Annotated in this window: 38 protein-coding genes and 1 tRNA gene; 18 read left to right on the top strand and 21 right to left on the bottom strand. The window is 39.5% G+C overall.

What is annotated here, in order from left to right:
* Nucleotides 1-38: 38 nt before the first annotated feature.
* From hisH to nhaA, 11 genes are all read left to right on the top strand, one after another.
* Complete coding sequence (gene hisH, locus QVD32_RS05485; protein WP_021892604.1) at nucleotides 39-629, top strand: imidazole glycerol phosphate synthase subunit HisH; 591 nt, start codon at nucleotides 39-41, stop codon at nucleotides 627-629.
* Nucleotides 626-1,369, top strand: coding sequence for a 1-(5-phosphoribosyl)-5-[(5-phosphoribosylamino)methylideneamino]imidazole-4-carboxamide isomerase (gene hisA / locus QVD32_RS05480; protein ID WP_008862031.1), 744 nt, complete (start codon nucleotides 626-628; stop codon nucleotides 1,367-1,369). The genes hisH and hisA overlap by 4 nt, the downstream gene beginning before the upstream one ends.
* Nucleotides 1,359-2,114 carry an imidazole glycerol phosphate synthase subunit HisF gene (gene hisF, locus QVD32_RS05475; RefSeq protein ID WP_021892603.1) on the top strand — a complete coding sequence of 252 codons (756 nt, stop codon included), beginning with the start codon at nucleotides 1,359-1,361 and terminating at the stop codon, nucleotides 2,112-2,114. The genes hisA and hisF overlap by 11 nt, the downstream gene beginning before the upstream one ends.
* A 19-nt stretch (nucleotides 2,115-2,133) precedes the next feature.
* Entirely contained in the window at nucleotides 2,134-2,727 is a 594-nt protein-coding gene (gene hisIE, locus QVD32_RS05470) for a bifunctional phosphoribosyl-AMP cyclohydrolase/phosphoribosyl-ATP diphosphatase HisIE (protein WP_118687332.1), read from the top strand.
* Nucleotides 2,728-2,733: 6 nt separating this feature from the next.
* The gene (locus QVD32_RS05465) at nucleotides 2,734-3,405 is read left to right on the top strand and encodes a cell division ATP-binding protein FtsE (protein WP_008862034.1); all 672 of its coding nucleotides are present in this window, start codon (nucleotides 2,734-2,736) and stop codon (nucleotides 3,403-3,405) included.
* A gap of 89 nt (nucleotides 3,406-3,494) precedes the next feature.
* Nucleotides 3,495-4,814 (top strand): aspartate kinase, encoded by a 1,320-nt coding sequence (locus QVD32_RS05460; RefSeq protein WP_008862035.1) that lies wholly within the window; start codon nucleotides 3,495-3,497, stop codon nucleotides 4,812-4,814.
* 53 nt (nucleotides 4,815-4,867) lie between these two features.
* Nucleotides 4,868-6,004 carry a diaminopimelate decarboxylase gene (gene lysA, locus QVD32_RS05455; RefSeq protein WP_021892601.1) on the top strand — a complete coding sequence of 379 codons (1,137 nt, stop codon included), beginning with the start codon at nucleotides 4,868-4,870 and terminating at the stop codon, nucleotides 6,002-6,004.
* Between the two features lie 89 nt (nucleotides 6,005-6,093).
* Nucleotides 6,094-6,504, top strand: coding sequence for a Fur family transcriptional regulator (locus QVD32_RS05450; RefSeq protein WP_021892600.1), 411 nt, complete (start codon nucleotides 6,094-6,096; stop codon nucleotides 6,502-6,504).
* Between the two features lie 23 nt (nucleotides 6,505-6,527).
* A complete protein-coding gene (locus tag QVD32_RS05445) occupies nucleotides 6,528-7,076 on the top strand; it encodes an NADH peroxidase (RefSeq protein ID WP_008862038.1) in 549 nt (182 codons plus the stop codon).
* 114 nt (nucleotides 7,077-7,190) lie between these two features.
* Nucleotides 7,191-8,978, top strand: a complete 1,788-nt coding sequence (gene lepA, locus QVD32_RS05440) for a translation elongation factor 4 (RefSeq protein WP_008862039.1) — start codon at nucleotides 7,191-7,193, stop codon at nucleotides 8,976-8,978.
* A 79-nt stretch (nucleotides 8,979-9,057) separates the two neighbouring features.
* The gene (gene nhaA / locus QVD32_RS05435) at nucleotides 9,058-10,407 is read left to right on the top strand and encodes a Na+/H+ antiporter NhaA (RefSeq protein ID WP_008862040.1); all 1,350 of its coding nucleotides are present in this window, start codon (nucleotides 9,058-9,060) and stop codon (nucleotides 10,405-10,407) included.
* A 5-nt stretch (nucleotides 10,408-10,412) separates the two neighbouring features.
* Here the strand turns inward: nhaA and QVD32_RS05430 are convergent, their stop codons facing one another.
* Nucleotides 10,413-11,660 carry an ABC transporter permease gene (locus QVD32_RS05430; RefSeq protein ID WP_021892598.1) on the bottom strand — a complete coding sequence of 416 codons (1,248 nt, stop codon included), beginning with the start codon at nucleotides 11,658-11,660 and terminating at the stop codon, nucleotides 10,413-10,415.
* Entirely contained in the window at nucleotides 11,653-12,858 is a 1,206-nt protein-coding gene (locus tag QVD32_RS05425; RefSeq protein ID WP_008862042.1) for a pyridoxal phosphate-dependent aminotransferase, read from the bottom strand. Before QVD32_RS05425 ends, QVD32_RS05430 begins: the two co-directional genes overlap by 8 nt.
* Nucleotides 12,859-13,626: 768 nt before the next feature.
* On the opposite strand from QVD32_RS05425, the gene smpB reads away from it, so the two are divergent.
* Nucleotides 13,627-14,079: an SsrA-binding protein gene (gene smpB, locus QVD32_RS05420; protein ID WP_021892596.1), complete on the top strand. Its 453-nt coding sequence runs from the start codon at nucleotides 13,627-13,629 to the stop codon at nucleotides 14,077-14,079.
* On the opposite strand, the gene QVD32_RS05415 is transcribed toward smpB, so the two are convergent.
* The 3 genes from QVD32_RS05415 to gyrA form a co-directional block, all read right to left on the bottom strand.
* Nucleotides 14,069-15,274: a THUMP-like domain-containing protein gene (locus tag QVD32_RS05415; protein WP_046409871.1), complete on the bottom strand. Its 1,206-nt coding sequence runs from the start codon at nucleotides 15,272-15,274 to the stop codon at nucleotides 14,069-14,071. The two genes, smpB and QVD32_RS05415, sit on opposite strands and share 11 nt — an antisense overlap.
* A gap of 218 nt (nucleotides 15,275-15,492) precedes the next feature.
* Nucleotides 15,493-16,758 (bottom strand): tetratricopeptide repeat protein, encoded by a 1,266-nt coding sequence (locus tag QVD32_RS05410; protein WP_008862046.1) that lies wholly within the window; start codon nucleotides 16,756-16,758, stop codon nucleotides 15,493-15,495.
* Nucleotides 16,759-16,793: 35 nt separating this feature from the next.
* Complete coding sequence (gyrA, locus tag QVD32_RS05405) at nucleotides 16,794-19,292, bottom strand: DNA gyrase subunit A (protein WP_021892594.1); 2,499 nt, start codon at nucleotides 19,290-19,292, stop codon at nucleotides 16,794-16,796.
* 216 nt (nucleotides 19,293-19,508) lie between these two features.
* Between gyrA and QVD32_RS05400 the strand changes: the two genes are divergently transcribed.
* Complete coding sequence (locus QVD32_RS05400; protein WP_118687189.1) at nucleotides 19,509-22,040, top strand: ATP-dependent Clp protease ATP-binding subunit; 2,532 nt, start codon at nucleotides 19,509-19,511, stop codon at nucleotides 22,038-22,040.
* Nucleotides 22,041-22,139: 99 nt separating this feature from the next.
* Entirely contained in the window at nucleotides 22,140-24,194 is a 2,055-nt protein-coding gene (htpG, locus tag QVD32_RS05395; RefSeq protein ID WP_021892592.1) for a molecular chaperone HtpG, read from the top strand.
* Between the two features lie 135 nt (nucleotides 24,195-24,329).
* Here htpG and QVD32_RS05390 read toward each other — a convergent pair whose 3' ends face one another.
* The 6 genes from QVD32_RS05390 to QVD32_RS05365 form a co-directional block, all read right to left on the bottom strand.
* The gene (locus QVD32_RS05390; RefSeq protein ID WP_021892591.1) at nucleotides 24,330-25,244 is read right to left on the bottom strand and encodes a dihydroorotate dehydrogenase; all 915 of its coding nucleotides are present in this window, start codon (nucleotides 25,242-25,244) and stop codon (nucleotides 24,330-24,332) included.
* The gene (locus QVD32_RS05385; RefSeq protein ID WP_008862051.1) at nucleotides 25,232-26,011 is read right to left on the bottom strand and encodes a dihydroorotate dehydrogenase electron transfer subunit; all 780 of its coding nucleotides are present in this window, start codon (nucleotides 26,009-26,011) and stop codon (nucleotides 25,232-25,234) included. Before QVD32_RS05385 ends, QVD32_RS05390 begins: the two co-directional genes overlap by 13 nt.
* A 103-nt stretch (nucleotides 26,012-26,114) precedes the next feature.
* Entirely contained in the window at nucleotides 26,115-26,651 is a 537-nt protein-coding gene (locus QVD32_RS05380) for a helix-turn-helix domain-containing protein (RefSeq protein ID WP_118687188.1), read from the bottom strand.
* A 716-nt stretch (nucleotides 26,652-27,367) separates the two neighbouring features.
* Entirely contained in the window at nucleotides 27,368-30,187 is a 2,820-nt protein-coding gene (uvrA, locus tag QVD32_RS05375) for an excinuclease ABC subunit UvrA (protein ID WP_118687187.1), read from the bottom strand.
* Nucleotides 30,184-31,092: a lytic transglycosylase domain-containing protein gene (locus QVD32_RS05370; protein WP_229033622.1), complete on the bottom strand. Its 909-nt coding sequence runs from the start codon at nucleotides 31,090-31,092 to the stop codon at nucleotides 30,184-30,186. The genes uvrA and QVD32_RS05370 overlap by 4 nt, the downstream gene beginning before the upstream one ends.
* A 52-nt stretch (nucleotides 31,093-31,144) precedes the next feature.
* The gene (locus QVD32_RS05365; RefSeq protein ID WP_118687186.1) at nucleotides 31,145-32,461 is read right to left on the bottom strand and encodes a T9SS type B sorting domain-containing protein; all 1,317 of its coding nucleotides are present in this window, start codon (nucleotides 32,459-32,461) and stop codon (nucleotides 31,145-31,147) included.
* A gap of 212 nt (nucleotides 32,462-32,673) precedes the next feature.
* Between QVD32_RS05365 and QVD32_RS05360 the strand changes: the two genes are divergently transcribed.
* Nucleotides 32,674-34,719: a LysM peptidoglycan-binding domain-containing protein gene (locus QVD32_RS05360; protein WP_118687184.1), complete on the top strand. Its 2,046-nt coding sequence runs from the start codon at nucleotides 32,674-32,676 to the stop codon at nucleotides 34,717-34,719.
* Between the two features lie 3 nt (nucleotides 34,720-34,722).
* The gene (locus QVD32_RS05355; RefSeq protein WP_118687183.1) at nucleotides 34,723-35,400 is read left to right on the top strand and encodes a porin family protein; all 678 of its coding nucleotides are present in this window, start codon (nucleotides 34,723-34,725) and stop codon (nucleotides 35,398-35,400) included.
* Here QVD32_RS05355 and holA read toward each other — a convergent pair whose 3' ends face one another.
* A complete protein-coding gene (holA, locus tag QVD32_RS05350) occupies nucleotides 35,401-36,426 on the bottom strand; it encodes a DNA polymerase III subunit delta (protein WP_008862059.1) in 1,026 nt (341 codons plus the stop codon).
* Nucleotides 36,427-36,428: 2 nt separating this feature from the next.
* Nucleotides 36,429-37,208 carry an AMP nucleosidase gene (locus QVD32_RS05345; RefSeq protein ID WP_008862060.1) on the bottom strand — a complete coding sequence of 260 codons (780 nt, stop codon included), beginning with the start codon at nucleotides 37,206-37,208 and terminating at the stop codon, nucleotides 36,429-36,431.
* Nucleotides 37,209-37,270: 62 nt separating this feature from the next.
* Between QVD32_RS05345 and QVD32_RS05340 the strand changes: the two genes are divergently transcribed.
* Nucleotides 37,271-37,720 (top strand): type I restriction enzyme HsdR N-terminal domain-containing protein, encoded by a 450-nt coding sequence (locus tag QVD32_RS05340; RefSeq protein WP_118687182.1) that lies wholly within the window; start codon nucleotides 37,271-37,273, stop codon nucleotides 37,718-37,720.
* Between the two features lie 8 nt (nucleotides 37,721-37,728).
* Nucleotides 37,729-38,040 carry an MGMT family protein gene (locus tag QVD32_RS05335; protein ID WP_118687181.1) on the top strand — a complete coding sequence of 104 codons (312 nt, stop codon included), beginning with the start codon at nucleotides 37,729-37,731 and terminating at the stop codon, nucleotides 38,038-38,040.
* 40 nt (nucleotides 38,041-38,080) lie between these two features.
* Here the strand turns inward: QVD32_RS05335 and QVD32_RS05330 are convergent.
* The 8 genes from QVD32_RS05330 to dapF form a co-directional block, all read right to left on the bottom strand.
* Nucleotides 38,081-38,151, bottom strand: a tRNA-Cys gene (locus tag QVD32_RS05330).
* A 76-nt stretch (nucleotides 38,152-38,227) separates the two neighbouring features.
* The gene (locus QVD32_RS13265; protein WP_118687180.1) at nucleotides 38,228-38,395 is read right to left on the bottom strand and encodes a FeoB-associated Cys-rich membrane protein; all 168 of its coding nucleotides are present in this window, start codon (nucleotides 38,393-38,395) and stop codon (nucleotides 38,228-38,230) included.
* A 3-nt stretch (nucleotides 38,396-38,398) separates the two neighbouring features.
* On the bottom strand, nucleotides 38,399-38,860 hold the full coding sequence (locus QVD32_RS05325) for a DUF3267 domain-containing protein (RefSeq protein ID WP_195242054.1): 462 nt from the start codon (nucleotides 38,858-38,860) through the stop codon (nucleotides 38,399-38,401).
* A gap of 175 nt (nucleotides 38,861-39,035) precedes the next feature.
* Complete coding sequence (gene feoB, locus QVD32_RS05320; RefSeq protein WP_021892580.1) at nucleotides 39,036-41,444, bottom strand: ferrous iron transport protein B; 2,409 nt, start codon at nucleotides 41,442-41,444, stop codon at nucleotides 39,036-39,038.
* A 181-nt stretch (nucleotides 41,445-41,625) separates the two neighbouring features.
* Nucleotides 41,626-43,518, bottom strand: coding sequence for an amidophosphoribosyltransferase (locus QVD32_RS05315; RefSeq protein ID WP_021892579.1), 1,893 nt, complete (start codon nucleotides 43,516-43,518; stop codon nucleotides 41,626-41,628).
* Nucleotides 43,519-43,625: 107 nt separating this feature from the next.
* Nucleotides 43,626-45,815 (bottom strand): glutamine synthetase III family protein, encoded by a 2,190-nt coding sequence (locus QVD32_RS05310; protein WP_021892578.1) that lies wholly within the window; start codon nucleotides 45,813-45,815, stop codon nucleotides 43,626-43,628.
* Nucleotides 45,816-45,854: 39 nt separating this feature from the next.
* Nucleotides 45,855-47,090: an LL-diaminopimelate aminotransferase gene (locus tag QVD32_RS05305; RefSeq protein ID WP_021892577.1), complete on the bottom strand. Its 1,236-nt coding sequence runs from the start codon at nucleotides 47,088-47,090 to the stop codon at nucleotides 45,855-45,857.
* Between the two features lie 5 nt (nucleotides 47,091-47,095).
* Nucleotides 47,096-47,935, bottom strand: a complete 840-nt coding sequence (gene dapF, locus QVD32_RS05300; protein ID WP_021892576.1) for a diaminopimelate epimerase — start codon at nucleotides 47,933-47,935, stop codon at nucleotides 47,096-47,098.
* Between the last annotated feature and the right edge of the window lie 89 nt (nucleotides 47,936-48,024).

Genomic DNA, 48,024 nt, shown 5'->3' with positions numbered 1-48,024 from the left:
TTATATTTGCAAATATAAATGTGGCAATTTTATAATTTATGAAAGTCTCTATCATAAAATATAATGCCGGAAATGTATATTCGGTCGAATGTGCGTTACGCCGATTGGGTGTAACGCCGGTTGTTAGCGATTCTCCCGACGTGTTGTCGCAATCCGACAAGGTTCTTTTTCCCGGAGTGGGAGAGGCTTCTTCGGCGATGAAATATTTGCAAGAGCACGGGTTAGATAGGGTTATCGTCGATCTCACGCAGCCGGTGTTGGCTATTTGCATCGGATTGCAGCTTTTATGCAAACACTCCGAAGAAGGAGATGTTGACACATTGGGTATATTCGATACGGTAGTCCGTCGATTTGTTCCAGAAGATACCGAACAGAAGATTCCTCACATGGGGTGGAATGCGTTGACTTGTTTGAAAGGCCCTTTGTTCGCCGGTATTCCCGAAGGTAGCTATGCCTATTTTGTACATAGTTATTATGCTCCTGTATCGGCGTTTTCCGTGGCGGAGTGTAACTATGTAATTCCATTTAGTGCGGCTTTAAATAAAGGTAATTTTTATGCGACCCAGTTCCATGTGGAAAAGAGCGGTACAGTGGGTATGCGAATTCTTGAAAATTTTCTTTCGTTATGATCGAGTTGATTCCTGCCATAGATATAATGAACGGTCGATGTGTCCGGTTGTCGCGAGGGGATTACTCTTGTCGAAAGGTATATGATGAAAATCCGTTGGAAGTGGCGAAAGCGTTTCAAGACAATGGATTGAACAGGCTACATTTGGTCGATTTGGACGGTGCGAAAGCCGATCATGTCGTAAATTATAGGACGCTTGAACAAATAGCTACTCATACGACTCTTTCCGTCGATTTTGGCGGAGGAATAAAAAGTGACGAAGACTTGCGTATCGCATTTGAGTGCGGCGCCGATATGGTGACGGGAGGAAGTATCGCTGTGAAGAATCGTAGTTTGTTCCTCCAATGGCTCGATCGGTATGGCAAAGAGCATATAATTTTGGGTGCAGATACCCGAGACGGGAAAATATCAATAAACGGGTGGCTCGAAGAATCGGAGTGGGAATTGATTCCGTATGTCCGCGAATATGCTCAGGCGGGTGTTTATAAAGTAATAACGACAGATATAAGCCGAGATGGTATGTTGGAGGGCTGTGCCGTGAATTTGTATGAATCCATGCTGTCGGAGATTCCCGAAATTTACCTAATTGCGAGCGGGGGAGTCGCTTCGTGGAACGACATAGAGTCGTTGCAATCCATAGGTGTTCCTGCCGTAATATTGGGAAAATCGATTTACGAGGGGAAAATATTATTGTCGGAAATATCCCGGTTTGTCGCTAAAAATCAAAGTTATGTTGGCTAAACGTATTATACCGTGTCTCGACGTGAAAGACGGAAAGACTGTGAAGGGAACGAAGTTTGTGGATTTCAAAGAGGCCGGCGACCCGGTTTTATTGGGCGAAATATACAGTAAAGAGGGAGCCGATGAACTTGTTTACCTCGATATAACTGCGTCGAGCGAGGGTCGTAGCACGTTCACCGATTTGGTGAAACGGGTGGCTTCCCGTATCGACATACCTTTTACTGTCGGAGGCGGTGTCAACTCTTTGCAAGATATAGACCGTTTATTGAATGTAGGGGCGGATAAAGTGTCGTTGAATTCTTCGGCTCTGAAAAATCCGCAAATTATAGACGATGTGGCAAAAAAATTCGGTTCACAAGTTTGTGTTATCGCAATAGATGCTAACTTTGAAAATGGAAACTGGGTTTGTTATTCGAATGGTGGAAAAGTCGCTACCCAACGAACGCTTTTTGAATGGGCTTTGGAAGCAGCTGAAAGGGGAGCGGGTGAGGTACTCTTTACAAGCATGACTCATGATGGCACTCGAAGCGGATATGCCCATGAAGCGTTATTGGAACTTCACCGACTATTACCTATCCCAATCATAGCTTCGGGAGGAGCGGGTACGAAGGCGCATTTTAAAGATGCGTTTCTCCGTGGCAAGGCCGATGCCGCATTGGCTGCGGGCGTATTTCATTTTGGCGAGATAACGATTCCTGAGTTGAAAAAATATTTATCGGAAAGTGGTATTCCTGTGAGGAGGTAGATTTATGGAAAAAGAAACGATTCAGTTGGATTTCGAAAAAATGGGTGGGCTTGTTCCAGCCGTCGTTCAAGACGATGTTACTCAAAAAGTACTTATGGTAGGGTTTATGAATGAAGCGGCATTTCATAAAACCTTAGATACGAATCGAGTGACATTTTTCAGTCGGACGAAAGGTCGATTGTGGATCAAAGGAGAACAAAGCGGAAATTTCTTAGAGGTGAAATCCATTCTACCGGACTGTGATAACGATACGCTTTTGATTAAAGCAACTCCGTGTGGCCCTGTATGTCATACCGGGACGGATACTTGTTTTGGAGAAAAAAATGAAGATGCGCTTTCATTCATCGGGTATTTGCAAGATTTCATAGAACGGAGAAAACAAGAGATGCCCCAAGGCTCATATACCACCTCGCTTTTTCAGTCGGGGATAAACCGTATGGCACAGAAAGTGGGAGAGGAGGCTGTGGAGACAATCATCGAAGCTACGAATGGGACCGATGACCGTCTTATTTATGAAGCCTCGGATTTGTTGTACCATTTGATCGTGTTGCTTACTTCGAAAGGGCATCGCATAGAAGATTTAGTTCGAGAATTACAGAAAAGACATCAATAAAAAGCTATGGAAAAGAAGTTGCTTGTCAAATATACCGATGTGCAGATTTGCCGGGAGGAACTGACTATATTGAAACATATCAATTTTGAGTTATACAGCGGTGAATTTGTCTATTTCATCGGACGTGTGGGTAGTGGAAAAAGTAGTCTGCTGAAAACGATGTATGCCGATTTGCCTATTTATGAAGGAGAGGCAATTGTGCTTGATTTCGATGTTCGTCACCTCAAAAATAAAGAGATACCCAATTTGAGACGAAAACTGGGTATCGTGTTTCAAGATTTTCAGTTATTGACCGATCGTTCGGTATACGAGAACCTTGCTTTTGTTTTGAGGGCTACCGGTTGGAAAGATAGAGAGGAGATAGACACCCGTGTGTCGGAAGTTTTGGATCAAGTGGGCATGCGCAAAAAATCTTACAAAATGCCTCATGAGCTATCGGGGGGTGAACAGCAGCGAATCGTCATAGCCAGAGCTTTATTGAATTCGCCTAAAATCATCTTGGCCGATGAGCCTACCGGAAATCTCGATCCTCAAACCGGGCAACAAATCGTGTCGTTACTTCATCACATCTGCGAAACAGGAACCGCCGTTATCATGACGACTCACAATTTGAATTTGGTAGAGGAATTCCCGGGAAGAATCTTGAAATGCGAAGATAAAAGTTTGGTAGAAGTTTAATGGCGAATAGTTGATAATCCCGCAAAAAAGACATATTTTTGCGAAGAAATAAGAACCGTTTTGTTATATTAAAAACAAGTAAATAAAAAATGAAAGTACTCAAATTTGGTGGAACTTCCGTCGGCAGTGCTCAATGCATGAAAGATGTTGCCAAATTAATTTGTGATGGGAATCGGAAAATCGTAGTGTTATCGGCTATGGCCGGAACAACGAATACCTTAGTGGAAATATCTGATTATTTGTATAAGAAAAATACAGATGGCGCTAGGGAAACGATCGGAAATCTCGAAAGGAAATATAATAAAGTCATAGACGAATTGTATAGTACCGACGAGTATAAGCAAAAGACACTCGAAGTAATTAAAGGGTGTTTCGACCATATTCGTTCCTTTACAAAAGATTTGTTCACTTTATTTGAGGAAAAAGTTATTTTGGCTCAGGGCGAGTTGATGTCGACTGCGATGATGAATAACTATTTATTGGAGCAAGGAGTGAAATCGGTTATTATCCCTGCTCTTGATTATATGCGCACAGACAAGAATTCGGAGCCTGACAACCAATTTATTAAAAATAAATTGCTTTCATTGCTTCAAGAAAGTCCAGATGCCGAAATTTACATTACTCAGGGATATATATGCAGGAATGCTTATGGAGAAATAGATAACCTTCAAAGAGGAGGTAGCGATTATTCTGCGTCGTTGATAGGTGCGGCAATCAATTCAGAAGAGATACAAATATGGACCGATATCGATGGCATGCACAATAACGACCCTCGGTTTGTAGAGAACACGAAGCCTGTTCGTTTCCTGCAATTTGAGGAGGCCGCAGAATTGGCCTACTTCGGTGCGAAGATATTGCATCCTACATGTGTATTGCCGGCCAAGTTGAATAATATTCCGGTGAGACTTCTCAATACGATGCAGCCCGAGGCTCCGGGTACTCTGATTTACGATCATTCATCAGATGGGCAAATTAAAGCAATTGCCGCGAAGGAGAATATTACAGCCATAAAAATAAAATCGGGGAGAATGTTATTGGCGTATGGTTTCTTGCGGAAGGTATTCGAAATATTTGAAAGTTATCAGACTTCTATCGATATGGTGACGACATCGGAGGTGGGAGTTTCTCTTACGATAGACAACACCAAACACCTGCAAGAAATTCTCGACGATTTGCGTAAATTCGGAACCGTGACTGTCGATGAAGATATGGTGATCATTTGCGTTGTCGGGGATTTGGAATGGAATAATGTCGGATTTGAGTCCGAAGCTGTTCAAGCCATGAAAGATATTCCCGTGCGAATGATATCTTATGGAGGAAGTAACTACAATATTTCATTTTTGGTTCGCCGGGAAGATAAGGTAAAGGCTCTTCGGTCTTTAAGTCATTATCTTTTTGAGAATAAATAATATATTGTCATGTAGAAATATCTCTACATGACATTTAAATTTTTGTATGTATAATGTTTCCCATCAGCCATTTCAATATAACGAGGACTCCTTTTTATTATTATGATAAAACATTGCTGAGTAACACATTAGCAAAACTGATTCGCTTGGCAGGAGAACGGAATTATCATGTTCATTATGCTGTAAAAGCCAATGCTAATCCAGAAATATTGAAACTTATCGCGGCTTCGGGAATAGGAGCCGATTGTGTGAGCGGAGGGGAAATAAAAGCTGCTTTGGAGGCTGGGTTTCCTGCAAAAAAAATTGTATTTGCCGGGGTTGGAAAGGCCGACTGGGAAATAGAATATGCCCTTGAAAAGAAGATATTTTGCTTTAATGTGGAATCGGCAGAGGAGTTGTCGGTTATAGAAGAACTTGCCAAGAAAAAGGAGAATATAGCTTCGATTGCATTGCGTATTAATCCGAATATCGATGCTCATACTCATGAGTATATTACGACAGGACTTAGTGAAAATAAATTCGGTATTCCTATCGAAATGTTGGATTCGATATTTTCGCAAATACAACGTTCTCCGCATGTTCAGCTCGTGGGATTTCATTTTCACATAGGGTCTCAGATATTGAATTTAGAAACATTTCACGTTCTTTGCGAGCGAATCAATCAACTACAAGACGATTTGTCGAAGCGCAATATTCAAGTAAAACATATTAATGTAGGTGGTGGATTGGGAGTCGATTACGAAAATCCCGATAAAAATCCTATTCCCGATTTCGGTCGTTATTTCGATATTTTTCAGCATAATCTGAATTTGAGAGGGGGCCAACAGTTGCATTTCGAGTTGGGACGTTCTATCGTTTGTCAATGCGGATCGTTGATAACCAGAGTACTATATGTCAAGAAGGGTATCGAAAAACAGTTTGTTATCGTAGATGCCGGTATGACCGATTTGATTCGTCCGGCACTTTATCAGGCACATCATTGTATCGAGAATATTACTTCGGATATGGAGAAGTGTCGATATGATGTCGTTGGACCTATTTGTGAATCTTCGGATTGTTTCGGGAAAGATGTAATGCTCAACGAGACAAAAAGAGGTGATTTGATTGCCATTCGATCGGCAGGCGCTTATGGGGAGGCTATGGCTTCCCAGTATAATTGTAGGACATTACCCGGATATTTGATAGAATAATAAAATTATTAACAATAATTTTTATTTTCGTATTTAGAAATATATTATTTTTGCCATTACAAAATTGTAATCATTACAAATAAAGAAAGATGAAAGAATCGGCACAAAATAGATTACGACGATATAATATAAAGCCTTCGGTGCAACGCATGGCCGTGTTGGATTATTTGATGACACACCATACACACCCCACAGCCGATACGATATTCAATGCTTTATATCCATCTATTCCGACGTTGTCCAAAGCTACTGTTTATAACACTTTAAATTTATTGACAGAACACGGTGTTATACAGATGATTACGATCGATGAGAAAAATGCCCGTTTTGATGCCCGGGAGACTCCGCATTTGCATTTTAAATGTGCTTCTTGCGGAGAGATATTCGATTTTGATTTACCCCCTTTACAAATAGAATCTTTGAAGGATTATGATATTTCTGATATTCAAGTTTATTGTAAGGGAACGTGTCCAACTTGCCAGAAGAAAACTCAACATTAAATAACTAACTAAAATAACCAATCATGAAAAAATTTATTTGTACAGTATGCGGTTACGTATACGAAGGTGATGAAGCTCCTGAATTTTGCCCGCAATGTAAACAACCTCGTTCAAAATTCAAAGAAGTTGTTGAATCAGATGAACTTGATTTTGTAACGGAACATCATATCGGTGACGGTGTAGTAGAGGATGCCGAAGTTATGGAGGGTCTTAAAGCTCATTTCATGGGTGAATGTACCGAAGTAGGTATGTACCTTGCCATGAGCCGTCAGGCAGATCGTGAAGGTTATCCCGAAGTGGCAGAAGCCTTTAAACGTTATGCTTGGGAAGAGGCTGAACATGCATCTAAGTTTGCAGAACTTTTGGGAGAAATCGTTTGGAATACAGAGAAAAATCTAAAAGCTCGTATGGAAGCTGAAAGTGGAGCTTGTGCAGACAAAATGCGTATTGCAAAACGTGCCAAAGAACTTGGCTATGATGCTATACATGACACTGTACATGAAATGGCTAAGGACGAAGCTCGCCACGGTAAAGGCTTCGAAGGTTTATACAATCGTTATTTCAAGAAATAAAATTGTATTTATATTTGTAAGAGGGGTAGCTCATCTTGTGAGCTACCCCCTTTTTATCTATTGCCCATTATTGTAAAAATCGTTATCTTTGCGCACATTATCAGATTAATTTCAATGAAAAATATACGCAATTTTTGTATTATTGCACATATAGACCACGGAAAAAGTACCTTGGCCGATCGCTTGTTGGAGTATACCAAAACCATTGCAGACAAAGATTTACAGGATCAAGTTCTCGACAATATGGATTTGGAGCGAGAACGGGGAATTACGATCAAAAGTCATGCAATACAGATGGAATATATTTACAAGGGTGAGAAGTATATTCTGAATCTTATAGACACTCCGGGGCACGTGGATTTCTCTTATGAAGTTTCTCGGTCTATTGCCGCATGTGAAGGTGCATTGCTTATCGTCGATGCCTCTCAGGGAATACAAGCACAGACTATTTCCAATCTGTATATGGCGATTGAACATGACTTGGAAATCATACCGGTTGTCAATAAAGTAGATTTGGATAGCGCTCGTCCCGATGAAGTAGAAGATCAAATTATTGATTTGCTGGGGTGTAAACGGGAAGAAATTATACGTGCCAGCGGAAAAACAGGACAGGGGGTCGAAGATATTCTTTCGGCTATTATAGAACGGGTAAATCCTCCTCAGGGAGATGTGGATGCACCGTTACAGTGCCTTATTTTCGATTCTGTATTTAACTCATTTAGAGGAATTATCGCTTATTTCAAAATTTGTAACGGACGAATAAAAACCGGCGATAAGGTAAAATTCGTTGCGACCGGAAAAGAGTATGAGGCCGATGAGATAGGTGTTTTGAAATTGGATATGGTTCCTCGAAAAGAGTTGTCGGCCGGCGATGTAGGATACATTATTTCCGGAATAAAAACGTCCAGAGAGGTGAAAGTGGGAGATACGATTACCCATATAGAGCGACCGTGTTCTTCGGCAATCGATGGATTCGAAGAAGTTAAGCCTATGGTCTTTGCCGGAGTGTATCCCATCGAAACAGAAGATTTTGAGAACCTGAGAGCTTCATTGGAAAAGCTGCAATTAAACGATGCATCCTTGACTTTTCAACCTGAATCATCTGCGGCTTTGGGCTTTGGTTTCCGATGTGGCTTTTTGGGGCTGCTCCATATGGAAATTATTCAGGAAAGATTGGATAGAGAATTCAATATGGACGTTATTACTACGGTTCCGAATGTTTCTTATAAGGTTTACGATAAGAAAGGTGCAATGGTGGAGGTTCATAATCCTTCTGGATTGCCGGATCCTACGTTGATAGATCACATCGAAGAACCTTATATACGGGCATCGGTCATTACTTCGACCGACTACATCGGACCTATTATGACTTTGTGTCTGGGGAAGCGTGGAGAGCTGGTCAAGCAGGAATATATATCGGGGAATAGAGTAGAGATTATCTACGATATGCCGTTAGGAGAAATTGTCATTGATTTCTATGATAAACTTAAAAGTATATCGAAAGGGTATGCTTCTTTCGATTATCATATTCATGATTTCAGGGAGTCTAAATTGGTCAAACTCGATATTCTTTTAAACGGGGAGTCGGTGGATGCTTTGTCGACGTTGACGCACGTAGACAATGCGGTAACTTTTGGACGAAGAATGTGTGAAAAGTTGAAAGAGCTTATTCCTCGCCAGCAATTCGAGATTGCTATTCAGGCCGCAATCGGGGCTAAAATTATAGCCAGAGAAACGATCAAACCAGTGCGTAAAGATGTTACGGCAAAATGTTATGGCGGTGATATTAGCCGGAAACGAAAACTGTTGGAAAAACAGAAAAAAGGGAAAAAGCGTATGAAACAAATCGGTTCGGTAGAAGTGCCTCAAAAAGCATTTCTAGCGGTATTGAAACTCGATTAGGGTAATTCGGATTCTTTTTTTCGTCATTGGAAAACCGTAAAAGGCTTTCTTTGTTTAAATTACAAATACGGAATGTTATATGGATAGCTTATATGCCATAAAAAAGTCGATTAAAAATTATGCCAGTGGAGGTAATGTTTTGATAGTGGCGACATTGTTGGCTTTTATCATCGCTAATTCTCCGATTGCCGATATGTATTTTTCTTGGTGGGCACAACCTATATCTTTACAGTTGGGGGATTTCAACTTATTTAGCCATAATGGGCATCCTATGACCGTAATGGAATTTATCAACGATGCATTGATGGCGATTTTCTTTTTTTCTATCGGACTGGAAATAAAGAGAGAGGTATTGGTTGGAGAATTGACGTCCATAAAGCAAGCATTATTACCGATCGTTGCTGCTATTGGTGGAATGGTTATTCCTGTTTTATTATTTATGTATATTGGCAGAGGCAGTGATTTCCTGAGAGGGAGTGCCATTCCTATGGCGACAGATATTGCTTTTTCATTGGGCGTTTTGGCTATGTTGGGAAAAAGAGTCCCCATTTCCTTGAAAATATTCCTAACAACATTGGCGGTGGTCGATGACATAGGAGGTATATTGGTTATTGCGATTTTCTATTCCAGTCATATATCGGTTACTTACTTGTTTTATGCTGCCGGCATATTTTTGATTTTATGGTTGGGCGGACGTGCCGGAATCAATAGTAAAATGTTCTATTTCATACTTGGCGGTGTAGTTTGGTTTTTATTCTTAAATTCAGGTATTCACCCTACGATAGCCGGTGTATTAGTGGCTTTCTGTATTCCCGCTAAACCGGTATTGGCGACTACTCGTTTTATCAGTACGATTCGAGATGAAATAGCTAATTTCCCGCAGGAACAGTTTCATGGGGACAGCGATAGCTCGATAATGCTCTCCAAAGATCAAATAAACTGTTTGAAGAGTATAGAATCTGCATCCGATAAAGTGATAAGCCCGTTACAAGACCTTGAAGATACATTGCATCCCGTGATCAACTATCTTATTATCCCTTTATTCGCTTTTGCCAATGCAGGGATCGTTTTGTCGGGAATAGAATTGTCTTCGTTATTTACGGGTATTAGTTTGGCTGTTTTTGTCGGGTTGTTGTTCGGAAAATTTGTGGGTATCTTTTTCTCTTCTTGGTTAATCATTAAACTGAAAATTGTTCCGATGCCGACACACTCTACATGGAAGTCGTTAGCGGCAGTATCTGTGTTGGGTGGTATTGGTTTTACAGTATCTTTGTTTATTGCAAATCTTTCTTTTGGTAATATGGGGCCAGAAGGAATAGAATTGTTGGAGCATGCGAAACTCGGTATTGTAATGGGGTCTCTCGTATCCGGTATTTTAGGATATATCTTACTCAACCTGTTTTTACCGAAGCAACAAGAAGTCGAGTAGGGCGCTTATTCAAATTTTATAGATTTGGCCGGGCGAATAAGCGCAACCAAATAGGAAGGTGCGATCAACATCAAAACCGATACAAGCATGCAGCCGATGTTCAACCATAAAACGTACCAAAAATTTATTTCGATAGGAACATAAGGTACGTAGTATGCTTCGGGATTGAGTGTTACAATGTGAAAGTGTCGTTGAATCAGGCATAAGACGACACCAATAATATTTCCCCATATCATACCTTTCCCGACAAGGAAAACCGATACGTATAAAAATATTTTCCGAATAGAGGTATTGTTCGCTCCTAATGCTTTCAATATGCCAATCATATTCGCTCGTTCCAATATAATAATGAGCAATCCTGAAATCATGGTAAAGCCAGATACGGCAGCCATGAGAATAAGTATGATCCAGACGTTCATATCGAGTAAATCGAGCCAGCCGAAAAAGACCGGATTCAATGTGCGAATGGATTGAGGATAATAATGTGTTCCATAATCATCGGGACGGTCTATTAATTGTGTATATAGTTCATATGCTATGTCGTCGGCTCTATCGAAATCTTTTACCATTAGTTCTATTTCGCTATACTGGTCTGGATTCCAATCGTTAAGGCGTTGAATATGTCTTACATCTCCGATAATCAACAGTTTGTCATAATCCGAAAAATCGGTCTGATATATTCCTGAAATAGAAAATCGTCGGGCTCTTACTTGCTCTTGGACAAAGTAGCAGTATATTTTATCCCCGATATGCAGGTCCAATTTATCTGCTATGGTTTTGGAAACGAGGACTTCGTTGGATATTATTGAGTCTTGAATTTTGGGTAAACAGCCATCGACCAGATATTTCTTGAAAAAAGACCAGTTATAGTCGGGGGTAACTCCTTTCAGAACCGTTCCCATAAAATCGGTATCGGTCTTTATCATACCCAGTTTTGTCCCGATAGGGTCTATTTTTGTGATGCCATCGCATTCTGACAATATTTCACGCAGACTATCGGTATATTGAATTGGCTGCTTTTCGTAAGTCATGTTATTATCGAATGACGTTATCTGAATGTGAGCGCCGAATCCTACAACTTTGCTTCGGATTTCTTTTTTGAAACCGATGACAATCGCAACCGACAGTATCATTATGGCTAATCCTAGCGCAACACCGGCCACAGCTACACGTACGGCCGGTGGGGTAGCTTTTTTTCGATGCTGTTTGTCGAAATGTATGCGATTAGCAATATATAATTTCCAATTATTCATTGATGGTGCGGCCGGGGTATGTTTCTAATGCTTTTTGTAAAACGATTAGAGCTTTTGATAGTTCTTCTTTTTCCAGTACATAGGCTAAACGAACTTCGTTTTTCCCCAATCCGGGCGTGGTATAGAACCCTGAGGCGGGAGCCATAAATATGGTTTGTCCTTCGTACTCGAATTCAGATAAACACCATTCACAGAATTTATCGGCATTATCTACCGGTAATCGAGCCACGGTGTAGAATGCTCCCATAGGGATAGGGGAGTAACACCCCGGAATTCGGTTTAAACCGTCAATTAGGTGTTTACGCCGTTCTACATACTCGTTATAGGTAGAAAGCATATAACTTTCGGGAGCATCGATAGAGGCTTCGGCTACGATTTGTCCTAAAAGCGGTGGACTGAGTCTGGCCTGACAGAATTTCATAACACTCTTTTTTAATTCTTTATGTCGAGTGATCAGGGCTCCTATGCGAATTCCGCATTCGCTGTATCTTTTTGAAACAGAATCTATTAACACTACCTGTTCTTCAATCCCTTCTAAGTGGAAAGCCGATATATAGGGCGCTCCTGTATAGCAAAATTCCCGATATACTTCGTCGGAGAATAGGAACAAATCATATTTCTTTACCAGATCCCGTATTTGGTTCATTTCTCTTTGGGTGTATAAGTACCCTGTGGGATTATTGGGATTACAGATTAGTATAGCCTTAGTTTTTGGCGTAATTAGAGATTCGAATTTTTCAATAGAAGGTAATGCGAAGCCTTCTTCAATAGAAGAGGGTAAAGTTTTGATTACTGCTCCGGCCGAGATAGCGAATGCCATGTAGTTGGCGTATGCCGGTTCTGGAACAATAATTTCATCGCCGGGGTCCAGACAAGCCATGAATGAGAATAATACAGCCTCAGAGCCTCCTGTGGTGATGATTATATCATCGGCTGTCACATGAATATGGAATTTGTCATAATATTGGACTAACTTTTCCCGAAGGCTTTTTATGCCCTCACTGGGACTGTATTCCAGTATTCGGCGATGCATGTGCCGTAACGCATCCAACCCTATTTGAGGAGTCGGCAAATCGGGTTGCCCGATGTTTAGATGAAAAACTTTTATTCCTTTTTCTTTGGCTTTGTTGGCGAGAGGAACGAGTTTTCGTATAGGAGAGGCCGGCATGACTTCGCCTCTATGAGAGATTGTGGGCATACTTTTTAATTTAATATAGACTAACCTATGAAATATGCGATATCAAACGGGGTGTCTATTTTTTATTTTTAAAATACAAAGATAAGAATTTTACTTTTTTCTTTCCTTATGGAGATAGTAGAATATGAAGAGAGAAGTCGTAAAATAGAATAAATAATGCTATATTTGCATACAAATATAGAAATACAGCAGTTTTATGAACGATTTGAAGCATCTCTTTTTGCTTATTGTTTCTCCCGGGAAGACATGGCAAAAAATGGATAAAGTGCCGTATGCGACACAAATATTTTTGAATCAATTCCTATATCCGCTTATGGGAATAACTGCGATAGTATCCTTTTTAGGACATTTTTTTAACGATGCTTCTTTACCAAGAGCTTTGCAGTTGGCGATCGTGGAATTTGTGAAATTTTTTGCCGGCTTCTATGCTCTTGTATATGTAATGAAAATTTTTTCGACTTACATGTTGGAGGTTTTGCAACCTGAGTCTCGTATAAAACGTTTTGTCGGATACACATTGGCATTGTATATGTTGTTTGATATTTCCATTTTTGTTATCCGATTGTTTATAGAACTTCCGTCTATAGTTGATTTTTTACCCCTTCTGTTAGCCTATGTGATTTGGAACAGTCAAAGGTATATGGAAATTCCAGATCAAAAAAATATTTTATACGTAGTGGCTACAACCATATTATTTCTTGTTATACCTTTGTCCATTCAGAAACTGTTGTACTTTTTGATGCCCGGATTGATTTAATTAGTATAGAAATGAAGTTACCACAAATAAATATAAAAAATAAGAGGGCGAGTTTCGATTATGAATTGCTCGATACCTTTCATGCGGGAATTGTGCTGTCTGGAACTGAAATAAAGTCAATTCGGTTGGGTAAGGCCGGGCTGACGGACTCTTTTTGTTACATCAATAATGGAGAAATCTGGATAAAAAATATGTATATAGCCGAGTATTTCTATGGTTCTTATAACAATCATTCTTCTCGGCGAGACAGAAAGCTTTTATTAACTCATAAAGAAATTCAGAAAATAGAGAGGGCTGCCAAAGAATCGGGGTTTTCAATAATACCGACACGAGTTTTTATTAATGAGAAGGGATTGGCAAAAGTGGTTATTGCTATCGCTAAGGGTAAAAAAGAATACGATAAGCGAGATTCGATTAAGGAGAGAGAGGATAAACGGCAAATGGATCGAATGTTTAAGCGTTAGTCGCTCTCTTGCAGATAATTAATACTTTGTTGTCATTCGATAGGGTTGTAGCGAAAAGATATAAATCACCTCCGTCCTTGGTCTTTAACTTTTTCTGTAATTCTGCTGTGGTTAGGGGAAAATTACGTGTCGATAGGTTTGTCTGAGGATATTTCGTTTTGATATCTTTTATATTTTTCGAATTGAATGTAACTGTTTCTATGATCTCAAATTTCCGTCCCGGAAAATTAGAGATGTAGTTGTCCGAAGTATACAAATGGCTATTGGCTTGTAACTTTTCTATGTCATATTCAATAGCGATAGATTTATAAGCCCCTGCTTTGAGTATAGATGTATTGGGCTCATAGAGGTATTTCTTTATACTTTTACAAAAAGTCGAGTAGGGAAGGCCTTTTTCTTGTTTTATTCCAAACGTGAAATCCGATATATTGTCAAAAGAATTGATTTGTATACAATGAATAATCGTATCTCGATCACTCGATTTTTCCGACTCGGTATCGATGACTAATAATAATTCCTTACATTCGTTTTTTACGGATACAACATGTACCTCTGAAATATCTGGTAAGAGAGAAAGGGTAGCTGTTATATCGACCATAGGAGATACCTTTATTATGATACGTTTCCCGCATTGGAAAAGTATAGGCATAAGCTCTATTACATTAGGCTCACATTCGTCGATAGCGAATATCCGTTTATTGCAGGAGCCTCTTCTCGCAGGATCGATATATATATTTTGAAAATGTCGATCGTTATTTTGTAGAAAGTTTATGCAGTCGTCGTGCGTAACGGTTATGTTATCGGTACATAAGTTTTTAAAGTTTTGTTTTGCCGCTCGGCAATATTCGGCTAATTGCTCCACATAAACTACGTGATCTGATTTTTGAGAAAAAAAGAAACTGTCTACACCTAAGCCTCCGGTCAAATCGACAGTATCTCCCGGAATTATCAAATTTTGCTTATATCGTGCGGTCAGTTCCGAGGAACATTGTTCTGTCGATAGAATAGATGGGAAAACAATATTCATGTTTGAAGCCCATGTAGGTAGCTTGTCGCGTATCTTTTTACGGGCTTCGATTTGTTGAATGGCCCAAGCTACATCAAAATCAGCTTGGATATTTTTCAACCGTAACTTATTAGTATCAAAATCAGAATATTCTAAAATAAAATTCTGAATAGATTTTTGGTACATCATATTTACAAATATACAAATTATATATCGAATTAAAGAGTTTGTGGAGGATATATTATTATTTGAATTAAATTTGTCCTATAATTTGTATTATGTTAAATAAAATATTGGGAATATTAATTTAATAAAATGAAAGACAACGATTTATATATTTACAAAAAATCCGATCCACATGAAATGTGAATCGGATTTCCCTATGAATTATCTATGCAAGGCGAAAATTATTGACCTTCAATAGCTTTTAATTTTTCTGCATCGTTCAAATTATAATAGATATTACGTAATGCATATTTATAGTCGGGTTCGTCCGGTTTCAATTCATATGCTTTTTCGTAATAAGGACGAGATTTCTCAAACAAAGGAAGAACTTCTTTTTCTCTTGCTTCTGTATATTTCGCATTGTCTGTTATCGTGCTGATTTCATTATTTTTTTGAACAGCCAGATTAAAATAAACACGTCCTATGCTGCCCAAAGCATCGGCATAAGATGGATTTATGGAGATTGCCTTCTCAAAACATTCTATGGATTGATCGTACTTTTTCTGGGATTCATACAGATTTCCTTTTACATTCCAATATTCTGCATTGTTAGGTTCGTCGGCCAATACGGATTCGAGTGTAGCTATGGCTTCATCGTATTTCCCGCTAAATATATAGAGATTGATCAACTTCAATGTGTAGGTATTCTCTTTCTGCATTTTGGTATTTCCGTTCTCGTCTTTCACTTCAACCATTTCGTTTTTGAATAGTTTTTCACCTTCTTGAAGTGTTTTAATCAGATTGGCCGTATCTTGTGTCATCTCATATTCATATACGAGATATTTATAGATATCGTTTTGATTGTATCCATTTCCTTTTGCTTCGTTCAACGCTTTTATGGCTAATGTGGTATCATTGGTTTGAAGTGCTGCCAATGCCCTGTTAAATTCTAAAATAGCCAGAGTTGAATCTGCCGGAAGGCCTTCTTTTTCGCCTTTCATGATAGACATCTTAGGAATATTTAGATAGATACCCCACACATCGTATGCTTTTTTATACTCTTTTTGTGTGAAATAATAAACTCCTGCATTGGCATATCCATCGATGTTTTGTTTTAATGTTTTTCTTATGTCTTTGACATATCGGGGTTTGATTTTCCCTTTTTCGTTGGGCAAAGTGTCTAATGCGATGGCTTGAAGAAAATATTCATAACTTTTTACTAACGCATCATACATTGGTCCGTCACCGTCTTTCAATGTCATTCCCAATGTTTTCTGAACATTGTCTTTTTCAAAATAGGAGTTTTCTACAAATCCTGCAACATACCAAGTTTTAGCATCGTCCTTAGTTTCTGGATTTGTTAGTGCTCCTTTAATATTATCACGGGCTTCCTGAAAGTTGGGTTTTTCCATTTTAGCTTCGCTAAATGCCCTATTTACAGCTTTCTTTTGACCAAATGCGCAAATGATAGAAAGCAGTAATACTACCGTTAATGTTGTTTTTTTCATTGCGTTTTTATTTTAAAAATTAATTATATCTAAATTTATTCGGCAACTTCGGTTACGTTATCGTCTTGTAAGTTTTCATCGACACTTTCTGATAAAACTTTGCAAACCGATGCTATTTCATCGTTACGTTTTTCCAAGTTTATTAATCTTACACCCTGTGTTGCCCGTCCCATGACTCGTACGTCGGCTACTTTCATTCGTAGAGTAATGCCCGATTTGTTTATGATTACCAAATCATTTTCATCTGTTACGCATTTAATCGCTACCAAACAGCCTGTCTTATCGGTAATATTCAGCGTTTTTACGCCTTTCCCTCCTCGGTTTGTTATTCGATAATCTTCTATAAGAGAGCGTTTTCCATAGCCTTGCTCCGAGACAACCATGATGGTTTCTTTTTCGGGATCGTTTACACAAATCATTCCTACCACTTCATCGCCATTATCGTCAAGGGTCATACCCTTTACGCCTGTTGCATTACGTCCCATTTCGCGTACTGCACTTTCATGGAATCGAATAGCGCGACCGTTTTTGTTGGCGATAATTATTTGACTGTCTCCCGTGGTGAGACGCACTTGTATAACTTGATCGTCTTCCCGAATCGTAATCGCGTTTACTCCGTTCTGTCGAGGACGCGAATAGGCTTCGAGTTTTGTCTTTTTTATTACACCTTTACGCGTACAGAATAGTAAGTTATGAGACATATTGTATTCGGGGTCTTGTAATTTTTTTACCCGAATGAATGCGTTTACCTTGTCGTCGGACTCTATATTGAGCATATTTTGAATGGCCCGTCCCTTTGAGTTTTTAGCACCTTCGGGGATTTCGTAGACTTTCAGCCAATAGCATTTACCCTTTTGGGTAAAGAACAACATATAATTGTGCATTGATGCCGGATAGATATACTCGATGAAATCTTCTTCACGAGTATTGCTTCCTTTTGCTCCGACTCCTCCTCGATTTTGAGCACGGAATTCGGACAGAGGGGTCCGTTTGATATATCCCATGTGCGATATGGTGATAATCATTTCGTCGTCGGCATAGAAGTCCTCAGCATTGAACTCTTCCGAGGAATAAATAATTTCTGTTTTACGTTCGTCGCCATACTTCTCTTTTATTTCGAGAAGCTCGTCTTTTACCACTTTCATACAAACAGACTCATCGGCGAGAATTTCTTTGTAATAGGCAATCATTTTTTCCACCTCGGCGTATTCGTTCCTCAGTTTGTCCTGATCCAAACCGGTCAACTGTCCAAGACGCATATCTACGATGGCCTGAGCTTGTTTTTCGCTCAACGAGAATCGCTCCATTAAACGTGTCTTGGCTTCTTCACGAGTCCGTGATGACCGAATCAGTTTAACGACTTCGTCTATGTGATCGGATGCAATAATAAGTCCTTCAAGAATATGCGCCCTTTCTTCGGCTTTCGCCAGATCGAAACGAGTGCGGCGAATAACGACTTCGTGGCGATGATCCACAAACGCCTCTAACAGTTGTTTTAGATTTAGTGTTTGAGGACGCCCGTTTACCAAAGCAATATTATTGACACTGAAAGAGGATTGCAAGTCGGTCATTTTGAATAATTTATTTAAAATAACGCTTGCATTGGCATCTCGTTTTACTTCGATAACGATTCTCATTCCGGCTCGGTCGGATTCATCGTTGATGTTGGAAATACCTTCTAACCGTTTTTCTTCCACCAAATCGGCGATTTTCTTAATCAATTCCGACTTATTGACGGCATATGGTATTTCAGATACGACGATGGTTTCTCGCCCTGTGGTGCTGTCTACTTCAATCTCGGCTTTTGCCCGAATGACAATTCTGCCCCGGCCTGTTTCGAAAGCATCTTTTACCCCTGCAAAACCATAAATAATACCTCCTGTGGGGAAGTCGGGAGCCTTGATATATTGCATTAGGTCTTCTACTGTCAATTCTCTGTCGTCGATTAGGGCAACAGAAGCATCTATACATTCCGACAGGTTATGAGGGGGCATATTCGTTGCCATACCCACAGCAATACCCGAAGCTCCATTGACTAGTAAGTTGGGAATTCGGGTCGGCAAAACAGTTGGCTCTTCTAATGTGTTATCGAAGTTTGGAGTAAAATCGACCGTATCTTTTTCAATATCTCGAAGCATCTCTTCTGCGATACGAGAAAGGCGAGCTTCGGTATAACGCATGGCAGCAGGGCTATCACCATCGACAGACCCGAAGTTGCCTTGCCCATCGACCAAAGGATAACGTAAAGACCAGGGTTGCGCCATACGCACCAATGCAAAATATACCGACGAATCGCCATGCGGGTGATATTTACCCAGCACATCTCCCACGATTCTTGCTGATTTCTTATAAGGCTTATCCGATGTGTTACCCAATTTGTCCATACCGAACAGAACTCTGCGGTGTACCGGTTTAAAACCATCTCTTACATCGGGTAAGGCACGAGCTACAATCACCGACATAGAATAATCGATGTAGGCCGATTGCATCTCTTGTTTGATGTCTATTTTTAAAATTCTATCTTGATCAATCATTTATTTTGATGAAAATTGGTTATACAAATTATGCTGTTTAGCGTACAAAGATAACCATTTTTTGAAAAATCGAGATACCAAATTCAAGAAATAATCTTTTGTGAATAGGAATTTTCGGCATATTATTTGTTATATGTAATAAACTAATAAATACCCGCCATTATTCGGCTTAAAGGTGGTATATTTGCTAAATCAATAAAAGGAGACAGATTGTTTATGGAAAGAAACTTCTCACAACATGTTAAGGAAATTCTCGGTTATAGCCGGGAAGAGGCTGAACGCCTTCAAAATTCCAACATTGTTCCCGAGCATTTATTGTTAGGAATTATACGTGACGGCGCAAATCGTGCTGTCGATGTATTGGTCGGGCTCGGAGCTTCCCTCCGAACACTGAAAAGTTCATTGGAAAATGAACTGTCCGCTTCCAATAATCACATGGAACAAACGAATGAATTGACTATTAGTAAAAGCACAGATAGAGTTTTAAAGATGAGTATGCTTGAAGCTCGATTTATGAAAAGTTCGGAGACCGACACCGAACATTTATTGTTGGCTATATTGAAAGAGCCAGACTCTTCTGCTGCAAAAATTTTAAACACGAATGACATAACTTATGACGAAGTGGCAGCTTTTTTAAAAGGTAATGAGAAGCCGGATTTCCCTTCGCCGAGCATGGGCGCCGGATTTACGGACGATGATGACGACGAATTGGAGGAAGACCGAAATTATCGGAGGGAACAGCAAAGCGGAAATAGTACGACTGCTCAGCGTAGTAATAATGAAACTCCCGTATTGGACAACTTTGGGACCGATATGACAAAGGCTGCCGAAGAAGGTCGGCTCGACCCTGTTGTCGGACGTGAAAACGAAATTGAACGATTGGCACAAGTATTGAGCCGAAGAAAGAAGAATAATCCGGTTCTTATAGGGGAACCCGGTGTAGGAAAATCTGCGATAGTAGAAGGTCTTGCTTTGAGAATCGTGCAACGTAAAGTGTCGAGGGTGCTATTCGATAAGAGACTTGTCTCTCTCGACATGGCCTCGATTGTAGCAGGAACAAAATATAGAGGACAATTCGAGGAGCGTATAAAAGCAATTCTAAATGAGTTGTCGAAGAATCCGAATATTATTTTATTTATCGACGAGATTCATACTATTGTCGGTGCAGGTGGAGCCACAGGGTCTCTTGATGCTGCCAATATGTTAAAACCGGCTCTTTCGCGGGGAGAGATTCAGTGTATCGGTGCTACAACACTCGATGAATATAGGAAAAATATAGAAAAAGATGGTGCTTTGGAACGCCGTTTCCAAAAGATTATGGTCGAGCCTACAACTCCCGAGGAGACTCTGCAAATCCTCAATAATATAAAAGGTAGGTACGAGGATCACCATAATGTCACCTATACCGATGATGCATTGGAGGCGTGTGTCAAATTGACAGACCGTTACATAAGTGACCGTAATTTCCCGGACAAAGCCATTGATGCATTGGACGAAGCTGGGGCGCGAGTGCATGTTTCTAATATTATTGTCCCCAAAGAAATCGAAAGTTTGGAGGCTCAAATAGAGACTTGCCGGGAAGATAAAATAAATGCTGTTAAATCCCAAAACTATGAGCTTGCGGCGAGTTTTAGAGACAAGGAAAAAGAATTGCAACTTTCCCTTGAATCGGCGAAAGCAAACTGGGAAAGGCAGATGCAACAACATAGAGAGATTGTCAATGAGGAAAAGGTTGCCGAAGTTGTCGCTATGATGACTGGTGTCCCGGTGCAGCGTATCGCACAAGCTGAGGGAAATAAACTTTTAGCTATGTCGGGAGAGTTGAAGCGCGAAATTATTGGGCAAGATGATGCTGTCGATAAAATTGTAAAAGCGATACAGCGAAATCGTGTAGGATTAAAGGATCCGGGGAAACCTATCGGCACTTTCATGTTTTTGGGCCCTACGGGTGTGGGTAAGACTCATTTAGCAAAGAAATTGGCCGAATACTTATTTGACTCGAAAGATGCTCTTATCCGAATAGACATGAGTGAATATATGGAGAAATTTACTGTGTCCAGACTGGTCGGAGCCCCTCCGGGATATGTGGGATATGAGGAAGGAGGACAGTTAACGGAGAAAGTGAGACGTAAACCCTATTCGGTTGTGCTGCTCGATGAAATAGAAAAGGCTCACCCCGATGTCTTTAATCTATTGTTGCAAGTCTTAGACGAAGGGCGCCTAACCGATAGCTTGGGGCGCAGAATCGATTTTAAGAATACGATTCTGATTATGACATCTAATATCGGTACGCGTCAATTAAAGGATTTTGGACAAGGAGTAGGATTCTCGACTAATACTGTTTCGGAAAAGGATTATTCGAGGGGTGTTATACAAAAGGCGTTGAATAGAGCTTTCTCTCCCGAATTTTTAAATCGTATCGACGATATTGTAATGTTCGACCAATTGGATAAAGAATCTATTTTCAAAATTATCGATTTGGAATTAAGCGGATTTTACAAACGGGTGGAAACACTGGGTTATCATCTGACTATTACTGACGATGCCAAAAACTTTATTGCCGAAAAGGGGTATGATATTCAGTTTGGAGCCCGACCTCTAAAACGGGCCATACAGAAATACCTCGAAGATAAACTTGCCGAAATGATTATTCGGGCGACGGTTCAAGAAGGTGATACTATTGTCGTTGATTTCGATAAGGAGAATCAGAAGATCGTGTCTTCGATTCATAATTCCCAAACGAAATGACAAATAATAGTTGAATAAGTCAAAATGTCAGACTCTTTGAGTCTGGCATTTTTTTTGAAAAATCATAGTCAGAAATTTAAATGATAAAAATATACAATTATGCAAAAAGGTACAATTGGGGTTACAACCGACAATATCTTCCCCGTCATTAAAAAATTTTTGTATAGCGACCATGAAATATTTTTAAGGGAGCTCGTTTCTAATGCTGTGGATGCCACTCAGAAATTGAAGACATTATCTTCTTTTGGCGATTTCAAAGGTGAGTTAGGCACGATGAATGTCACAGTGTCGATTGATAAAAATAAGGGGACGTTGACTATATCGGATCGCGGTATAGGAATGACAGCCGAAGAGATAGACAAATATATCAATCAAATTGCTTTTTCGGGGGCCGAAGAGTTCTTGGAAAAATATAAAAATGACGCGAATGCCATTATCGGGCATTTCGGGCTGGGATTTTATTCTTCTTTCATGGTTTCCAAAAAAGTAGAAATACGTACATTATCCTATAAAGAAGGAGCCCAAGCAGTCATGTGGAGCTGCGATGGTTCTCCGGCTTACGAGATGACCGATATTGAAAAGAGCGAACGGGGAACAGATATTATTTTATATGTCGATGATGACAATAAGGAATTCCTTGAAGAACAACGTATCGAGACCCTGTTGAAAAAATATTGTCGTTTCTTGCCTGTTCCCGTTGTGTTTGGAAAAGAACAAGAATGGAAAGACGGGAAATATGTCGATACAGACAAGGATAGGGTCATTAATGATATGGAGCCTGCATGGACTCGGAAGCCGACAGATTTGACCGATGAAGATTACAGGAAATTCTATGCCGATCTTTATCCGGGAATAGATGAACCTCTGTTTTGGATTCATTTGAATATCGACTATCCGTTTAAGTTGACGGGGATTCTTTATTTCCCGAAAATCAAAAATAATATCGATATCAATCGATACAAGATACAATTATATTGCAACCAAGTATTCGTTACCGATTCGGTAGAGGGTATCGTCCCTGATTTCCTAATGCTTTTACAGGGTGTGATTGATTCACCCGATATTCCGTTGAATGTTTCGCGTTCATATCTGCAAAGCGATTCTAATGTAAAGAAAATATCGGGGTATATCACTAAAAAGGTTTCGGAACGTCTGCAAGAGATATTCAACAGCGATCACAAACAGTTCGAGGAGAAATGGGACGATTTGAAAATCTTCATCGAATATGGTATGCTGTCTGATGAGAAATTCTACGAGCGTGCTCAGAAATTCGTATTATTGAAAGATACGGAGGATAAATATTATACGCTCGATGAATATAAAAAACTGATAGAGGGTAACCAAACCGATAAAGACGGACAACTCGTTTATCTGTATGCCACTGATAAGGAAGCACAATACAGTTATATCGATACGGCTGTATCAAGAGGCTACGATGTGCTATTGATGAACGGACAGTTGGACCCTCATTTCATCGGTATGTTGGAGCAGAAATTGGAGAAAAGCCGTTTCGTGCGCGTGGATAGCGATCTGATCGATAAACTAATCAAGAAATCGGATACAACTTCAAATACAGCTCTCGATGAGCAACAGCGCGATATGATGACTTCTGTTTTCAAATCGCAGATCCCTGCTATGGAGAAAAGCGATTTCTTGGTTATGTTCGAGCCCGTAGGTGCGACTGCTCAACCTATCGTTATTACGCAAAATGAATTTATGCGTCGTATGAAAGATATGGCTGCTATACAATCAGGAATGGCTTTCTATGGGGAGCTTCCCGATAGCTATAACCTCATAGTGAACACAGATCACCCTCTTTCGCAAAAGGTTATTGCTGATACCGAAAGTGCTTGTAAGAGTGAATTAACTCCTATATTGGACGAGCTGAAAACTGTCAATGAAGAAATCGAACGGTTACAAGAGGCAAAAAAAGATAAAAAGGACGATGAAATTCCCGTAGCAGATAAGGAGGCTTTGAAGCATGCTGAGGAAAAGGCAAAAGAATTGAGAGCAAAGGAATCGGATATATTGAAGACTTATGCCGACCGGACACCTTTGGTTCGTCAGTTGGTCGACTTGGCTCTGCTTTCCAATAATATGTTGAAGGGAGAGGCTCTGAGTAAATTTATCAAACGGTCGGTTGAAATGCTCTAACAAGCTATACAGATATAAAGTAACGCTTTAATATCTGTTCGCAAATATAATATTAAACTGATACTTTAATAGCGAATGTGGATTGTATTAGATGGCACAATCCACATTCGCTATTTTTATACTATTGATAATAAATTAATTACAAATCAAACCTCCGATAAGCTCTTTTACGGATGCAATGTTGTTCCTATCGAGATATTCGTCTATTCCGTCCGCTATTTTTTCAGTTATTTGAGGATCTATGAAGTTAGCTGTTCCGACCTCTATGGCAGATGCACCGGCCAATATAAATTCAACGGCATCGGTGGCGTTCATGATTCCTCCCAACCCTACAATAGGGATTTTTACGGCATGGTAAGTTTGCCAAACCATACGCAATGCGATGGGCTTAACACATGCACCGGATAATCCCCCTGTAATTGTAGAGAGTACCGGTCTGCGACGATTTGAATCAATAGCCATACCCAACAGAGTATTGATCAGGGACACAGCATCGGCGCCTTCGGCCTCGACTGCTCGGGCTATCTCGGTAATATCGGTAACGTTTGGCGAAAGTTTGACAATCAAAGTTTTAGGATAAACTGCACGCACAGCTTTTACCACAGCGGCAGCACTTTGGCAGCTTGTCCCGAAAGCCATTCCACCCTCTTTTACATTCGGGCAAGAGATATTTAACTCAATTCCCGGAATCTTGTCCAATGCAGCGATTTTCTCTGCCGTGACGGCGTAGTCTTCTATTGAGGATCCCGATACATTTACCAAGAAATGGGTATCGATATCTTTTATGCGAGGATATATATTTTCGATGAAGTAATTGACACCTTTGTTTTGTAATCCTACTGCGTTGAGCATTCCCGAAGGCGTTTCGGCCATACGTGGATACGGGTTGCCTTCTCTATGATGCAGCGTCGTTCCTTTTACAATGACTCCTCCCAGCCGAGATAAATCGACGAAATCGGCAAATTCTTCGCCGTAGCCGAATGTTCCCGATGCCGTCATTACGGGATTCTTCAAAAGCAATCCACCTATATTTACTTTTAAATCTGCCATTTTAGTTTTTCTATATTAAAGATAGGACCTTCCTTACATACACAAGTATTGCCTTCGATCGTATCTTCTACGCAACAGAGACATGCGCCTACGCCACAGGCCATCATATTTTCGAGAGATACTTCACAGGATATGTTTCGTTCATGAGCAAATCGGGCGACGGCTACCATCATGGGTTTCGGGCCGCAAACATACAGCTTATCGAGTTTACTATTTAACAAGGAGTGCTGAGTCACGAATCCTTTTTCGCCCAAAGAGCCGTCTTCTGTGGAAATATATACATCTCCAAACTGCCGAAACATTTCATATTGCAGTATATCCTTGTCTGAACGGAATCCTAACAAAAATTTGGGGGTATAATTCCGTTCTTTTAAGTATTTGCCCCAATACAGCATCGGGGCTATTCCAACGCCTCCTCCGATAAGCAATATATTCGAATCTGTTTCATCGGGTAAACTGAATGTATTACCCAATGGTAAAACCAAATTAATACTATCTCCTTGTTTCAAATCGCATAAAGTCCGAGTTCCTTCACCGGCTTTTCTTATCAATAGCCATAGCTCATTGCGAGTTGAATCGACGAAATTGATAGAAATCGGACGCCTTAAAAATGTACCGGGAGACCGGTCTACACGAACCTCGACAAACTGCCCGGGTAACATATCGGGCAACGGTTCATTATTATCGGGTTTCAATTTCAAAAGAGCATAATTATCGTGCAGTTTTGTGTTTTCAACAACCCGAAAGTCAAGAATATATTTTTTCATAAAATTATTTTAGCTGAACAAAGATAGTATAAACCCAAAAGCGAAGCAAAAGTTTATCGGATTATGCAATCGTTTTATTTCTCCTTTAAAAGATAAAGACGAGTTATTCATTGTCCGGGGAAAATGTCTCGAACGTATTATCGGAGTAGAAAATCATGATTTTAGTTGCTTTTTTATTTTTTACGACCTGTTCCGATGGCTCGAAAAATGGTGCTTTTAAGTTTGTTATTTCTTCATTTTCAAGTTTATGGTCCTGCTTTTGATGAATATTAGAGTCATTTTCCCTCGAATATTTTGAAGGAGCTGTATATTCGTCCGGTTTTATTTCATTCTCCTCGGGAAATAAAGATGTTGAAAATTCTTTGGAGGGTGAGGTAATGTTTTCGGCCGGAGGTATTGTCGCCGTCAAAATCATAGGGCCTGTTCCATATAACAGCCAATAGATAGATAAGTCGGGATAGGCAGAATGTATCTTCCCAATGGTATTGATACTGATCTTCTGATTTCGTCCACCCAAAATTTGAGACATTGAAGATCTCTGTATCTTAGTTGCATCGGCAAATTGAGTAACAGATATACCCTTATACTCGATAAAACTTTTCATTCTTTCGGCAACAATTAGAGCTTCATTTTCTTCCATTTTTAGGGGTGTAAATAGATTCGTAATAATAAAATTATAGTTTACAAATGTAACAAGAATAAATAAAAAACACAAGTTTGTTTTGTAAATTGTGTGATTTACAAATGCAAATAAAACAACATGAGGTATACTTCGTAAATAGCCTTCATTGTTTACCAATAAGAATATTTATTAAAAGTATTATTTTACATTTATATATATAATTATTTAGAAATCAATATTTTATTTGTTATATATAAAAAACAGCCTGCGTGTATCGTTCGAAATTCGAAGTTATACCTCGAATATACTTTACATTAAACATATTAAAACGTTGGTTTTTAATTATTTGTATTATATATATTGTAGATATAATAATTGTTTATATATCTCTGCACTTGGTGGATATGCAAATGTAACGCCCCTACCCTTTATGAGTTACAGATTTTTATTTTGTGTGATTTTGTTTTGTGTGTCACATTTGTAAACAGCAGTTATGAATTACAAATGTAAACTGCAAGCTGATTTATAACTCAACTTCACGAGATTTTATTTTTCTAGTACAGATGTAATCTTGTTCAAAAATATGAGAATTATAAGCCCTTTAAATCCTATTCGAAATAGATTTATATTATTGATTCAAAATATATTACAACTGTAAATAGTGTAAAAAAAGGGTCCAAATTTTATACTTTGAGCCCTTTTCTATCTTTCAAAATCGTAATATGTCGTTTTTCTTATATCTTTAATTCCGCCTTTAAATAACGAGCCGTAAAAGTATCCTGTACACAAACTTCTTCCGGAGTACCCGTCGTTAAAACATATCCTCCATTTTTACCGCCTTCCGGTCCCATATCGATAATGTGGTCGGCACATTTGATTATATCCAGATTGTGCTCAATGACTATCACGGTATTGCCTTTATCTACCAACCGGTTCAATACAGAGAGCAATACTCGAATATCTTCGAAATGTAAACCTGTGGTAGGTTCGTCCAGTATATAGAGAGTTTTACCCGTATCTCTTTTTGAAAGTTCCGCAGCCAGTTTTACCCGTTGACTCTCCCCTCCTGATAATGTCGTAGACGGCTGCCCCAGTTTAATGTATCCGAGACCAACGTCCTGTAAAACTTTAATTTTAGAAATAATAGAGGGTATATTTTCAAAAAATTCTACGGCTTGATTGATGGTCATGTCCAAAACGTCGGCAATAGATTTTCCTTTAAATCTTACTTCAAGGGTTTCTCTATTGTATCGTTTCCCATGACAGGCTTCACAAGGCACGAGTACATCGGGCAGGAAATTCATTTCGATAGTCTTATATCCATTTCCTCCGCAAACCTCGCAACGTCCTCCCGGAATATTGAACGAGAATCTCCCCGGTTTATAACCTCGGATTTTGGCTTCCGGCAATTCGACGAACACGTTGCGTATGTCGGCAAAAACACCGGTATAAGTGGCCGGATTCGATCGAGGCGTTCGACCCAGCGGCGATTGGTCGACCGTTACGATTTTATCGATGTTTTCCAATCCTTCTATTTTCTCATAGGGTAACGGATTTTGCAAAGAACGATAAAATTTTTGACTAATGATAGGTTGCAAAGTCCCGTTAATCAAACTTGATTTACCACTACCCGAAACTCCTGTGATACAAATGAATTTTCCCAGAGGAAATTCGACGGTCACATTTTTTAGATTATTTCCGGTAGCTCCTGATAGTATTATCTTTTTTCCGTTTCCTGTTCTCCTTTGGGAGGCAAATTCGATTTCTTTTTTACCGGTAAGGTATCGAGCCGTAAGAGTGTCGGTTTTCAACATTTCTTTCGGCGTACCGGCGAAAACGATATTTCCTCCCAGCCGTCCAGCCCGAGGCCCCAAGTCTACAATATAATCGGCTTCGAGCATCATTTCCTTATCGTGTTCTACCACAATAATCGAATTCCCCATATCCCTTAATTCTTTTAAAGACTGAATCAATCGGGTGTTATCCCGTTGATGAAGTCCTATACTGGGTTCATCGAGAATATAAAGGACATTAACCAATTGAGATCCTATTTGAGTCGCTAATCTTATCCGTTGGCTTTCTCCACCCGACAATGTGGCAGAAGCTCTGTTCAGGGATAAGTAATCCAAGCCCACATCGACGAGGAAATGGAGTCTGTTACGTATTTCTTTGAGAATCTCGGCCGCAATTTTACGTTGCTGAGAAGATAAATATTCCTCTACATGATTTACCCACTCGTATAATTCCGAAATATCCATATCGGCTAGATCGGCAATATTTTTTCCTGCGATTTTGTAATGTAAAGCCTCCTTGTTCAGGCGATGTCCTTCGCATAGCGGGCATGTAGCTGTCGTGACGAATTGTCCGGCCCATTTTTGAGCTTGCGATGAAGCGTCGCTTTGCTGTTGAATTTCTATATATTTTATCAGACCGTCGAACGATAAAAAATAGTTCGAGGTTCCCAGCGATTCATTTTTAATTTGCAAACGCTCGTCTGTTCCGTTCAGTATATCGTCCAACGCTTCTTCCGGAAGATTTTTGATAGGGGTTTTCAAACTACTGTCGTATTTTTCACAAATTGCGGCGATTTGCCAAAATATCAACGAATTTTTATATTTGCCAAGCGGAACGATTCCTCCTTCATAGATGGATTTTTCGTCATTCGGGATAATTTTGTTTTTGTCAATTATATTGACATATCCCAGCCCCTTACATTTCGGGCAAGCACCTTGTGGGGAATTGAATGAAAAGCTATGAGGAGCCGGTTCACTATAAGACAACCCGGTTTGCGGGTCCATCAATGTCCGGCTGTAATGTCTTATTTCTTGTGTCTCTGCATCGAGAACCATCAGTTGGCCATCTCCTTGTTTCATCGCAGTCTTGACACTTTCCTGCAAACGCCGTTCATCGTCTTTATCTACGATCAGTTTGTCGATTACCAGTTCGATGCTGTGGTTTTTATAACGGTCGAGTTTCATTCCATGCGTTATTTCCCGTAGCTCTCCGTCGATTCTGACCGTCAAATAACCTTTTCTCCGAACTTGCTCGAACAAATCTTTATAATGACCCTTACGGTTACGAACCAATGGAGCGAGGATATAAGTTTTCTTATTCTGGTATAGGTCCATTATCAGAGAAATGATTTTCTCCTCGGTATAACGAACCATTTTTTCCCCCGATAAATAAGAGTATGCTTCCCCTGCCCTCGCAAACAGCAACCGAAAGAAATCGAATATCTCCGTTGTTGTCCCTACGGTCGAACGAGGGTTTTTATTCGTCGTTTTTTGTTCTATGGAAATAACAGGACTCAATCCGGTTATTTTATCTACATCTGGGCGCTCCATACCTCCGAGCATATTCCGTGCGTATGCTGTAAAGGTCTCAATGTAACGCCTTTGCCCTTCGGCAAAAATAGTATCGAATGCCAATGACGATTTGCCGCTGCCGCTTAATCCTGTAATAACGGTGAGACTGTTCCGAGGAATATTGACGTCTATATTTTTAAGATTATGGACACGAGCCCCATATACTTCAATTTGTTCTTCTGCTTTCATTTTTTGTCGATCACCCACTCTTTTTTATAAGTAGTAAATTTACGTTTCGTATAATACAAATCGTCTTTCATCGGTATTTTTATATAGTAAACTTTTCTGGACTTATCCGGTAAGAAACGGGAACGAAGCCACGGGTTGGCTTCTTTTAATTGGGCATAAGAAACGCCCTTAGATTGAGCGAATACGGCTAGGTCGTTAATCGTGGTATCTACTTTTATTTCCGAATATCTGATTGGTTGATAGAGTTGTTTGGCTTTTAGTTTGTATCCATATTTTGCCGGAGAAGAAAATATTTCTTTCATGGCTAAAATGCGAAATACATAACGAGATGTTTCTTCGTTTAACCATAAATCGAACGATCGATCGGCCAGCTGTTTTTCCAATTCGGTCGATATACGTCCCATACCGGCATTATAAGATGCTGCGACAGTCGTCCAACTACCGTATTTTTCATAAGCATCTTTCAAATATTTGCAGGCTGCGCGAGTGGACTTTTCTATATGATAGCGTTCGTCTATATCGTTATTTACTTCTAGTCCATATTCTCTTCCCGTACGAGGCATAATTTGCCAGATACCAACGGCTTTTGCCGGTGAAACGGCTCTTGGATTCAAGGTACTTTCAATAACGGCCAAATATAAAAAATCGGTCGGGACTTTCTCTTCTTTCAATATAGGTTCCAATATGGGAAAATATCGGTTGGCTCGTTTTATGGCTAATGATGTAGACGAGTGCATATAACATAGCGTGGTGAGTTCCCTGTCGAATCGTTCATACATATCCAGACGATCCAGATCTACAAGCTCATTTGCGAATTTCACTTGTAGTGGAAATTCGGGAACGATTACATCGGAAAATTCTTTTGTCGTATTTGCATACCCTTTAATGAACAGCGGTGTATACAAAAATAACAGTACAATAAAAAAATACCTCTTTGGCGTCATTTACTTATATCCATTAATTTTTAGGACGTAATATATTGATGTGTCCCTTTAATTTCATCTTTTTATTGTTTGCCCCCTTTGCTTCTATTACATAATAATATACTCCCGGGTCTACATATTTGCCACGATACTTTCCGTCCCAGCCTTGATCGGGGCTATCGAAGTAAAACATTTGAACTCCCCATTTATTGAATATCCAACATTTAAAACTAACGATCGATTTATAAGCTACTTTCCATTCGTCGTTAACTCCGGGGCTTGTTCCCGGTGAAAAAACGTTTGGTGCTTCCAAACGAGGTTCTCCGATATTTATGGTGAATGTCTCGCTGTATGCCTGACATGTAGCGGTACTATTACTGGCGACTAAGCGAACATAAGTGACACCCTCGTCTCTGAAAGTGTACCATAAGGTTTCATCGTTATACCGGGCAATTGTATTTGAAAAGTCCTCCTTGTCCGAGAATTCCCATTCGATATGAGTAACAGCATCCGTTACATAAGCTTTGAATTCGATCTCGGCCGGTGCAGACCCTCCCAAATAATCGGTGGGATGTCTATCGTCTTCGTTCGTGGCATCTTCCCGATATGTTTGTTCTGCCGTCGCTGTCACCCCTATCGCCGATGTTATATATTCCTCGGTCGATGCCGTCTGCGACAGACCCCAATAATTCAATATCTGATCTCCTGTTACTGTAAAATCGGTATTACAGAGAGGAGACGGTACTTGGATAGAAGAAGAAAAGTCATACACCGTTTCAGTCTGGAATGTTTGGGTATATGCCAGAGACTCTTTATCCCATGTCAAACTCATATAACTAACCGTGAGCTCACGGCGTAGCGATTTAGGGGCTCCATTGGTCGAGTAGTAATTGAGCTTTTTCCCTTCCCCATCTAGCATTAATGTGGTCATATCGCACTGACCTTCTTCATTTGATGTAGAAACAGCATTAAGAATCAAAGGAGATTGGGAATAATCGATTATCCATAAATAATAACTCTCTCCATTTTGTTCAATTATATATCCACAATCGGCTTCCGAAATATTCAATGTAGAAATGTTCCCGTTTTGTATAGCTCCACTTATCGGGGTAGACGATGCTGCACCGTTTTCCCTGAATAGGCGCCAAGAAATGGGATAATCATCTTCCCCCGAAAATTCGATCGTTGCGTTATTTAGCGAATATATCACAAAAACACCACCTGTTAAACCGGTACTAATCTCTGGCGTATGGTTATAGGCAGGTCTTCCCCCTCCCGATACGGTAATTTGTTGAGCATATAACTCACCGATTGTAATGATGCACGCGAAAAATAGCAGGTATCTACGCATATTTATCCAAATAATAATGAATGACAAAGTTACAATTTTTCAAGTAATCGTGTTTGTATCTTGAATTTAAAATTTCCCAATAATCTCGTTTCCGAGAGAGAAATGATGATATGATTTCCATAATCTCGATTGGGTTTGCAACTAACGATATTTTTATATACTTTTGTTTCTTGTATATCAAGTTTGTATATAAAAGATAACGATTTGAAAATATGAAATATAATCGAATAACCATAGCTCTATTATTTTGTTTTGCCTTTACTTTTTTGTTGTCTGCTCAGACGGAGAATTTACAAACAAAGGTTATAGACGGGAAAGAATTTTATATTTATAAGGTTAACCCGTCGGAGGGATTTTATATTTTATCTCATAAATTCGGTATTTCTCAGGAGGAAATTATTCGCTATAATCCTGCCGCTAAAAATGGCTTAAAAAAAGGACAGCTGCTCATGATTCCGACAAATAAGGGCGTGAATAAACAAGATTCTGAACCGGAAATCGAAAGCACATTTGAACATACAATCGTACGGGGAGAATCCCTGTATTCTATTTCAAAGACTTATAAAGTTCCTATTAGAAGCATTATTGCACTTAATCCGGGTTCTGAACGTGGAATAAAAGCCGGTGCGACTTTAAAGATTCCACAACGTTATCAAAAACCTGAGAAACAATCTATTCCTCTTGTACAAAAGGACACTCAAACAGCAATGAATACCGCCGATAGTGAAGTTGTAGAGGATTCTTCGAACGGGACCTCGAATGAATATGTCTATCATACGATTGCCGACGGAGAAACTTTATTCTCTATATCAAAAAGATATGATGTTGACATAGAGACTATTTTGAAACTTAATCCCGGTATTTCCCCTACTCATATGAAGAAGGGTTCCGTGATACGCATAACTCCCGATACGAAAGAATTAAATGTTACGATAGAGCCCAAACAGTTGTATACGGAATATAAAGTAAGGAAAAAGGAGACTTTATATAGTATCTCAAAAAAGTTTGGAACGACTGTTGAAGAGATAAAGAAATGCAATCCGAACATAAAACAAATAAAGCAAGACGATATAATAAATATTCCCGCAGGAATAGAGTACAATACAGTTACTGCTGAAAATCCTATCACGAATGCAGAAATCAATAATATATACAATAAGTTATATAAAAGCGACAAGAAGGGGGTAATCAATGTCGCGGTTATACTACCGTTCATGTTGCGACAGTCGTCTCCCGATACGAAAGCTTGTTTATATACCGAGTATTATCAGGGTTTTTTAATGGCAGTAGACAGCCTTAAACGTCAAGGGGCCTCTATCAATGTATATGCGTACGATTCCGAAGAGTCCGAATCAACGGTTCGTCGTATTCTTTCAGATCCGATATTAAAAGAAATGGATTTGATTATCGCTCCTGAAAATGACAGTCATATAAAGTTAATCGCTGATTTCGGACTGGCTAACGATATAAATGTCGTTAATACTTTTTCGCTTAAAAACGAGGAGGTTTCGCACAATGCAAAAGTATTCCAAACCAATATTCCTCATTCCTATTTATATGCAGAAGCTGCTGACAGATTTATCCGTTATTTGGGAAATCGGAAAGTCGTATTTTTATCTCATACACCGGAAGAACCCGACAAAAGAGATTTTATCGGCGGTCTGAAAGAAGAATTGAATCGAGCTCATATCGCTTATCACGAAATAAAGTTCGGTAATGAGTTGAACCTATTAGATCAAGATTCTATATTGGCAGATGCAAGCGGGATTGTATTTGTACCTACCTCGGCCAAAAAGAAGGTTCTTTCTTTAATTGTAGCGCCTATTGAATCGTTGAAAGAAAAAAGAGCAGATTTGGATATTGCACTTTTCGGATACCCGGAATGGCTGACACAGGTTCCTGAATATCTGAACGAATTTTATAAACTAAATACTTATTTATATTCCCGGTTCTATGCCAATCCGTTCGAGGAAGATACTAAGACGTTTCACAAACGATTCCTTTATTGGTATAATAAGGATATGATAAATGCCAGCCCTCAATATGCTTTATTAGGATTCGATACCGGAATATATTTCCTTTCGGCTATACGGGAACATGGGAAGAATTTTGCGTCACAGGATATTCGGCCTTCGATCGATCGCATACAAACCGATTTTTCATTTCAACGTGTAAACAATTGGAGTGGCTTTATCAATAAATCTTTTTATTTCATCAATTTTACACCTAATTTCACAATCAGGAAAATTAGAGAATAAACGATGAAACTTTTTCGATACATACTATTTGTTATAGCAGTTGTGTCTCTGCAATCAGGATTGGCACAGAGAAGTGATTATCAACCTGAATTTACAGTGGGAGTAAAGGGTGGAACGACCCTTTCGAGAGTTTCGTTTACTCCTACTGTAACACAATCGCTACTTTTGGGTTACACCGGCGGGGTATCGGTTCGTTATATCGAAGAAAAATTTTTCGGGTTAATTGCTGAGATCAATTTTACTCAGTGCGGTTGGAACGAAACTTTTGAAGAAGATCCCTATACCTATACTCATACGTTGAATTATGTGACAATTCCATTTCTGACTCATTTTTTCTTTGGCAATCGTATCGTGCGTGGATTTGTCAATGCGGGACCTCAAATCGGACTTTTATTGGGGGATAGTTATAAAAGCAATTTTGACATTTATAATTTGCCTGAGTTCAGCCAAAAAAGTAAGGTAAAAGAAATATATACGATGGATATAGCCCATCGATTTGATTATGGTATTATCGCAGGAGCAGGTATTGAGTTTCGTATAAAGAAAACACATGGTATCGTATTGGAAGGCCGATACTATTATGGATTGGGAGATATATTCAAAAACAGGAAGAAAGATGTATTCGCGGCTTCCCACAGCCAAATAATAACGGTATCACTGGGATATTTATATCACTTTTAATCAGTGCATTATTTTAAAAACCAATTCTTTAAGCAGATCTCCGTCATTACTCGAAGCTCCTGAGCCGATACCCTTAGAGCGAGCATCATACTGGCGTATCAATGCGATAATGTCGATACATTTAAATGCGTTGTAAGCTCGCATGGCTGTCAAATAATCTCTGGATTGGAAAGAAGACCTTAGATTCAGTTCGTTCATAATTCCATTCTCCGACTTGTCTGTCGAAAAATAGCATAGCATAAGATTTGAAAAAAAATTGAATAATACACTTATCGTGACAACCAGCGGATTGTTCTTGGGATTTTGTTCGAAATATTGTATGATTTGAGTCGCTTTTAATATATTCCGGGTGATGATTGCATTCAGCAATTCATAATTATTGAAATCTTTACTGATGCCAACATTACGTTCTACGATTTCGGGGGTAATGCGAAGACTCCCTTCCGGAAGTGAAATCGATAATTTGTCAAGTTCGCTACTAAGTCGGCTTAGGTCATTCCCGACAAAATCGGCCATCATAGAAGCTGCTTTGGGGTCGATCGACAGTTTCTTCGCTACTACGTAGTTGTTTATGAATGCCGGTAACTGATTGTCATATAATTTTTTCGATTCATATACTACTCCTATTTTTTCAATGCCGGCGACAACCTTCTTGTTTTTCAGCGAGCCATTTTTATGACAAATGACTAAGATCGTGCTCATCAACGGTTTTTGTAAATAATATAGAAGATTATCTACCCCTTTGATATTCTGGGCTTCCTTAACAACAATCAATTGTCGTTCAGCCATCATGGGAAACCGCTTTGCTGCATTGACCACTATGGCGAAATCGTCGATATCGGCCCCGTATAGAATGGTTTGGTTAAAATCCCTTTCCGAGTCTTTCAAGGCATTTTCGATGATTGTCTCACAGATTAAGTCGATATAATACGATTCTTCGCCCATGAGTAAATAAACGGGCTTAAATACTTTGTTGCGAATGTCTTGCAAAATGGCAAGATGCTGATTGGTATCTTTTTTAGCCATAATTACTCCTCGTCGAATCTCAAATGTTTCACAGTCGTCCGTTTATCTATGATTAATTTTAGAGCCTCCACTCCTATCAACACATGTTCTTCTACGAAATCCCGTGTGATTTTTTTGTCACTTTCTTCCGTTTTAACTCCCGTTGAAATCATCGGCTGGTCTGAAACCAACAACAATGCTCCTACCGGAATCTGATTTGCGAATCCAACCGAGAACAATGTAGCTGTTTCCATATCGACGGCCATACAACGTATGCGACGTAAATAGTCTTTGAAATTATCGTCAAACTCCCATACCCGACGGTTAGTCGTGTAAACCGTTCCGGTCCAGTAGTCTCGATGGTGATTTCTGACGGCTGTGGAAACTGCCCGTTGCAACATGAAAGCCGGCAATGCCGGGACTTCTGGTGGAAAGTAGTCGTTCGATGTCCCTTCCCCACGAATGGCAGCTATCGGTAAAATATAATCGCCTAATTTGTTTACCTTTTTTATACCGCCGCATTTACCTAAAAACAATACGGCTTCTGGTTTTACGGCACTTAACAAGTCCATAACCGTAGCTGCATTGGCACTACCCATTCCAAAATTAATAATCGTCACCCCATCGGCCGATGCACTAGGCATATTACTGTCCTCTCCTAAAATAGGAACATGAAAATGGGTAGCGAATATTTCGACATATTTAGAGAAATTTGTCAATAATATATACTTCGTAAAATCTTTAACGGGTCTTTGGGTATATCGGGGTAGCCAATTCTCGACAATTTCTTGCTTTGTCTTCATAAATATGTAATTTTGGAGTAAATTTACAGAAATAATTAGAAAGAACAAATATCAAATATGAGATGATCGAGTTAAATCTACCGCCGTATCCCTATAAAGTAAAACAAGAAAAAGATAAGATTCTTATTTTCGACGAATTGAGAAGGCGATATGTAACCTTGACTCCCGAAGAATGGGTTAGGCAACATTTTGTTGCCTACCTTGTTAATCAAAAAGAATTTCCTCGCGGGTTAATCGGGAATGAAATTTCTTTGACTCTCAACAAATGTAATCGCCGATGTGATACGATTGTTTATGATCGAAACGGGAATCCATTGTGTATAGCGGAATATAAAGCGCCTCATGTCGAGATTACACAAAAAACGTTCGATCAGATCGTTCGATATAATCTTGTATTGCAAGTGAGCTATTTGTTTGTTTCTAATGGCATGAAACATTATTGCTGCCATATAAATTATACCACCAATAGCTATACATTTTTACCCGATATTCCTTTGTATAAGGATTTATAGCCACGCTTATGTCTTGTGTTCCCGACAATTTTTACGAACAAGTATATAACATAGTTAGTCAAGTTCCATCAGGAACAGTGATAACATATAAAAGTATCGCTGTTTTAATGGGGTATCCCCAGCATGCCCGTTTGGTAGGACGAGCATTAAAACTTGTTCCTAAAAACCTGAATATCCCTTGTCATCGGGTCGTTAATTGTCAAGGACGACTTGTCCCCGACTGGATTGAGCAGAAAGAACTATTATCCCGAGAAGGAATATTGTTTACACCAAAGGGATATGTAGATATGAAACGATTTGCTTGGCGTTTTTGGGATTGATTAAAAAATAAAAAGCTCACTGAAAGTGAGCTTTTTTTAGAGGTTCCTGGCAGAATCGAACTGCCGTAAACGGTTTTGCAGACCGGTGCCTAACCACTCGGCCAAGGAACCTTTATTCTTTTGAGTGATTGCGAGTGCAAAGGTATATTATATTTTTCTATTTTCCAATATTCGAGCTTATTTTTTTCTATCTTTTCTTATCTATTTTTTCGACCTTGCAAGGCTTGTTACACCCGCAACAAGCAGAAGTTGGCGCCTTGCGATTTCGTACCATCTTGAATATCTTATGTATAACATAAAATACAACTATTAAGAGGATAACACCTACTATTAAAGATTGAATCGTTGAATTCATAATTTATTTTTCCATAAAATAAGTAAAACGGTTATCGATATCATCGACGGTAATAACATTACGGCGTTTGTATCGCTTCATATAAGATAACATAGATAAATCTCCAGAACAAGAAACGATGTGAAACAATAATATTGCGGCGATCGAGATTTTTCCCCATAAAGGTACTGGTGACAAAAGCAATAGTATCAATAATACCGATAGGATATAAAAGGGTGCGAGAGCTATTCGTCGAAAAGTTTTATAATCGGCCGCAAAATTATGTGCAGCTGCATAAAACACAAATGACTTCCAGATGGCTCCAAAACGTACATCATTAGCACCCTCTTTTTTGTATGCAATCCAATGAATAAATTCATGTACCGGAATTATCAGAGCACAACCCAGAATAGAAAATACGACACATTTCAATATCTGTATCCCGAATTGTGAGAAAGATAACGAATCGGACCATAGTTTTCCCATAGCGAATCCTATAAAAAACAGTATGAAGAACCCGCTTATGAAAACGATCCAAATTATATGATTTTTACGAGGTTTGTTTCTCTCTAAAAATGTTTTTATATCGTCATATATAAATGAATCAATGACCTGATATCCGTCTTTTTCATAAGACGACAAAAATGTTTGTTTATCCATACTAAATAATTAGTAGTCCTATTTGATAGACTAAAAATGAAACGATCCAAGCTACTCCTGTATTGTATAACACCGTAAATGCCCCCCATTTCCAACTTCCCGCTTCTTTGGCTACTGCTATGACAGAGGCGATACACGGGAAATACAGTAATACAAATACCATAAAGGAAAGCGCTACTAACGGTGTGAAATCGGGAATCCCCGTAACAGGATTCGGCTGTGATATTTTTTGAGACAAAGATATAGTTTCGTCGGCATCGCTTTCGGAGTATAATACACCGAGTGTGCTTACCACCAATTCTTTGGCTGCTGTTCCAGAAAGTAAAGATGTCGTTACTTTCCAATTAAAGCCCAATGGTTCCACAAGTGGGGTAACAGCTTGGCCTATTTTCCCTAAATAAGAATTGCTTTGTTGTTCCATTTGCTCATGAGGAGTAAGTTCTCTTTCATAAGAGGCTTTGGGGCGTGGATAGTAACTTAAAAACCACACGATGACAGAGGCAACTAATATAACCCCACCCATTTTGCGTAGATATTGTTCGGCTTTATTCCACATGTGGCGAAAAGTAGCTTTCGCTGTCGGCATACGATATGGTGGTAATTCCATGACAAAGGGCGTTTCATCTACTTTAAAGAAGAACCGACGCATCAATTTGGCCGTAATAACCGCAACAATAATTCCGAATAAATACAGTCCTATAAATACCAGACTAGCGTATTGAGGGAAAAAAGTACCTACCAACAAAATGTAAATAGGTATTCTGGCACTACACGAGATAAATGGGTTTATAAGAATGGTTATCAATCGACTGCTGCGACTCTCGATAGTCCGGGTCGCCATAATGGCTGGCACATTACACCCGAATCCCATAACAAGAGGAATAAAAGATTTTCCGTGCAACCCTATTTTGTGCATGATTTTATCCATGATAAAAGCAGCCCGAGCCATATATCCAGAGTCTTCCATGAACGAAATAAACAGATAGAGTATTAAAATGTTAGGTAGAAAAACTATTACCCCTCCTACTCCTCCGAGAATACCATCGATCAATAGATCTTTCAATGGTCCAGAAGGCATATAATTACCTATAATTTCGGATAACCATGCGACTCCATTTTCGATCCACTCCATAGGATATGCCCCGATGGAAAAGGTCGCCTCGAACATCAGCCACATCAAGAAAATAAATATAGGAAATCCGAATAGTTTATTTGTGACGAAAGAGTCTATAATACGAGTCGTTTTCGCTTCCTCTTTATCTCCCGGTCTATATGTTTCCGCCAAAGCTCCCGATATGAATCCATACTTTTCATTGGCAATAGCCGACTCTATGTCTTCATTAAGCGTTGTCTCTATTTTCTCGACTTCTGCATTGCGGATATTCATCAATTCGGGATAGGACTCGGAGCCTTCCAGCATTCGCTTGACTTCCGTATCTCCTTCGAGTATCTTAATCGCTAAATATCGAGGTGAGAACTCCCGGTTACAAGTAGGGTCTTTTTTTAATAAGTCTTTTAGAGGGGTAATACTGTTTTCGATTACTTTCCCTAAACCGACATGAACATGACGAACCGACTCATCACGGCCTTCATATACCTCGATAATGGTATCGAATAGTTGATTTACACCTTTTCCAGAGCGTGATACGGTGGGCACAATAGGAACTCCAATCATATTTCCCAAATGCTTATAGTCGATTTTTCCACCGCTTTGCTCCAATTCATCAAACATATTCAGAGCAATCACCATGCGGTAATCCATATCTATTAATTCTGTGGTCAAATATAGATTCCTTTCCAAATTGGAGGCTACGACTACATTGACAATAACATCGGGAATTTCATTTTTTAAATAACGGCGAACATATAGCTCTTCCGGAGAATAGGCCGAAAGAGAGTATGTACCCGGTAAATCGCATATATTGAAGTGATAACCTTTATATTCGAAAAAACCCTTTTTAGCATCGACCGTAACGCCGCTATAATTGCCCACATGCTCATGTGCACCGGAGGCAACGTTGAATAAAGATGTTTTTCCACAGTTGGGATTTCCGACCAAAGCTATATTTATCGTTTTACTACTTTGGGTAAGCGCTCTTTCTATACAGTCGTCTTCCTCGGTTTTCCAATTTTCTACATTTAGTTTGTTTTTTCCTCCCTGTCGATTTTCGAGTTGATTCGCTTCTTCGGGAGTAATAACTTCGACTAATGAAGCCTCACTGCGTCTTAGAGAGATTTCATAGTCCATTATTTTATATTTAATAGGATCTTTCAATGGAGCATTCAATTCGACAAGCACCGTTTGTCCCCGAACGAACCCCATCTCGATAATTCGTTTTCGAAATGCTCCATAGCCTAATACCTTAACAACAACAGCCTTATCTCCTGTTTGCAAATCGGACAATCGCATACTAAAAATTTTATCGTGTTAATTTCGATTGCAAATTTCGTAATTTGTTCCGATTTCTATTCTATTTTCTGTGTATATTATTTATAATCCGTATAAATAATAACATATTTTTGCATACTATAAAATAAAGCAGGATAATTTTCTATTTTATCCAGCTTTATTTCCGTTTGTCTGAATCTATTTATAACTGTCGTTTGTTGTCTACTCCCTCAACGAAATTTATAAAAGCATTATTGACTAATCTGTTTCCTCCGGGAGTAGGATAGTTTCCTGAAAAATACCAGTCACCTGGGTGGTTAGGAATAGCTTGATGCAACCCTTCTAATGTTTGATAGATGATTTCCACTTGTGAAGTAATATCTTCCGAAGTTAACATTTGTGCTATTTTCTTCGATATTTCCTCTTGGGTAAAAGGTGCATAAATTTCTTTTACATAGTTGGTTATCTGTTCTTTGGGGGAATTTTGCTGTGCTTTGGATTTGTTGTATACATCTTCGATGATATGCTGCATTCCCCTGTCGTTCAGTAATTCTATTGCCGCTTTGAAAGCGATAAATTCTCCCATTCGGGACATATCGATGCCGTAACAATCTGGAAATCTAACTTGGGGAGAAGACGACACGATTATTATCTTTTTGGGATGCAATCGGTCCAATATTTTTATAATACTTTGTTTTAATGTCGTGCCGCGAACAATACTGTCATCTATGATAACCAAATTATCAATGTCCGCTTGTACTGTTCCATAAGTAATATCGTATACATGTGCAGCCAAATCGTCTCTTGTATCTCCCTCGGCGATGAAAGTCCGTAGTTTTATATCCTTGATGGCGACTTTCTCAGAACGCACTTTGAGTGAAAGTATATGTTTTAACTCACTGTCGTTTAATGGAGCAGTAGCATTGCGCAACATATAGAATTTTTGCTCGCTCAAATAATTATTCAGACCTTCGAGCATACCATAAAAAGCGACCTCGGCCGTATTCGGAATAAATGAGAATACAGTATGCTCCAAGTCATAATCAATGCTTTCCAATATTTGAGAAGTCAAATATCGACCTAATTCTTTCCGTTCTTTATAAATATCGACATCGCTCCCTCTTGAAAAATAGATACGTTCGAATGAGCAGGCGCTGTAATTTCGAGGTGGCAGGATTTGTTCTGTGTGTATGTTTCCCCTACGGTTTACCACCAAACATTCTCCCGGCTGTAATTCTTTGACTTGCTCCACGGATAGATTCATTGTAGTTTGTATCACCGGACGTTCAGATGCGATGACGACAATCTCGTCATCGGCATAATAAAACGCCGGTCGTATGCCGTGCGGGTCGCGGAATGAAAACATATCGCCACTGCCCGTCATTCCACAAATCACGTATCCCCCATCCCAAATTCGAGCCGGTTTTTTGAGAATATCGGCAATATTAAGATTTTCCTCGATCGATTTTGTTATTGCGATGTCGTCCAATCCTTCTTTCTTATATCGGTCATAGAGCTTTTGATTCTCCATGTCGAGAGCATGTCCGACTTGTTCCAGCAAGACAAAAGTATCGGCGTAACTACGCGGGTGTTGCCCCTGTGCGACAATACTATTAAAAATCTCATCTACATTAGTCATATTAAAGTTACCGCACAGTAACAAATTTCTCGATCGCCAATTTCCTCTTCTCAAAAAAGGGTGTACGTAAGATAAGCCTGAACGTCCTGTCGTACTATAACGTAAGTGCCCCATATAAACCTCACCGGCAAACGGTAAATGTAGGGCTGCCCAGTCGGCATCTGCCGTATCGTGAGGAGTGTTCTTGATTTGGTCCTTTATGTTTGCGAAAATTTCTTGAATTGCACTTGTTCCGATGGCACGTTCACGGTAAATAAACTCCTCGGCTGGGCGAGCATGTAACTTTACGCACGCTAAACCGGCTCCTTCTTGTCCCCGATTATGCTGTTTTTCCATCAAAAGATACAACTTGTTCAACCCATATAAATATGAACCGTACTTTTTTTGATAATAAGAGAGCGGTTTTAACAATCGCACCATTGCTATACCACACTCATGCTTAATAATTTCTGTCATATAATGTTCTATCAATAATCAAGAAACAAAAATGAGCCATAACCCGATATTTTTATTTTTTCTGTTATAGCTCATTTTATAATATTCAAATTTTACTGTCCCGAAAATCAACGAATGAAAAGTAGTTCTCTATACTTCGGTAACGGCCACATTTCATTGTCGACCATCAATTCGAGTTTATCTATATGATAACGAATGTCATCGAGTTGCGGAGCAACCGTATCGTGATAGGCAATGGCTTTCTCTCGTTCGTTTTCAATTTTATTCGCAACCTTACGAGCCTCGACCATCGCATGTACTTTTTCCTTTATAGTCAGCAAATGGAATGCTATTTTCTCGATGACCTCCATATCCTGAGTGGCTATCAATTCGCTTTTTTCAGCCGGGAAGAGACTCTTTATTTTGAATACATTATCCAGTAAAAGAGATTGGTAACGAGTTGCCACCGGAACAATATGATTGATAGCCAAATCGCCTAATACACGGGCTTCTATCTGTATTTTCTTTGTATATATTTCCCATTTTACTTCATTGCGTGCTTGTAGCTCGACTTGCGTAAAGACATGCGTTTGTTCAAACATTTTCACCACATCGTCTTTCAAATAGCAGTCGAAAATTAAAGGGACACTGGTCTCGCAATCCAAACCTCGGCGCTTGGCTTCCTCCTTCCACTCTTCACTATATCCGTTTCCATCGAAACAAATATCTTTACTTTCTGTTATTAAATCTTTTACAACCGAAAGTATGGCTTGGGTTTTCTCTTTACCGTTGGCAATAAGAGCATCAACTTTTTTCTTAAAGTCTTGCAATTGATAGGCTACCGCCGCATTTAATGCGATCATTGCCGAAGCGCAATTCGCCGAAGAGCCGACGGCTCGGAATTCAAAACGATTGCCTGTGAAAGCAAAGGGCGAAGTTCTGTTACGGTCGGTGTTATCCATTAGAATTTCAGGTATTTGAGCGACATCTAATTTTAATCCCGACTTACCGCTCATGTTCAAAACGTCATCTGATGTACTTTCTGCCAACTTTTCTAAAACCTCGCTGATCTGTTTTCCCATGAAAATGGAAATAATAGCCGGTGGCGCTTCATTGGCCCCTAAACGATGTCCATTAGTCGCAGACGATATACTTGCTTTCAATAATCCGTTATATTTATAAACGGCGGCCATCACATTAACTATAAATGTGATAAATTGTAAATTCTCTTTCTGGGTTTTCCCCGGAGCAAAAAGCAATACGCCGGTATCTGTCCCCAACGACCAGTTATTATGCTTCCCCGATCCGTTAACTCCTTTGAATGGTTTTTCGTGGAGAAGAACTCTGAAATTGTGCCGACGGGCAACTTCTCTCATTACCGACATCAACAACAAATTGTGATCGTTGGCCAAATTGGTCTCTTCAAAAATAGGGGCAACTTCGAATTGATTGGGCGCAACTTCATTATGACAGGTTTTAACCGGGATACCCAACATGTGACACTCGATTTCGAGGTCTTGCATGAAAGCTTCTACTCGTGAAGGTATAGCCCCGAAATAGTGATCTTCCAATTGTTGATTTTTGGCACTTTCGTGTCCCATGAGAGTTCGACCGGTAAGTACCAAATCGGGACGAGCCGCATACAAACTTTCATCTACCAAAAAATATTCCTGTTCCCAACCCAAATAGGAATAGACGTGTTTTACATTTTTGTCGAAATATCCACATACGGCTGTTGCCGCTTTGTTTACGCTATTCAATGCTTTTAATAGCGGTGTTTTATAATCGAGAGATTCCCCCGTATAGGATATAAATATGGTAGGAATACACAATGTTTTATCGAGAATGAATGCAGGAGAAGATATATCCCATGCCGAATATCCCCGAGCTTCGAAAGTATTGCGGATACCGCCATTCGGAAAACTCGAAGCATCGGGTTCTTGTTGAATTAACAATTTTCCCGAGAACTCCTCGACTACTCCGCCTTTCCCGTCATGCTCGATAAAGGAGTCGTGCTTTTCAGCCGTACCGTCTGTAAGCGGGTGAAACCAATGTGTATAGTGGGTAGCCCCCATTTCAAGGGCCCATTTCCTCATACCGGCAGCGACACTATCTGCCACCTCTCTACTCAATGGGGTACTGTTGTCTATCGCTTCTATAACTGCTTCGTACGTCTTTTTAGGTAAGTATTTAAACATCTTTTCCCGGTTGAAGACATATTTCCCGAAATATTCAGAAGGCCGTTCTTTGGGTTCATTAACAGGAACTGCTTTCCGGCTGAATGCTTCCTTTGCTACCTTAAATCTTAGCATTGACATAATTGAACTTATTAGATTGGTTTGATATTTTTCTTTTCGTTACAACTTCCAATTTTGAATTCGTGAAATCGATTCTATCGTATCTTCATATCTGCCAAAAGCCGTTAATCGGAAATATCCCTCCCCCGACGGGCCGAATCCTACTCCGGGAGTGCCTACGATATGACATTCACAAAGCAATCGATCGAAAAATTTCCACGAAGATAATTCATTAGGAGTCTTTACCCAAATATATGGGGCATTATCTCCACCATAAATCTGTAATCCGACCTTTTGAAGACAATCTTTCAAAAGGCTGGCATTACGCATATAATAGTCGATAGATTCTTGTATTTGTATTTTACCGACCGGACTGTAAATAGCTTCGGCAGCCCGCTGTACAATATACGATGCCCCATTGAACTTTGTGGTCTGGCGTCTATTCCATAAACGGTTGATATTTATTCTCTTTTTAGAAGTATCGTACAATTTTAATTCTTTCGGGACAACTGTATATCCACATCGTAGGCCTGTGAATCCGGCCGTTTTTGAGAAACTGCGAAATTCTATGGCCACTCGTTTGGCATCTTTTATTTCATAGATGCTGTGCGGTATACCCTCGTCATGAATATAAGCTTCATAAGCAGAGTCAAATAATATGAGTGTTTCATTTTCAAGAGCATAGTTTACCCATTTTTTTAATTCGTTTTTTGACAATGTGGTTCCTGTTGGATTATTGGGATAACACAGATATATAATGTCGGGACGTACCGAAGGAGGTTCAGGAATAAAATTGTTCTCAGATGTGCAAGGTATATAAATGATATTATCCCAGTGCTGTCCGTCTTTCGCTATATTTCCGGCTCGACCTCCCATCACGTTGGTATCTATATATACCGGATAAACGGGATCGGTTACGGCCACCCTATTTTGCATACTCAGAATATCCCCGATGTTTCCGATATCGCTTTTGGCTCCGTCGCTAATAAAAATTTCGTCGGGGGCTAAGTCGACTCCCCGATGTATATAATCGTTTTCAATAATTTTTTTCTGTAAGAAGTCGTACCCTTGTTCCGGTCCGTACCCCCTGAATGTTTTCGAATCGCCCATTTCATCAACGGCAGCATGCAGGGCTTCTATTACAACCGGTGCAATCGGGCGCGTTACATCGCCTATGCCCAAACTGATAATATTAGCGTCGGGGTGAAGATGCTTGAATGCTTCGACCTTCTTTTTTATATCGGAGAAGAGATAGCTTTCGGGCAACTTTAAGAAATTTTCATTGATTAATGCCATTTTTCCTATATATTATTGTTCCATTCTCCTTCAAAAACCGTAACGGCCTCTCCTGTCATATAAACTCTATCATTCTTTTCATTCCACTCAATATCCAGATTTCCACCTAACAAGTGTAATACAGCTTTTCTATTAGCCTTCCCATTTAGGACAGCAGCGACTAACGAAGCACAAGCTCCGGTTCCACAAGCGAGGGTTTCGCCCGTTCCACGCTCCCAAACTCTCATTTTTAAATGGTCGGGAGATAAAATTTCTACAAACTCGACATTGGTTCTTTTAGGAAACAGTTCATGGTGTTCTATGAGCGCTCCTATATGATGTAAGTCGTATCGCTCCATCTCATTGAGAAAAATGACGGTGTGAGGGTTTCCCATCGAAACACAAGTTATATTGAATGTATTATTCTCTATCTCTAACGGATAAGATATAATTTCACTCAAAGATGTATTTACAGGAATTTTCGGGGCAGATAGGATAGGATTTCCCATATCGACAGAAACCCTATTTACGGTTCCATTTTTTACATCTAAAATCAGGTGCTTAATTCCAGCCAGCGTTTCAAGAGTCAATTGGGTTTTGGAAGTCAGTCCTTTGTCATAGACATATTTCCCTATACACCGAGAGGCGTTTCCACACATTTCTGCTTCTGTACCATCTGCATTGAACATTCTCATTCGAAAATCACAATGATCTGAGGGCATAATAACAACTATCCCATCGGCTCCAATGCCGAAGTGCCTGTCACTCATTCGTCGAGATAATGCACTTAAATCTGCCGGTAATTTCTCGAAACCATTCAGATAAATATAATCATTACCTGCACCCTGCATTTTTGTGAATCTCATAAGAGCATTCTTTTTGATACTACAATTTAGCTTTTAAGAACTAATTGTAGTTGTTTTGAGACAAAAATAGTCGTTTTGATAAATATGAT

This window comes from Barnesiella sp. (genome assembly GCF_022723415.1).
In the GTDB taxonomy this organism is placed as follows: domain Bacteria; phylum Bacteroidota; class Bacteroidia; order Bacteroidales; family Barnesiellaceae; genus Barnesiella; species Barnesiella intestinihominis.
This window is presented reverse-complemented; position numbering and strand designations above follow the sequence as displayed.

Excerpts from the sequence above, each read along its gene's own strand:
- lepA (WP_008862039.1), top strand. The coding sequence starts at position 7,191 with ATGAAAAATATACGCAATTTTTGTATTATTGCACATATAGACCACGGA.
- QVD32_RS05340 (WP_118687182.1), top strand. The coding sequence starts at position 37,271 with ATGATCGAGTTAAATCTACCGCCGTATCCCTATAAAGTAAAACAAGAA.
- QVD32_RS05305 (WP_021892577.1), bottom strand. The coding sequence starts at position 47,090 with ATGGCATTAATCAATGAAAATTTCTTAAAGTTGCCCGAAAGCTATCTC.
- holA (WP_008862059.1), bottom strand. The coding sequence starts at position 36,426 with ATGGCTAAAAAAGATACCAATCAGCATCTTGCCATTTTGCAAGACATT.
- QVD32_RS05315 (WP_021892579.1), bottom strand. The coding sequence starts at position 43,518 with ATGACAGAAATTATTAAGCATGAGTGTGGTATAGCAATGGTGCGATTG.
- htpG (WP_021892592.1), top strand. The coding sequence starts at position 22,140 with ATGCAAAAAGGTACAATTGGGGTTACAACCGACAATATCTTCCCCGTC.
- QVD32_RS05325 (WP_195242054.1), bottom strand. The coding sequence starts at position 38,860 with ATGGGAAAACTATGGTCCGATTCGTTATCTTTCTCACAATTCGGGATA.
- QVD32_RS05380 (WP_118687188.1), bottom strand. The coding sequence starts at position 26,651 with ATGGAAGAAAATGAAGCTCTAATTGTTGCCGAAAGAATGAAAAGTTTT.
- feoB (WP_021892580.1), bottom strand. The coding sequence starts at position 41,444 with ATGCGATTGTCCGATTTGCAAACAGGAGATAAGGCTGTTGTTGTTAAG.
- QVD32_RS13265 (WP_118687180.1), bottom strand. The coding sequence starts at position 38,395 with ATGAATTCAACGATTCAATCTTTAATAGTAGGTGTTATCCTCTTAATA.
- QVD32_RS05310 (WP_021892578.1), bottom strand. The coding sequence starts at position 45,815 with ATGTCAATGCTAAGATTTAAGGTAGCAAAGGAAGCATTCAGCCGGAAA.
- QVD32_RS05460 (WP_008862035.1), top strand. The coding sequence starts at position 3,495 with ATGAAAGTACTCAAATTTGGTGGAACTTCCGTCGGCAGTGCTCAATGC.
- hisA (WP_008862031.1), top strand. The coding sequence starts at position 626 with ATGATCGAGTTGATTCCTGCCATAGATATAATGAACGGTCGATGTGTC.
- QVD32_RS05365 (WP_118687186.1), bottom strand. The coding sequence starts at position 32,461 with ATGCGTAGATACCTGCTATTTTTCGCGTGCATCATTACAATCGGTGAG.
- QVD32_RS05345 (WP_008862060.1), bottom strand. The coding sequence starts at position 37,208 with ATGAAGACAAAGCAAGAAATTGTCGAGAATTGGCTACCCCGATATACC.
- QVD32_RS05430 (WP_021892598.1), bottom strand. The coding sequence starts at position 11,660 with ATGAATAATTGGAAATTATATATTGCTAATCGCATACATTTCGACAAA.
- QVD32_RS05360 (WP_118687184.1), top strand. The coding sequence starts at position 32,674 with ATGAAATATAATCGAATAACCATAGCTCTATTATTTTGTTTTGCCTTT.
- QVD32_RS05415 (WP_046409871.1), bottom strand. The coding sequence starts at position 15,274 with ATGATGTACCAAAAATCTATTCAGAATTTTATTTTAGAATATTCTGAT.
- QVD32_RS05355 (WP_118687183.1), top strand. The coding sequence starts at position 34,723 with ATGAAACTTTTTCGATACATACTATTTGTTATAGCAGTTGTGTCTCTG.
- QVD32_RS05410 (WP_008862046.1), bottom strand. The coding sequence starts at position 16,758 with ATGAAAAAAACAACATTAACGGTAGTATTACTGCTTTCTATCATTTGC.
- QVD32_RS05445 (WP_008862038.1), top strand. The coding sequence starts at position 6,528 with ATGAAAAAATTTATTTGTACAGTATGCGGTTACGTATACGAAGGTGAT.
- hisH (WP_021892604.1), top strand. The coding sequence starts at position 39 with ATGAAAGTCTCTATCATAAAATATAATGCCGGAAATGTATATTCGGTC.
- QVD32_RS05450 (WP_021892600.1), top strand. The coding sequence starts at position 6,094 with ATGAAAGAATCGGCACAAAATAGATTACGACGATATAATATAAAGCCT.
- QVD32_RS05390 (WP_021892591.1), bottom strand. The coding sequence starts at position 25,244 with ATGGCAGATTTAAAAGTAAATATAGGTGGATTGCTTTTGAAGAATCCC.
- QVD32_RS05425 (WP_008862042.1), bottom strand. The coding sequence starts at position 12,858 with ATGCCCACAATCTCTCATAGAGGCGAAGTCATGCCGGCCTCTCCTATA.
- uvrA (WP_118687187.1), bottom strand. The coding sequence starts at position 30,187 with ATGAAAGCAGAAGAACAAATTGAAGTATATGGGGCTCGTGTCCATAAT.
- QVD32_RS05400 (WP_118687189.1), top strand. The coding sequence starts at position 19,509 with ATGGAAAGAAACTTCTCACAACATGTTAAGGAAATTCTCGGTTATAGC.
- gyrA (WP_021892594.1), bottom strand. The coding sequence starts at position 19,292 with ATGATTGATCAAGATAGAATTTTAAAAATAGACATCAAACAAGAGATG.
- QVD32_RS05335 (WP_118687181.1), top strand. The coding sequence starts at position 37,729 with ATGTCTTGTGTTCCCGACAATTTTTACGAACAAGTATATAACATAGTT.
- QVD32_RS05385 (WP_008862051.1), bottom strand. The coding sequence starts at position 26,011 with ATGAAAAAATATATTCTTGACTTTCGGGTTGTTGAAAACACAAAACTG.
- QVD32_RS05465 (WP_008862034.1), top strand. The coding sequence starts at position 2,734 with ATGGAAAAGAAGTTGCTTGTCAAATATACCGATGTGCAGATTTGCCGG.
- lysA (WP_021892601.1), top strand. The coding sequence starts at position 4,868 with ATGTTTCCCATCAGCCATTTCAATATAACGAGGACTCCTTTTTATTAT.
- hisF (WP_021892603.1), top strand. The coding sequence starts at position 1,359 with ATGTTGGCTAAACGTATTATACCGTGTCTCGACGTGAAAGACGGAAAG.
- smpB (WP_021892596.1), top strand. The coding sequence starts at position 13,627 with ATGAAGTTACCACAAATAAATATAAAAAATAAGAGGGCGAGTTTCGAT.
- dapF (WP_021892576.1), bottom strand. The coding sequence starts at position 47,935 with ATGAGATTCACAAAAATGCAGGGTGCAGGTAATGATTATATTTATCTG.
- nhaA (WP_008862040.1), top strand. The coding sequence starts at position 9,058 with ATGGATAGCTTATATGCCATAAAAAAGTCGATTAAAAATTATGCCAGT.